Consider the following 44402-nt stretch of genomic DNA (forward strand, 5'->3'; position numbering starts at 1 on the left):
CGTCCAATTAAACCGAAAAAGTAATAAATAGCAGGTTGTGTTACAAGTTATGTAATAAGCCAGGCATATCAAAAGAAAAAGGCCCGAAAGCCCTTTCTTCATTATCATCTGGTGAGAAATAATGGGTATAGCGCTTATTCGTCACCCTTTATCTGCTTTACCGGCAGCATCAGCAAATTTCGCCAGCTGCTTATCAAACCATGATGGGCTTTGGCCTGCATCTTCCGCTGCTTCTTTGCGACGAATCGCATTACGTACCATCATCGCCCCGGTCCAACGAATAGGCTCTGGAGGGAAGTGACCTCTCGGACCTGATACCAAGCCACATTCAGTCCACTCGTTTTGCTGCTCTAGCACCATGGATGAAAGGATTTTACCGCCAATCCAAGTCTGTGCGACACCATTGCCCGAATAACCCAAACCATAAACAATGTCTTTATTCTGCTTGAGCTGACCGAAAAATGGCATACCGGTTACTGAGCGATCAGAGGCCCCTGTCCAAGTCGCAGCGAATGATTGTTCAGCCAGTGATGGAAAAAAGCGGTCAAAAGCACTTCGCAGCAATGATTGATAGCGGCTTGGCTCATCAAATACCTTGCTGATACGGTTGGCAAACGAGAAATGGTTGCCACCTTTACCCAGCATCAAACGGCCATCCGGTGTGGAGCGGTAATAATGAACAAAGGTTCGAGAATCAACGACCGTCTTGCCGTCTTTCAGTCCTATTTCGTCTAACTTTTCTGGGATTGGCTTGGTGATCGCCATATCAGACGAAACCAATACCACACTACGCTTGAACTCAGGGAACTGTTCTACCATCCAAGCATTAAGCGCGAGTACCACCTTCTTGGCAAAGATGTCAGCTTGCGGCGTCGTGATGGTAATCGGAATTTCAGTGTTGATATCTTCCATTGGGGTATTTTCGTAAACCTTAACCCCTATCCGCTCTGCGACGCGTTTTAGCCCCCGAGCTAGCATCGCGGGCTGAACACTCGCAGCGGCGGGTGAATAATAACCTTCACGGTGGATTTCAGAACCTGCATCGAGCTGGATCTTATCTTTTTCCCACGCCTTCCAGCTATTGATATCCTGCTTATTCAACGCTTGCAGTACACCGTCCATCGAGCCTTCCTGGGCGCTGTTAGTCGCGGTATACAAGGTGCCATGGCGACGTAGTTGAGCATCAATATCGTGCTCATTACAGAACGCTTCAATTTCATAAATCGCTCGTTCAGAGGCCGAGACCAGTTGGGCGGCTTTCTCTTCCCCATAGAGTTTTTTCATCGACAGGTATTTCGTCGACCACGTCAGCAGACAACCGCCATTTCGCCCTGAAGCACCGCTGCCACACAATCCTTTGTCGATAACAACCACATCCAAATCTGGCTGCTCTTGTTTCAAGTTAATCGCCGTCCACAGGCCAGTGTATCCACAACCGACAATACAGACATCGGTTTGGATATCATTCTGTAGAACATTGGGTTGAGCAGATACTTCAACTCCCATCGCCTGAGCAAACCAATATGGCTGGAAGTTATCATTGTCCTTGAGCATTATTCACCACCTAGCTTGGTATAGACCAAAGTAATGACGATAAATTAGCGCTCATCTATGAAAGCTTTATGACAAGCTAGGTAATATCCCCAAATTACTGCAAACATCCATAGGGCAGTTTGTTTGGTCACTCACTATGCTGTGTTTGCAATGTTTGATTTAGAACCACTAGCACGACAGACCGCCACCTTTCCTAGTACCAAAAAAACTGCTGAAACAGTAACTTGATATGAATTGAATATAATGAATTTATTTTTTATGTATTCGGTGTAAATTATCACTAGCGCATTGTGAGATTTGCTTTTAGAATGCGCCTGCTTTGGGGAGTAGTCACCAATTGTTCGTCTGTCGTCATCTCGAAGTCTTATACTTCCGGCAGCCGAGGGTGGATTTGTAGCACCAGCCCTACACCATCCTGACGAGACCAACGCCATTAATCATGCACATCCGTGCAGGGTTATCTTTATTTGCCAATTGGCAAAGAGATAGCCATGACATTAATGCGCGAAAGGTCTGGTCTCCCCTGATCCTGTCCCTTTCGCGCACTCGATCGTGAAAGGAGTAAACTATGAGCCTTTTAAGCTATGAAGGGTTCGCTGTTCTAACCATCTTTATGTTGGCGCTGGACTTGTATCAAACCCGTGGTGGTAAAGTCACCATTAAAAAAGCCGCTCTATGGAGTGTATTTTGGGTGATATTGGCTTTGGCCTTTAATGTGGTTATCTACCTGTACTGGCCTTTGATGGCACCAGAGAGCAGCTATACCAACAGTGAAGCAGCGACGGCTTTCTTAACCGGCTACTTGCTTGAAAAATCGTTAAGTGTCGACAACCTATTTGTCTTCGCGTTGATTTTCAGCCAATTTGTCGTACCTGAAGCGATTCGTCCTAGGGTGTTGATGCTAGGTGTTGTCGGTGCGTTGATCCTGCGTGCGATCATGATCGCCGTTGGTGCAGAACTGCTTACCCAGTTCCACTGGATCTTGTATGTATTTGCGGCCTTCTTACTTTATACCGGTTACAAATTGTGGCGCGAAGATGAAGAAGAACAAGAAGACTTTTCCCAATCGCTACCTGTGCGTTTGGTGAAAAAATGCTTCCGGGTATCCGATGAATACCGTGGTCATAAGTTCTTTGTTAAAGACAGCAAAGGGTGGATTGCGACACCGTTGTTGATTGTGATTGCTGTAATCGCATTGACCGACGTGATGTTTGCTCTGGATTCTATCCCAGCGATTTTCGCGGTCACCAAAGAGCCATTCTTGGTAATGACAGCTAACGTATTCGCCTTGCTTGGCCTGCGTTCACTGTACTTTGTTCTGGAAGGTATGCTGACCCGTTTCTGCTATCTACGCCCAGCGTTGGCGTTCATCTTGAGCTTTATCGGTATCAAGATGCTACTAATGGAAACCAGTTACGCAATCCCAACGCCGGTTTCTCTAGGTGTGATCGTGTTGACCATCAGTTCAGCCATTATCGGCTCGCTGTGGAAAACCCGAGAGCTGAAAGTGTCTTAATAGCTTAACGATTAGCCACTACAAATAGATAGAGCCGCTCGCATTTGTGCGAGCGGCTTTCGTTTACATACTTGCAGTATTCAAAGCTTCACCCTGGGGCCTCGTTACTGAGTAAAAGTTACTTAAGTATAAGTTCCTTGAGTAAAGCTCTTTGCATAGAGAAGCTCTATAAATGACTGAGGGGTGTCGACTCGCGGATATCTTTAAATACAGCTCCGCCCTTCATCACCACTTTGATGTTGTCCGGGTTAGCCAGAATATCCAAATCTGCTACTGGATTTCCCTTCACAAACAGCATATCGGCAAATGCTCCTGCACACAGTACCCCGAGTTTTGCTTCCGGGTACGGATCCAATAGCCCAGACAATTTTAGCAATTCCCCAGTGTCCGACGTCGCCTGCTTGATCCCTCTGAACGAACCGAAATATTTCTTACGCGCCGAGAACTCCATATTCTGCTTGGCATGAACCTCTGGCGTACCGACCAAGTCCGTACCGAAGGCACACTTCAAACCATACTTGTCTACCAGTTCTGCTTGCTTGAGCAAACCTTTACCCACCCGCTCAGTCTTCTGGTACAAAATTTCACTACCAAGCGGGATCTGGCGGTTGGCAATTAGCTCAGCAGTGGCATATTGCGGCACCACCCAAATATCTTTGTCGAGGCACATACTGGCCACTTCCTCATCCATAAACGTGCCATGCTCTATCGATTTCACGCCTTCCTCTATGGCAATTTTCATCGCCGGCTGGGCATGGATATGGCTGCACACATACGAACCGTAATTTGTCACCGTTTCAACGATAGCCCGAAGCTCATCACGGGTATACTGAATCGTATCAAGTGGGTCAAAAAGCGATGAAGCACCGCCCCCACCGAAGACTTTGATCTGCGAAGCGCCTTTGAAAATTTGATCACGCGTCCGCTTCAGACACTCAGGTACACCATCAGCCAAGATCAAATGCTGTTGACGCATGAAGCTAGAGTCTTCGATACCACGATTGAAGTTTGAACGCTGGGTTCGGTTCTGACGATAATCGGCGTGACCGCATGTTTGCGAGATCCCAGCGTAACTCGGGTAGATCCTTGGTCCCGGCACAAAACCATTATCAATGCTTTGCTTAAGACCATAGCAGTTACTGCCTACATCACGCACAGAGGTGAAGCCGCGTTCGAGCATTTCTTTGGCAATCACAGTCGAACGGATAGCCACCTCTTCCGGCGTCATCAAATCAATCTGGTCAAAACTGTCAGACAATGCGATATGGGTATGGGCATCGATCAGGCCTGGCATGACCGTATAGCCCGTCGCATCTACCGTCTGATCAACCTCTTCGAGTACTGCTTCATATTGGTAAATTTTAGAAATGACCCCATCTTCCACCAGCAAGCTGCAATCGTGACGTAGTGCTTCATTCTCCCCGTCAAACAAGGAGGCATTTTTAACTAATACTTTCATCTCTTTTTCCACCTCTAGCGATTAAAAACCACAACTCAGAAACGTTATTCAGCACTCAGCATTCTCAATAGCCCCAGCTTGTTTCTGCTGACTACTCTTTTCGAAAAGCGCACGCTCAATGTCATAAGCGGCGATAATTTTCTCTGCTGAACGATCAATATCCTGTTCGCTGGTATGGAGGCTTAGGACAGAAAACAGCATCGTTTTTAGCCCCTTATAGCCAGATGTCGATGGGTAACAGAAGCCCTCTTGCTGCAATCGATGCACGACTCGCTCGGTCATCTGATTTCGTTCTGCCTCATTTCCGGAACCAAACTGGGCCGAAAAACGGTTAGACACGACATCATTTAAGATGGTGATCCCCTCTACTGGACGTAGCTTGTCGGCCATTCGCTGGGCCAATTCACAACAATTATCGAGGTGTTGGACAATACCCTCTTTGCCAAGGGCTTTGATTGCAGCATAAACCGGGACACCACGAGCACGTCGTGAAGCCGAAATACCGAAGTTGATCGCATTACGATCCGGCTTGGCCATCGCATCGTTGAGGTAATCTCCCATGTTGCTGCCGCCCATTGCTCTTGCCAAGGCCGCTGCATCTTTAACTATCACCAAGCCGCAGTCATATGGCATGTTGAACCATTTGTGGCCATCGGTATCAATGGAGTCCACACGCTCAATGCCCTTGAGAAGATGCTTTTGCTTATCGCTCGCAGCAGCCCATAAACCAATCGCACCATCAACATGCAACCAAGCATTCGGGTGATTGGCAACCGCATCGGCCAATGCATCAAATGGGTCGAATGCACCGGAATCAATACAACCCGCCTGAGCACAAACAAGGGTTGGGCCATCGCACTGAGACAGGACTTCTGGAATATGATCAGCAATGATCCGCAAATTGCCGTCGGTCGGAATGGTATGGATATCTTCCAGGCCAACACCGATCATTGAGAGCGCACGCTTGATCGTTGAGTGAATTTGATCGCTCACCACGACATGAATTCGCGGTGCACCATAAAGACCTTGCTTGGCAACATCCCAACCAGCGCGCTGAAGCAGCGTATTGCGTGCAGTGATCAATGCGGTATAAATTGCTTCCTGAGCACCAGATGTAAAACCAAGACCAGCCTGCTGAGACAAACCGAGTAGCTCCAATACCCATTCAGCCGCCGTTTCTTCAACAATCGCCATAGATGGGCTGGATACATAATAGGGAACATTTTGATCCCAGGCACTCACAAGCCAGTCGGCGGCCATGGAAACAGGGAATGAGCTACCAATGGCATAGCCAAAGAAACGTGGGCCGCCAGAGCCAATCAAGCCTTGCTCAACATTAACCGCGAGTTGGTTAAGTACGGTATCAGGGCTGCTTGGCGACATTGGTAAGTCTCCCCCAATGGCCTGGCGCAGTACATCGGATGTCACATGTTTATCAACCGGACGCTCTGGTAAAGATTCAAGGTAATCAACGGCGTGGCCGAGAGATTGATTAAGTAACTGACGGTACTGATTAAACTGATGAGACATAGCTTAGCTCCTCTTCGTTTTCGGCTATGTCACTACGGTACTTTTCCTGGCAGTTAGTTTTTTATCAATTCGCGCCAAAAAATGATAAACACTGGCTTATGCCAACTATTTAGCTAGAAGTCACTAGGGATAGGTATGTCATTGGCAGATCAATGCCCTACAAAACTAAACATACACAAGAGAAAGGGAAGGCTCGCGACAACTCTCGCTGATTTTATTGCATTTAGATTAAGCCGCTCGGACTGCATTTCGATGTCTAGCATCATCTTGTCTTCAGACGGTGTGGTTTCAACTGTGGGCAATTCTTCAACCACAGGTATCGATTTTTGATTGATTTTTTCTATCGCGACTTTTGCTTTAATGTCGCCTTCTAACAATGCCTTTTCAACTAATTCATTGACTCTGTTACTCAACATCGCCTTTATCCAGCAGCATGAGTTTTGTGCTTTCACACACCCTGGTACTGATTATTAATTCTAGCTTTACTAACAACCCCATGTGTTGAAATACCAAGGATAGGCTCTACTGCCTGTAGTTTTTCACCGTTGAATATTTCAACTTAACAGGCCGCTTAGTGGGTCGATCATAGCCATAGATATCTTCTCGCATCTGTAATTGATTATTCTCATCAACCCAAGCTGTCACATAGGTCACGTCAACATCAATCTTGCGCGGCAAGGTAATGGTATCAGTTCTTCTATCGCTGACCAGTTGCTGGTAGTTTCTCCAGCTCGGTCGCTGCTGATAATCCAGAACATATTCAGCTAGCTCGGCGGCTTTTTCTACTCTTACGCATCCTGAGCTTAAGTTACGCTTAGTTTTATTGAATAAGCCTCTAGATGGTGTGTCATGTAGATAGACCGAGTAATCATTGGGCATCAAAAACTTCACATTGCCCAACGCATTTCCCCTGCCGGGATTTTGCATAAACTCATAGGGGAAAGTATGAGGGTTAACGTTGCTCCACTCCACCATATCGGGGGAAATTTCGGTACGATCACGCCAGCTGCGGATCATTGTTAGATTCTTCTGTTGCAGGTAATCCGGGGATGCCTTCATTCCTGGGATCACGTCTTTCTTTTTGATCGTCTCGGGCACATTCCAACGCGGATTCACCACCATGATATTCATTGAAGAAGAAAACAAGTTCGTTGGCCGAGTCTTTTGTCCAACAATGACTTTTGACTCAAAGACCACTTCTTGATGATGGGTGATCTGCAAACGGTAGTCTGGAATATTCACTCGAATACTCGGGCGCTCTTCTCCTGTTGCGCCAATCTGGCTGCGATAGTAATTCAGTGCAATTAAACGGGCCACCTCATCATAAGGTAAGGCGATTTGTCGTGACGTTGATGGCCCAATGATTCCGTCATCCTCAAGGCCATTTCTAAGCTGGAAACGCCTGATCGCTTGATTGACAACATCACTATTCGCAATGGAATGGCGTTCACGAGCGAGCAAATAATCATCGACATCAATATCGCCATACGTATTTAAAACATCGAGTAATGCATGTCCATTGGGGATATTTTGTCCTTGCTTAATGACACCTCTTTTTAGAGGAAAGTAATCATGGGGTGCTAAATGATTGAAGGACCGTGCTAGCCGAATCGCCACTTGAGTCGATGAAGGTAATATCAGATCGGCATAAAGTTGATTTAGGAAACGGGTCTGCTCTAGATCATAATACCCAATTTTATTGGCGTAATTAGCCGCTTCGTTTTGGTTTAGTGGTGGTAAGCTTTGATGGCGAAACAGTATTGTTGGCTGATTATCAATACCTTGCTCTATTGCTTTTACAACGTGATAGCTGTCTGTCGCCAGAATATCAAACCCACGCTGATCTTTATTTCGCTCTAACGCTTTCAATTCTGACAGCCGCTGATTGGTTCCTAAAGCCAAGCCAGAAAGGTGAAGAGTAGAGAGCTTGGTATACAAACCCTTACGTAACTCTTCATCGTCCCAAATGGGTAAAAAACCATTGTTTTTATAGACTTTACTTGTCAGCTCTTCGAAACACACAGCACCGCTCGATTGAGGGCAAAGGTATTCAGAGCTATGAATAGTGACTGACTGCAATAAAGAATAATCCAGCCTCACATCCTTGTTAACAGGCTGGGCACTGATGGCATTAGCACATAGGAAATTACCTAATAAAAAGGCAAAGCTTAATGATGGCGTTTTTTTTCTTTTATTAGCGCAAAACATCACGAATTCCCGATCAATTGAACCAAGGCTGCTCCTGCTTCCTGCATTGCAACATCAAACAAATTCGTTTTTGCTTCATCCTTGTTATATCAAGTTTTAGTCAAAAAATTGACAAACCAGCAAGTTTTTGACAACAAAATTTAGCTCAAAAAAACAGACAACCACGTAAGCATTTCATATTTAGCACAATATTTCTTCAAGTATTAGATAACCAAAAAGTGTGAGCTCCCTTCGCTATTTTCCAAAAACGAAACCGCAGGTTGATATCTTTTCACTTCAAGAAATCAACCTACCAACTTATGCTATTAACCATAATTCAAACATGGTTAATAGCATGAGCATTCAAGACAAATTCAAGCAGATCATCAATGATCCAACTCTCTCTCCAAAGCAAAAAAGCCAATATCTTGCATTGGAAGCCGATGCCAGCCTGCCCTACCTCGCGGTTTCTGAGTCAGTCAGCGCTGCCATCGAAGACAATATCTTGTGTGACATGTTTGAAGGAAATGCACCATTCAAACCGCGTTATGTGCTACCAGATTACGCCAAGTTCCTGAAGCAAGGCAGTGAATACCTTGAACTGCCACCAGCAACGGATTTTGATGAAACACTTAACCATCTATCAATCATCTACCACCACGTACCATCGGTAACCAATATTCCCGTTTATCTTGGTCAGCTAGATGACGTATTACTGCCTTTCGCTGAAGGCCTTGACGAAAACACCATTTATCGCAAACTGCGCCTTTTCTGGATCATGCTGGATCGCACCCTGCCAGATGCCTTTATGCACGTGAACATTGGCCCGACCGACAACGTCATCTGCCGAACTATTCTGCGAGTGGATGCCGAGCTCAAACAAGTCGCGCCTAACTTGACCTTTATGTATGATCCTGAGATCACCCCAGACGATCTATTACGTCAAGCTAGCCACAACATTTGCGAATGCAGTAAGCCCCATATCGCTAACTACCCAGTTCATGCCAACGCCTATGACAACAGCGGTTTTGGTATCGTAAGTTGCTACAACTCATTACCATTAGCAGGTGGTGCTAACACCTTGGTTCGTATGAACCTAAAAGAAGTGGCACACAAAGCCTCATCCAGCGAAGAATTTTTTCAAACAACCCTGCCAAGCTACTGCCAAACCATGTACGAGTTGATCGAAGCACGTTCGGCTTATTTACATGAAGAGTCCGGTTTCTTTAACACCTTCTTGGTACAAGAAGGCTTAATTGACGAGAGTCGCTTTGCCCCAATGTTTGGCATCTACGGCATGGCAGAAGCCGTTAATATCCTACGAGAAAAGGATGATAAGTGTGGCGAATACGGCCACCAGCCAGAGGCAAACGCACTGGGCCACCGTATTTCAAAAACATTGAGTGACATTGTCACCTCAACACCGGTGAAATATGGCTATCATGGCCGTGCCCTGCTCCATGCTCAAGGAGGAATTAGCCTAGATGACGGTGTAACACCTGGTGTTCGTATTCCTTATGGGACTGAGCCTGATCCAGTAAGCCACATCCAAGCTCTGGCAGAGCACCACCAGTACTATACATCAGGGATTAGCGATATCCTGACCATTGATGAAACGGTGAAGTCGAACCCTGAAGCCATGTACCAACTTTGTAAGGGTGCGTTAGCTATCGGATTCCGTGAATTTACGGCTAACGTACATTCCAACGATTTGGTTCGAGTGACTGGCTACATGATCAAGCTTTCGGATATCGCCAAGTTCAAAGAGCAAGGCTCTCGTACCAACACCACCGGTCTTGGTGCAGAAGCAGCAGCCAATACCGGAATCCTCAATCGCAAACCACGAGTTGTGAGCCATGAGCAAGCGCCGCGCTACTGCAACAGTCAGTAAGATCCTCAACTTCTCATGTGTAGACGGGCCTGGCAACAGGCTCGTTATCTTTCTGCAAGGTTGCAATTACCAATGCAAGAACTGCCATAACCCGCACACGATAGGAGTGTGCAATGACTGCGGAGATTGCGTGGCTCCTTGCCCGAGTAATGCATTGTCTATAGAAGCAGGGAAAGTGCGATGGGACGCAACCCTATGCACAAACTGCGATCACTGTTTGGAGGTCTGCCCTAACCAATCCAACCCCAAAACTCAAATCATGGCGGTTGAAGAGGTATTGCAACTCGTTCGGAAACATCATGTGTTTCTATCCGGTATTACAATCAGCGGTGGTGAGGCAACGCTACAGCTGCCTTTCATTACTGAGTTGTTCAGTGCCATAAAGAAAGATCCAACCTTATGCCACCTGACCTGTATGGTAGATAGTAACGGCAGCCTAAGCCTTGCCGGCTGGGAAAAACTCTTGCCCGTATTGGATGGTGCCATGATAGATCTGAAAGCGTGGCAAGATGAGACCCATCGCTGGTTAACAGGACGCAGCCACCACCGGGTGATACAGTCCATTGAGCTACTTGGCCGCCATGATAAGTTGGAAGAAGTGCGTTTACTGCATATTCCGGGGATCACTGATTTCGAGCAGGAGATCGATGCCCTCGCCCATTACCTGTCTGATCTTCCAGAAAGAACATCGATCAGACTCAATGCATTTCAGCATCACGGTGTAACCGGTCAGGCTCTCGAATGGGAGCCTTGCAGCGGTAATCAGATAACAGCGTTTGCAGAGCAATTAACTGGACGCGGTCTTAACGTGCTATATCGTGAGCCTCTAGGGTAAGCCAATCGAGGCCTCCCACCATTATGGTGGGAGACCTTGATATGTTGGAAAACATATTTAGAAGCTATAGCTATATGAAGTGATATCTCTACAGCCCTTAACTCTTGCGGCTTTTATTTGGTCGGCGGCTTTTTCAGCGATCATAATGGTCGCGGCATTCGTATTGGCACCGACCAGCGTTGGCATTATAGATGCGTCAATAACTCGAATCCCCTCCATACCGTGTACTTTCAAGTCACTATCAACAACAGCCATTGGATCAGTAACAGGCCCCATTTTGCAGGTCCCAACGGGGTGATATTGCGTGTCTGCACGATTACGAATATCTTGCTCTATCGCGGTATCATCACTTTCATCAGCAGGGTATAGCTCTTCCCCTCGGATGCCGTCAAATGCCTTGCTCATCAGCATTTGCTTCTGCTTTTTCCATCCTGCAATCATCACTGGCATATCATCAGGGTGAGAGAAAAATTGAGGGTCTATTCGAGGTGGAGCTAACGGATCATTACTTTCTAACTTAACTGAGCCCCTGCTTTTGGGCCGCAATAATGTTAAGTGGCAACTAAAGCCATGCTGGAAGTGCATTTTTCGGGCGTGATCATCAACAATTGCGACGACAAAAACGAATTCAAGATCAGGTACGGCCAAGTCGGGCGCGGAATGAAAAAAACCAATCCCTTCAGCAAAGTTACTGGTTACCTTACCGGTCCGTTTCAACAACCACTGCGGTAATGCTTTACTCATAGCCATCATCATTTTAGCCGACACACCGAAGGTGTCATGCTTGCTGGCACATTTAAAACTATGAACTAAATCAATGTGGTCTTGTAGGTTCTCACCCACCCCAGGCAATTGGTGAACAGGCTGAATACCAAGCGGGGCAATATCTTTTTCTGCCCCTACACCTGAGAGTAGCAACAATTGCGGTGAGCCAAATGCACCGGCACTCACAATCACTTCATGAATAGCTTTAATCGCATATACATGACCACCCTTTTGGTATTCAACACCCACCGCACGCTTACCTTCAAACAGCACCCGTGTTGTTGTTGCCTGTGTCACTACCGTTAAATTGCTACGCTGTAAATTGGGTGTTAGGTACGCTCTCGCCGCACTGCATCGCTCACCATTCTTCTGGGTCACCTGCGCTGCCATGGCACCAAATTGTTCTTCACCATTGATATCAGGGTTGGTTGGTACCCCTATTGATTCACACGCCTTGAGGTAATGCTTGAGCAAACTGCTGGGGCACTGCAAATCCGCGACATTCAGTGGCCCTCCCTGCCCATGAAATGCCCCGGAATGTACTTCGTTATTTTCTGCCTTCTTAAAATACGGCAAGCAATCTTGAAAGCTCCACCCTTCATTCCCAAGATTCGCCCAGTGATCGTAATCGGCATGATGCCCCCGTGCGTACATCATCGCATTTATTGAGCTAGAGCCTCCCAGCGTTTTCCCTCTGGGTTGATAGCCCTTTCGGCCATTGAGCCCTGGCTGAGGTACTGTCTCAAAGGCCCAGTTATTCAGTTTGGTTGGCAACATTGCTACTGAACCTATGGGGGCGCGGATCAGCATACTGTTATCTGCCCCACCAGCTTCAAGCAAACAGACTGATACATCAGGAGCTTCCGATAGCCGAGCTGCGAGTACACAGCCAGCAGAACCAGCGCCAACGACGATATAGTCATAATCCTTCATGATGCTACTCCTTTCGCTTATTCAGCTGTGAGTTTGCGCTTCAAAATTTTGCCTGTTGCACTCATCGGTAATTCAGATTTGAAATGAACATGCCTTGGGTATTTATAATCAGCCAACTGTGACTTGCACCAGGCTTTTAATGCTTGTTCATCAGCTTCGTGGCTATCGTCTAATACCACAAAAGCATGAATTTCTTCACCATGCACAGCATGAGGCAACCCTACCACAGCGACCATTGATACAGCCTCGTGTGCCATTAATATTTCTTCTACCTCACGCGGATAAACGTTATACCCGCCTCGCACAATCATTTCCTTTATTCGGTCAACTATGTAGAGGTAACCATTGCTATCAAGCCGACCAATATCACCAGTATGAAACCAACCATCAATTAAAGCCTCTGCGGTTGCTTCTGGTCGATTGTAATACCCTTTCATGACACTCGGGCTGTTGATACATATCTCGCCAGGCTCACCAGCAGGAACATGATTACCCTTTATATCGATTATTTTTACCGCCGTTGCGCACAGAGGCTGGCCGACACTTCCAGGGATCCGCTCTGCATCGACGTGGTTAAATGTGGCCACTGGCGCTGTTTCAGATAACCCGTATCCCTCAAGGATCGGAATATTAAACCGTTGTTCAAATTGTGTAAGGATCTCTACTGGCATAGAAGCGCCACCCGAAATTCCCACCCTCAGATTTGCCGATACCCGTTCAATAAGTGATGGGTGTTGTTCAGATGCCGCTAATAGCGCGATATACATCGTCGGAACCCCAGCAAAAACGGTAACTTGGTTTGCTTCGAGTGCTTCAAGCACTGTGATTGGATCAAACCGAGGGATCAGAACCATGCTACTGCCACTCAATACCGAAGCATTCATCAAGACTGTTTGACCAAAACTGTGAAAAAGCGGCAAGGTGATCAGCGTAGTATCGACCTTAGACAGCCGCATCAGGTATTGGGATGCCATCGCATTGGTTAGCATGTTGGTGTGGGTCAGCTCCGCCCCTTTAGGGCGCCCTGTTGTGCCTGAAGTATAAAGAATGACGGCAGTATCATCGCCAGTACTCGTATGAGTACTAAAATCCGCTGGCTGTTGATTGACCCAACTAGCGAAGTCTATTTCACCGTCATGTGCCGGTGACGTATGTCCGGGTGTGGGTATATGAATGAAATGCTCGCATGATTTAACCTCAGAAAAACCTGAGCGCCCCATCTCTCCAATAGGCATCTCGGGTGTACCGTCAAAACAAAAATAGGCCTTCGCTTCTGAATCGGCGAGATGGTAAGCAACTTCTCGCGATTTAAATAACACATTGAGCGGAACAACAGTGCAACCTACCTTTAATATTCCGTAATAGATAGCGGGGAAATAAGGTAAGTTCGGACATGACAAAGCAACTTTATCTCCGACGTCTAAACCCAGTCCTTTTAGTCCATTCGCAACTTGATTGGCCAACATATTCAATTGTTGGTAGGTAAGTTGTTTATCACCACAACTTACTGCTATTTTGGTGGGATAGAGTGTTGCGCAGCGCTCTAGATTGACAGCAAGATTCAGCATTTACGACCTCATATTATTGTTTTGATAACATCCGATGAAGGGTATTGCTTAGCATCAGCGCTGTCATACCAACGCTGATGCTCTATTAGTTATACTCATTAATTCAGATATCGCTATGTACTTCTGTATAACTATTTACATCTGTAAAACTATGTACTTCGATTAGTTTTTCTCTTTCAAGCTGGGATCAGCCTTACCGACGAACAAACGTAGAGTTAGTCGTTGCAGCAATGTGCCGTAAGGCGGGCTGAATATTTGGATTGGAAACCAAGGCTTCATTTCTAACACAGACCGAGCATGGCTTAGTTCATGGAAGCCTTCTTCGCCGTGATAGTTTCCAATACCTGAATTTCCCGTGCCGCCAAATGGCACAGAATGGTTGAGAACATGCCAGCCCCAATCATTGATGGTCACGCCACCGCTGTGGGTATTTGTCAGAACCCACTCACGCTGCTCAATATTGTGGCTAAATAAATAACAAGCCAGTGGCCGTGGCCGGGATTGAATATGTTCAACAACGTCATTGATATCGTCAAAGCCATACACAGGCAGCAGCGGTCCAAAAATTTCTTCCTGGCAGATTCTCATATCCGGCGACAGTGACGTAACGATATGCAGCGGGTATTGGCGCCCCTCACCTTTTTCACCACAACGGGTAATTACCGCTCCTTTCTCTTCTGCATCCTTTACTAATGCAATAAATCGCGCTTCTTGAGCCTCATCCACTAAGTGAGTGACATCTCGATTACCGTCAAAGCTTGGATACATTTTCCGATTCGCGGCTTGTAACGCAGTGACAAAACTGTCGATTTTATCCTTTGGCACCATGGCGTAATCGGGGGCAATACATATTTGTCCCGAGTTAAGTCCTTTGCCATGTGCTATCCGCTCTGCCGCTTTCTCGATATCAAAATCATCAAACACCACAGCCGGAGACTTACCACCTAACTCTAGCGTGACCGGCGTCAGGTTAGCTGCAGCGTTAGCCATGATATGTTTGCCACTTGCCGGTGAGCCTGTAAAAACCAAGTGGTCAAAAGGAAGGTGTGAAATCTCCATTGCTTGGGGGTGATCACCCGCAATAATACACACCAAGTCTTCGCTGTAGATCTCTGCCAACATGCGCTTTAGCACTGCCGTCGTTCTTGGGCAATTTGGCGGCATTTTGATCATACAGCGATTACCTGCAGCTAGCGCCGTGATCATCGGCCCTATCGACAAATACAAAGGGAAGTTCCACGGACAGATAATGCCTACAACTCCCTTAGGTTGATAACGCAGCTGTAGTTTATTGCCTTTAAATAGCCACTCTGTTGGCCGGCGTTTAGGTTTTACCCATCGCTTCAAATGACTCAACACATGGTTAATATCTAAAATAGGTGCAAGCACATCAGCCAGAATAGATTCCGTGTGTGAACGGTGGCCAAAGTCGTCACTCATTGCATCAGCTAACAACTGCTGATAACGGCTCAGCTGTGATTTCAATGCTGTTAGTCGCTCTTTCCTCAATGCAAGACTTGGGTATGGTTCTTGATTAAAAGCACGCTGCAACACTATAAACTTATCATTCAAATCATTAACTTGAATTGCGTTATCATGCATTACTTCATGATTTTCGACTGTGATTGGCTTGCTCATCATAAATGTCACCTTATTGTAATACCATCACATTACAACACTTCACTCACACCAAGCACAGGTCGCAAGCAGACAATTATAGGTGAAATTCGGACAACGCCATAAATCAGATAAATATTTATGGTAATCTGTTATTTATGGTCAATATCGAAGGTCAATATGGAATATATTGCTGATTACGCCCCGAGTGCCAACGATTACACTTACGGTATATTAGATATCCAACTACTGGTTAAGATGCTGGAGAAAGAAGGGATTACTGTCGAAACCCTACTCTCAGGCAGCAAGCTGACACCTGATGATTTAATCTCTCCCAATACCCATATTCGTTACCGAGATAAGTTAGTGGTCTTTGCAAATGCCATGAATTTATCCTCACAGCCCGGACTTGGCCTCTTGGTTGGCAGCCAAGCCCGCTTTAGCGATTTCGGTGTACTTGGCTATGCGGTATTCAGTAGTGCTACCTTAGGTGAGGCACTGCTTATTGGCTTTAAATACCTTCGCCTTGCTGGCCCGGTTTTACGCAAAAAAATGTGGGTCGATAATGATATCGGAGGGTTCAGTGGCGAAGAGTTGTTGGAGCTCGATGAGAGCTTGCTCCGTTTCTGTGCGGAATACTGGTTTAGTGCAATCAAAGCATTATGTGAAGAAGTCACTCAGGCGGATTTCCCAGCTAAAAAGCTCTATTTTCCTTTTGCCGAACCAAGCTACAGCCACCTATATCAGGAAATCTTTAAATGCCCTGTCATCTTCGGCAGTAATAAACTTGAATGGCACTTTGATTCTGATTGGCTAGCACGTCCATTACCTACGACTAACCCATTGACCTTGAAGATGTGCCTGCAGTCTTGCGATGACATGCTCTCTAAACTAAACCAGCCCACGACGTTAGCCGATAAAGTCTCGTTGCTCTTTGTTGAGAGTTCAGGACGCTACCCTAATATCGAACAGGTCGCAGATCACTTTTCGATGTCATCACGTACACTTCGTCGTCACTTAAGCAACCTTGGTACAAGCTACCAATCTCTATTGGATCAAGTGCGCTGTAACTTAGCCAAAGACTATTTAAAAACGACCCAACTAAGCCTTGATGAAATAGCCGAGCGTATTGGTTTCTCTGATAGCGCTAATTTCCGTCATGCTTTTGGAAAGTGGAGTGGACTAAGCCCTTCTCAGTACCGCAAACAAACGAGAGCAGCCGAAAGTACATAGGCCACGAGTTATAGCCGGCGGCATTGCATATCAAAGACATTGCAACTCGTTAACTACGGCTCTTTCGCAACAGAGGTAATTTGCTCGTACAGCCAACGCTGGGCAGGATCATTCATGCTTGGCTGATGCCACACAAGGCTATAAGACACCTCGCCATAGTTAAATGGCAACGGCTTGGTGATCAAATCCTTTGCCTGCAAAGCGACATTTGCCCACTGGCGAGAGCAGGTAAACAGCAAGTCACTGTGATGGCACATTAAGGCTGCGCCACCGAAATCAGGTACGTTAACAGCAATTTTGCGTTTCTGATGCTGCTGGGCAAGCTGCATTTCAAAGAACGGGACGCTCAAATCATTATCGGTAATGCCGATATGGCCATAACTTAGGTAATCATCAATAGTCATGGCTTTATCGGCAAGCGGATGATTGGGGTTCATCAAGCACACCATCTCGTCATCCAATAGAGTTTCCCATACCAGATTGTTTTGTGTGCTTGGTGGCTGGCTTTTATCATGGGGCAAAATGATGAAATCCAACTGGCCTTTGGCAAGGCTATCAAACCCTTTATTATCACGTGACCAAATCTCCAATCGCATCCCCGGCGATTGCTGAAGTACCCTTGCACTCAGCTTGGCCGCCAATAACTCGAAAGTGCTTTCCCGCATCGCCAGTGAAAAACGCCCTTGATAAGAGGCAGGATCAAACGCCTCTTGCGTCAGCATCTGGTTCATCTCGTTGATCATTTGGTGCACGGTTGGCCCTAAACGACGAGCGAGCGGTGTGGCGACGAGTTGATTGCCGTGACGGTAGAACAACTCATCGTTCAAACTTTCCCGTAATTGGGTCAAGGTCTTGCTGACGGAGGACGGGCTCAGGCATAACCTCTCTGCACTCGCGGTAACACTGAGTGTATCCAGCATGACATGCAGTGTAATTAAATGCTTCATGCTGATTCGGGACAGTTTGATGAGATCCATAAGCCTTTCAGTATCCACTAGCTACAAAAAAGCCAGTAGATTATCTACTGGCTTGTTTCATAATAAATTATTCTGGATTGGCGTCAAATAAAGAATTATCGAAGACCGTGCAGAAATTCAGCGCGGGTAGCCGGGTTGCGCTTAAAAATACCACCCAAAGCCGTGGTGGTCGTCACGCTGGTTGCGTCCATCACACCACGCGCTTTTACACAATAGTGCGTAGCATCCATGGTAACGGCGACGTCATCACTTTCAAGCAGGGTCTGCAATGCGACCAAGATTTGTTGCGTCATACGCTCTTGAACCTGCGGACGCTGAGCAAAGAAACGGACAATACGGTTAATCTTAGACAGGCCGATGATTTTACCACGAGGAATATAAGCGACCGTTGCTGTCCCATCGATGGTAATCAAGTGATGCTCACAAGTACTGGTCAACGTAATATCTTTGACTCGCACCATTTCATCACACTTCATCTTATTTTCAATGACGGTGATTTTCGGGAAGTTGGCGTAATCTAGACCAGAAAACACTTCATCTACATACATCTTTGCGATTCGATGGGGTGTTTCAACCAGGCTGTCGTCGGTTAGATCCAATGAAAGAATTTCAAGGATCTCACGCATGTGATACTCAATTTTTTCTTTCTTCTCTTCGCGGCTTACCACCCTATCTGTCATAGGGGTTTCTAAACCACGCTCAACCAGTGCTTGGCGCACCATCAATGCAGATTCGCTAAATGCAGTCATTCTTTTCCTCCAACCGGCTGGGCTTAAGGCAAACATCAAGTAATTTTAGATACTTATGTGTATAAAACGTGCCCAAATACGAGTGCCAGCAAACTTTGAGACGGAAGGATACCCTTAAATCGAAAAAAATACACTATGAATTACACGACGAAACTACTCAGGTATTAGTGCTAGTGACCTTTTTTTGTCATAATTACCCCACTAAAACATATAACGACGATAGACGGATACCTATTATGGGATGTTGTGACACTCCAGGCTTAATGCCAGTCGAAACCGCACTGACCAAGATTCTTGATCAAGTTGAACCTCTTGAAACTGTAGCAACGGTTTCCCTGTCTGATGGCATGGGACTGGTACTTGCAGAAGATATTTGCTCACCAATTAACGTGCCGCCATTTGCCAATTCGGCAATGGACGGGTATGCCCTGCGCATTGCTGACTTGGAAAATACCGATACCCTGCACATGGCAGGTAAATCTTTTGCCGGTATCCCTTATGATGGTATTTGCCAGCCAGGTCAGTGTATTCGCATCATGACCGGCGCCCAAATGCCTGAAGGCGCAGATGCCGTTATTATGCAAGAGGAAACCGAAGTCGACGGTGATAACATTCGCTTCACGGCTAAGGTTTCTCACGGCGAAAATGTTCGCCCTATTGGTGATGATGTCCATCAGGGTGATGTTGTCGTTGCCAAAGGTAACCGCATTACCGCCCGCGAGATGCCTCTACTGGCTTCCCTTGGTATTGCTACCCTGCCCGTTTATCGCCGTCCTGTGGTTGCATTCTTCTCTACCGGTGATGAGCTTCGCCCAGTTGGCGAGCCGTTGGAAGCCGGTCAGATCTACGACAGTAACCGCTATGGTATCCGTGCACTGCTGGAGAAATTCGGCTGTGATGTCATGGATCTAGGCATTATTCCAGACAGCCCAGAAAAACTGCGCGAAGCCTTTGCTCAAGCAACCACGGCTGATGTACTGGTGACGTCTGGCGGTGTCAGCGTAGGTGAAGCCGACTACACCAAAGACATTCTCGACGAACAAGGTGAAATCGGGTTCTGGAAAATCGCCATGAAGCCAGGTAAGCCTTTCGCTTTCGGTACTATCAACAATACTTGGTTCTGCGGCTTGCCGGGTAACCCTGTCTCGGCAATGGTTACGCTTTACCAACTGGTACAGCCAATGCTTGCCAAGTTGTCGGGCCATAGCCATTACCAGCCACCACAGCGCCTGAAGGCCAAAGCGACTACAGTCTTCAAAAAGCGCCCGGGTCGTGCTGATTACCAGCGCGGTATCTATCAAATCAACAGTGAAGGCCAAGTTGAAGTTGCCACGACAGGTAACCAAGGCTCTGGTGCCTTTAGCTCGATGCACCAAGCCAACTGCTTTGTGGTACTTGAGCAAGAACGTGGCCGCGTAATGCCAGATGAAGAGGTTACTATCGAACTCTTCAACCAGGCAATGTACTAATATCGATGACCGTGTCCGCATACTCAGCGGACACGTATCTCCTCAGTAGAATCCCGACAGGAATACACAGTGGTAGAACTGACCGACGCAGAAATGCTGCGCTACAACCGCCAGATTATTCTTAAACAATTTGATTTTGATGGCCAGGAAGCACTCAAGGCCACCTCAATGCTCGTCCTTGGTGCTGGTGGATTAGGCTGTGCCTCAACCCAGTACCTTGCAGCGGCAGGTGTAGGTAAACTAACGCTGATTGATGACGATAAAGTCGAAGTTTCCAACCTCCAACGACAAGTTCTGCACAATGACAGCACTGTCGGCATGTTGAAAGTCGACTCTGCCCAACAGGCACTTCAGACAATCAATCCGAATACCGCGCTCGAGACCGTAGCCAAGCGCCTCAATGATGACGCATTGAAAGCACTTATCGAACAGCATGATATGGTGTTGGACTGCTGCGACAACGTGGATACCCGAAACCAGTTAAACCGCTTGTGTTTCGAGACCAAAACCCCGTTGATATCCGGTGCTGCCATCCGTATGGAAGGCCAGATCAGTGTTTATACCTATCAAGACGATGAGCCTTGCTACCAGTGCCTGAGTGCCCTGTTTGGCCAGCAAGCCCTGACTTGCGTCGAAGCGGGGATCATGTCACCGGTTGTGGGCATTGTAGGTGCAGTACAAGCGATGGAAGCGATTAAAGTTGCCGCCAATATGGGACAACCTTTGACAGGTAAAATATTGATGCTTGATGCCATGACAATGAGCTGGCGGGAAATGAAGCTAGGTAAGCAGCCTAATTGCCAGGTTTGTGGCGAGTAGTACCTCTGAGCCAGCCGATCTCGGCTGGCTTTTTTGATAGTGCTATTGACCCGTTATCATCAGCCAATCGTGGAAAAACTTCCCTCAATCTCACTGAGCCACTTCGCCCGCTTGGTATCACTAGTAAACTTCACATAGGTCAGGTTTATCCACTTGCGGTTCTTAATGCCGATCTTCCAGAAAGTACCCAGCAGCATCGCTTTTTTAATCGCATTGCCAAACAATAAACGATAAGCCAAAGACGGTGTGTTCATGGTGGTGATCATAGTCACGCCTTTTAACTTGGACAGTTTGCTAAACATTCGTGTGCCCTTGTCGTTATAGTCATAAGCAATGCCGGGAAAGATTATTTTATCGATAAACCCTTTCGTCAGCGCAGGCATCAACTCCCACCAAATCGGGAATATAAACACGACGTGATCTGCCTGCTCTATCCGCTGTTTGTAGTCCAGCACCTGCTGGTCAAGCATACTATAGGCTTTCTCGGGTTCGGTTCTTGCCAAGGTGAAGGCTTGCAGATCTTTAGCTCTCATCACTGGATCAAATTCATCTTGGTCTAAATGAATCACATCTATCTCATGATGCCCTTGTGACAAGCCTTTTTTCACTGATTCCAAGATTGAATTACAGAAGCTACCTTCATAGGGGTGGTTAAAAACAACTAAAACTCTCATCGAACTCTCTCTACATTCAATAGCAATTGCAGCTATGTTAAGAGAGCTAAAGGGATAACAACGATAACATATGTTATCAATCTACTCTTTCCGGCACCGTATCCGACTCAATGACACAGAGGTAATGCCTAGGTAAGACGCAATATAGTGTTGTGGCACTTTTCGTATTAGCTCAGGGTGCTGCTTTACCAGCTCTTGATACCTTTGCTGTGGAGTATCTTTTATTCGTGAAAGAAAGAGCCTTTGATAATGTCTTAGCCGTTCTGACATCAATTGAAACATCGCATCCTTAAATGGGCCAGACACATCGAGATGGCGCTTTAAATCTTCAACAGAAACCGCATAGACTGTTGATGGCAATATACTTTCAACAGTGTAAGGGCTGGGTTCATTGAACATTAGGCTTTCAAACGATGACACAAATTGGCCATCCATGAAGAACTGAAAAGAAACATCCTTTCCATCATGGTTGAACCATGAACGCAGGCAACCTGCTTCGATATAATAAATGGCTTTTGCTGCGGTGCCTTCATCGATAACCGTTTCTTTTTTTTTCAACTCTATACGCTTGGCATATGGTTTCAATTCATGCCAGATATTCTCGATACTGTCCATCATCCAACAACTTCATATTGACTCAAATAGCCGTGTTATATCCAACTAAAAGCGATACATTTTTCTGGGTAAGTATAATATCAATGCTGTAACTTTAGCCACATAGTTTAGCCGTTACTCCATCCTATTCTAAGGGAATGAATATATAAAAAAACAAGTCAGTATGAAACTGACTTGTTGTTAAATAAGAAAAAGTTTACTTAGAGCTAAACATCACGATGATTCATCCGGAGATAACGCTAACAGGTATTTCATCGTTGCCGCCATTTCTTCAATGCTTCGATGCCGGTCCAGTTTTACCAAGTACTTTCCATCGACAACAAATCCGGGGACAGCATTGATACTGGTATTACTCATCACCCATTCAGACTGAACAACTTGCTTTGTAACCATTTCATTTTGCTGAACAGTCATTGTCTCAGGTGCTTTTAAGCCATAGCGTTGAAATAAGTTTGCTATATTTCCTTGATCCACAGTTCTCGATTGCACTTGGCTAAACAGATCTTTCATAAATGACGTATCGACAACAATTTCACTTTGTACCTTAGCACTATAATAAATAGTAGCTAATGACTTTGTATTATCATTGTATACCACATGCTCCTTATCAATTTCTTTCCCTGTTTCTCGTTCTAACTGAGGAAGAAATTCATTCATCATTTTGCATGGGTGGCAACTCAATGAAAAATACTTCACAATACGAGCAGTGCTATCTGCAGAAATAATAGTAGGCGTTAGAACTTCGTAATGTTCCCCTTTCTTAGCCTCATGCGTAAAGCCATAACTGGAAAATAAAACCAGCAACGAAATAAAAGCAGACTTAACAGTACGAATACTTTGGTAAACAAACATACATCCCTCAATAAGATAAATGCCATATCAGCATTTAACCAACATATAGAATCATAAAAGAAATTAACTGCGGTTGATAAAACCTTACTTTGTCATACAGCAAGCCTTTGGTAAGCGATATTTACCAGCATAGACGCTGCATCTTGGATACTCGTATCATCAAAATCAAATGTGGAGGTATGCAAATTACTCCCCTTCGTCCCTATCATAAACCAACATACTCCCTCCACTTGATTTGTCACAAAAAACTGCATATCTTCGCCACCAGCAGATGCAGGAACGTCCGTAACAACATTACCTTCTCCGTAAATACTATTTCCACATGCAATGACCGAGTTGGTATGTGCTTTGGTATTTATCGTGGCGGGACAAAGCACTTCAAAAATAAGTCTATAACTTGCATTGTATTTCTTGCATACAGCCTCAGCGACTGAATGCATTTTTTCACGTATATAGTCAGCAATATGCGCCTCAAAATAACGCATCGTTCCACCTGCAAAGGCTGTTTGAGGTATTCCATTCATTGTAGTTCCAGCATTAAGTTTGCAGGTTGCGATGACCGCCATATCTTTGGGATCTATTGCCCGAGTGATGGAATCCCACTCTGTAATAATCTCACTCGCAACATTAATCGGGTTAATACACTTATGAGGTACAGAACTATGACCACTTCGCCCTGTAATTGCTAAAGAGTAGCACTCACCAGCACCTGTTGTGGCACCATATCGGACCTGCAAGGTTTTATCTTTCAACCTCGGCATATTATGGAAACCATAGAGTTCAGTATAAGGATGAGACTCATATAAACCATCATCCATCATGGCTTTTGCCCCTTTACCCGTCTCTTCATTAGGCTGGAAAAGAACCTTAACCTCTCCTTTGAAATGATTATTTTTGGATAAATAGAATATCGCCGCCAGCGTAATCGCCATATGCCCGTCATGACCGCAAGCATGGGCAGCCCCTTGATGTTTAGAGGTCCACTCGGTATCGGACTCGTCCATCATTGGCAGTGCATCCATATCACAGCGAAACGCAATTGTATTACCCTGCTCACTGCCTCTAACGGTAGCAACGATCCCAGTAGTTCCAAAACCGAGATCATGCTCAACCCCCCACTTTTCAAGCAGTTCAATTAGGTACTGCTGCGTCTGGTACAAGTCGAACCGTAACTCCGGAATTTGATGTAAGTCCCTTCGCCAGTTAACCGCTTGCTTAACCAGTTCACCATCAATCATGGCAATTGGGTTTGATACGTACATTTTATCTCTCTTGTCTAAACAGTTGCTTTTACAGATTCGTTATTGTTTCTTTGGGTTAAGAAATAAAGCGGGGAAATCACAGCCATAAAACCTAAACCAATCACAATTCTTGAAAGTTCCTGATCTGCCAGTAACACAATACAGATTAATACAGCTAGTACCGGAAGCACTGGGCCAAGAGGAGCTTTAAAAGAAGATTGGTACTCTTCACTCTTGGAATAACGTTTTCGGAAAATAAGAACGCTAATACACGTTGGAATGTATTGAGCAAAACGAGCCACGACAGAAAGCATTGCCAATTCGGCAAACGAGCCACTTAGGGCAATCGGTAAGGTAACAACACCAGACGCGATGATGGCAACATATGGGATACCAGCCGCTGTTTTCCTACCAAAAAACGATGGGATCATCTTATCATCAGCAAGAGGAAGTAACGCGCGTGGAATGTGGAATGAAGCGGCTACATTAATGCCTGCAATAGAAACGATAGAGCCAAGGGTAATAAGCCAAAAACCAAATTCTCCAGATACAACACGCGCTGCATCCGCTAAAGGCGTACCTGAGGTTGCAACATCTTCACCAAGAACACCTACAGTCACAGCCATAACCAACCCATAGAACATCATCACAATACCAAGCGATAAACAGATTGCGATAGGAAGGTTCTTCTTTGGGTTTTCCATATCTTCTGCGGCTGTACCGAATGTTTCAAACCCTGTAAAAGAGTAGAACGTCAGTATTAGTGCCGATACAATCGTTTCAGAGCTCAATGAATAGGTTGGCTCTAAATTTGAGTTAGGAATAATATTTTCTGGAGTGATGTACCAAATACCAACAACTATAAGGAAAATAAGAGGTATCATTTTAGCAATCGTCGAAATATTGTTAACAACTTTCGCAGCACTCACACCAAGAAGGTTTACTCCTGTTAGTAATAATACAGTACTTGCAATAATTAAATTACATATTAGGTTATTTTCTTCAAAATCAAAGGTACTGGATAGAATATTATTAAAAGCAACAGCCATCACAGCCCAAGCAATACATTGCATGAACCATTTCAAGAAGCCAACTTCAAATCCAGCAAAACTCCCAAAAGCTTCTTTGGTATATACGTAAGCTGCTCCATTTTTACTAAAATACCCTGCAGCTTCTGCGAAACATAAAGCAATTGTTGCAACAATCGCACCCGTTATAAATACAATAGAAACAGACCAGTCACCGGCAAATTGATACATTGAAGCAGGAAGCAAAAAAATGCCAGAACCTATTATTGAATTAAACCCAAGGAGAACGATAGACCATAAGCCTAATTTTTTTTGATTTTCAGTCATTGGAAAATACCTAATTAGTAAGAAATTTAAGACGTTATTGATATAAATAGTTTTATCGTTTTGAATTCCGAACATAGTACTGAAAGCAGAAGGAAAATCTTTGCTTTGTTTGCTACACAAACAGGCTAATGGAGAATATTTTTCTACAATAAAACACTAATGAAGTAGAATATTGCTACAAAAGCAACATTCAATCAGGCTAGCCGTTACCAGTTCTGATTTGAATTTATGTCGTAAGATACTGAATAAAAACAACTTATCATCAAGATTATCTTTCAAAGCTGAAAGATAAGCTGAGTAAAGTTGATAAGTGACAATGAAAACGGAAAATAACAAATGCTTACAATGTAGATATACTATCTAAAGTTCGAACTTACTCGCCTTCCCCGTAGAAAACAGACAAACATGCTTTCAGGATCAAAAAACAGTTAGCACACCTAAACATTCATAGATTGTATGGATTTGTACGGATCGGCTGCAAGAGCAATGAATACTTAAAAAATAATGCTACTATCCTTAAATATAATGAACAGTGTTTTATAAGGGTGAATATAATGAAAAAAATGGGACTAATCGCGTGTGGTTTGAGCGCATTACTACTTGCTGGCTGTGTCACCCCGTACGATACCGACCGTGATTCTTTCTGGTCTTTCGGCAAAGGCTTTGAAGTCACTCCCCTTGCACAAGATACGTGGCAAATTAGTTTTATCGGCAACGAAAATACTGACCGAACTCTCGCTAGAAACTACCTTCTTCATAAAGCCGCAGAACTAGCCCAAGGTGCTGGCTACCCGTACTTTACCCTACGTGGCGAGCAAAACTTCCGCGACCAAACCGGAAGTTCATCAGGTATTGGCTATTCAAGTAATGACTTTCTATATGGCATTGGCAGCACGATTTCAGAAACCACGGTGATGGTTGAAGTGATTGGTATGAATGAGAAGCCAGCTGACAGCAACCTTGCGGTTTACGAATCTGACTTTATTCTGAAAAACGTTGATGTGAACTCGTAACGTACCTTCCCTTAGCTAAGCCGGTGATAGAACACCGGCTTAGTAGACATATTCACGGCGTTATCCCTCATAAAACTCTTAATTGATGTGATATTTCCTCCTGTACCCGGTGCTACTCAATACTGCATAAATGGGAATTTATTTTTCCCTGCTTTTTTTGTGCAAAACATCAAACAACACCGTTAACCGATTGTTTTAATTAAATTTAATAAACCTCCTCCCGAGCAAAAACCCGCCCCACACGGGAACCCAGTGGCTTTTTGATGTTTCGAAATGACTTTCTCAGCGTGACCCTACGCACACAAGATGATCGTGATGTGATAAAAGCTAAAAAAACGAATAAGAAAAAAGTTTTCCCATAGCAGATAGGTAACTGAATAGATTTAATGTCCTTAGTAATTAATATATAAGGAATATAATGTGAAGGTCTCAAAAATATTAATCGCGGGATTATGTGCTATTTCAGTCTCAGGCCACGCGAAACCATTAGCAGATTATCCATCCCAGCCATTAGATATTGAAAGTAAGGTTGTCGCACTATATGGCAACTCATATACTCACTACAACAATCACCTCAATACTAGGCTTAGGGACTTAACTCGCTCGTTAAAACCCAATAATGCTGAAGGGTACAGTTACCGAGGCGTTACAATTTCCAGTGGTCGATTAGGCTGGCATGAAAGTAATCTAAAATTTCACTACACCTTAAGAGATTGGGATACTGTCATTTTCCAAGGGCATTCAAGCGAGCCTATCACAGCCAATGATAAAAGCCGTGAGTATTTCGAAAAGTCCGCCAAACAAATGTCTAACTTCGCACAAAGTAAAGGCTCCCAAGTCGTGTACCTTATGACATGGGCTAAGCAATCAGAACCTGAAAAGTTTGATGATCTTGCAGAAGCTTATATTAAGATCGCGAAAGATACTCGAGGTTATGTTGCACCTGTCGGTTTAGCCTTCCAAGCAATGATTGAGCAATATCCTGACATCAACCTTTATCACAGTGACGGCTCTCACCCATCGCTTGAAGGAACGTACCTTGCCGCTGCCACCCTATACGCAACCCTCTACAATGAATCCCCACTCGGTGGTGCAACACCGGTTGATACAGATATGGACCAAGAAACCGCTACAGCTATACAGCAAATCGCTTGGGACACAGTGACTGAGTTTAGGGCGAACCATTTTTAACCGTCCCCCACAAATCATTCTTCATGGTTTTAATACCGTATTAATACAGGCCTGACAATACCTCATTTAAGCCGGTGTACGTTCACCGGCTTTTCTCTGAAGTGATAAACCCCTCTCATTTATCGCAAAGATTCTTTACCCTTATAGCATTCGAACTAAGCTTCTTTAAAACAACAAGTTAACTTTAGGCTTAGAGGGCTGTCCAATGCACGACTTACTGACTGTTAGCGTAACCGTCTTTATGGGGTTCTTCGCCATTATGAACCCAGTAGCAAATACCGCAGTCTTTATAGGGTTAACCAGCGGACAAACCCACCAGCAACAGAAAGCGACTGCTTTTAAAGCCCTGTTTACAGCCTTTTGTATTGTCGCGACGTTCAGTTTACTCGGTAAAGGTATTTTCCAAGTCTTTGGTATCACTCTGCCTGCTCTTCGCATTTCAGGTGGCATCTTGGTGTTCTTGGTTGGCTACCATATGCTCCAAGGTAGTAGTTCTTCAATGCACAGTCATCAAGAAAGTGAGAGCAGTGAAGACAGGCAAACCGACAATGGTCAAGATGTGGCGATCTCTCCCCTTGCCCTACCGATTTTGGCGGGACCAGGGACGATAGCAACGGCGATGAACTACTCGGCCGCCGGCGGCATTCTCAACATCGCTATCACCATTTCCGCTTTTGCCTTGTTATGCCTCATCAGCCTAGTTTGCTTTATCTATGGCCAAAAGCTAGTGAGCTTGCTTGGGGATAACGGAATCAGTATTGTCACTCGGCTAATGGGATTGATCTTAACCGTTATTGGAATGCAAATGGGGATTCAAGGGATACATGATGCTATTGCGTTATTTGATAAAATACCCAAATAAATCAGCTTAAGGCTGAGCAAAATTAATTTCAGAGAAATAATGGCTGGGTGATTTACCGAAATAGCGTTTAAACAAGCGACTGAATGCACTTACGCTGATAAAGCCAACGTCAAGCGCAACCGTTGTTACAGGAGCCCCCTTAGCAAGTTGCTTTAAGGCCTCAAACAACCTGACCTGATTGCGGTATTCAACAAATGACATTCCAAACTCTTGTCTGAATAAACGGCTTAAGGTCCGGCTGCTGATATTTACCCGGTTAGCCCAGTCAGTCAGTGATTGAGTATCTGCAGGCTGAGCCAAGAGATATTCACACACAGCAGCCAACCTTCTATCTTTAGCCAACGGTAAATATAACGAGACTTGATCAGCGATCCTCAGTTGATCCAACATCACAGCAACCAGCCTTTCTTTTTCATCTGAACCACTTTGTTCGTAGCGGCTTGATGCCATGTAGGCAATGATCTCTCCGAGCAGAGGAGAAATACTGACTACAGCACTATTCTCTAGTAGTTGATGATCACTATTAGACTGTAGGTAGACATTTCTCATCTCTGCATGGCCATACATCGCGACCTTATGCAAAATACCGGCGGGTACCCACACCGCTCTTTGCGGCGGGATCACCCACATATTTTCCATCGTGGCTACAACCATCACTCCGCTGCAAGCATACACCAACTGAGAATAGTCATGGCTATGCCAGTCAATGGTATATCCGTCCGGATAAGACTTAGGAACCACCAGTACAGATACATTTTCTTCAGGAAAGTGGATATCACGCTTCATTGTGTTTTTATGGCTCATTTGGGCAATATGTCGTCCTTATGGAGACTATGAGACATCATATGCCTCTGTAAACTGTTTTCTCACTCGTTAGCGAACAGGAACAGTAAATATGCATCGATACCACTTTCTTCTTATGAATATAGGACATGGGCTAAACCACTTTTTTATCCTCATATTCCCAACAGCCATTTTGGGAATTCAGCAATATTGGGACATGCCTTATGACGCGTTGCTTCGCTTAGGTAGCTTTGGAATGCTTGCTTACGGTGTAGGAGCGCTACCTAGCGGCTGGTTAGGTGATCGCTGGAGTAAACGAGCCATGATGATACTGTTTTTCTTCGGTATGGGTAGCGCGGCGATCCTCACCGCTTTCGCACAAACAGCCATACAACTGACCTGGGGCATTGTCGCTATTGGCCTATTCGCTTCAATTTATCACCCAGTCGGTATCGCTTTGGTTTTTGCGACAACCGAGAAAACCGGCCGGGCAATTGCCGTTAATGGTCTCGCGGGAAATATCGGCCTAGCCTGTGCTGCAGTTGTTACTGCGTATATTACTCAGGCAATTAACTGGCAAGCCGCCTTTCTTATTCCAGGTATCGCCTGCATTTCGGCTGGTTTAGTGTATGTACGTATATCAGAGGGCATTAACTACAATCAACAAAACGTGCAGGTTAAAAATTCAACCCTCACCAATCCAAACGACCTAGTTCGATTACTCCTCAGTATTGCGGTTGTCGCTACATTTGGCGGCTTAGTGTTTCAAACTATCACAACAGCACTACCAAAGATCCTACAAGAAACATTTTCAATAACGTTGGGCCAAATTGGATTACTCGCAACAGGCATTTTCACTCTAGCAGCGGCCGCTCAGCTTATTATTGGCGAATTACTCGATAAGCTATCGTCCAAAATATTGCTGCTTTGTGTGGTCATAGGCCAAGCAACATTCTTGATTTTAGCTTCGATGGCGTCAGGCTGGTTGCTCATTCTGTGCTTAACCGGGTTAGTGTTTTGTACTTACGCTCAGATCCCCATTAATGACTGGCTCATAGGCAAAAACACATCCGTGAAATGGCGATCCACAATCTACGCCGTTAAATACACGCTAAGCTTCACTACTGGCCCCATAGCTTACTGGCTTATCTCTTATAGCTATTCTCATCAATATGCGACTAATGCCACCTTCACGTCTTTATATTGGGTTTTAGCAGGAGTAATGTGCATCTCTACCCTAGCTGTTGTTCTGATGCCTAGCGGAAAAAAACAACGTAAAGAAGTATGTTGCTAACCCCTAACATAATAAAAGCCGGAATATATTCCGGCTTTATCGTTTATGTGGGCTCACTTAGTTGGAGATTACTGAGTCAGATACAAATCACGGGTATAGCGTGCCTCTGCAGCGTTAGTCGCTGAGTACCCGCCAACCTTGGTACTCTTAAGGACGGAGCGCGTGTAATGGTATAGCGGAATCGCTGGCATCTCTTCCGAGAACACTTGCTCAGCCTGCTGATAATACTTGTTACGCTCCTCATTGCTTGGCGACTGGATAGCTTTCGCCATTGCCTCATCATATGCATCGCTTGACCAGCGTGAGTAGTTCATCCCAGTACTTTCGAAGTAAGAAAGGAAGGTCGATGCTTCATTGTAATCGCCTACCCAAGCATAACGGGCAACGGTGAAATCTTTCTGTCCCAGCTTTTGTAAAAACGTCTTCCATTCCTGGTTAGCAAGATTAACTTTTGCACCTAGAGCCTTATTCCACATCGACGACATCACAATCGCCAGCTTTTTATGTGACTCGGAGGTGTTATACACCAGCTCAAACGATAGTGGGTTGGACTTGTCAAAACCGGCTTCAGCCAGTAGCTCTTTGGCCTTCTGGGTACGCTCTTTCTGGCTTAACTTACCCCATGCCAACTTCGGCGGAACGAAGCCATCAACAGAAGGAGGCGTTACCCCATAGGCGGGTACCTGCCCTTGACCGAGAATCACCTTGGTGACAACGTCACGATCAATCGCATAGGCTAAGGCTTTTCGAACCCTAGGATCATCAAATGGCGCTTTGCTGACATTAAACAAGTAGTAGTAAGTCCCAAGCGAAGGCATGGTTAACAGCTCATCAGGTCGCTGTTTCTTGATGGCATTATATTGTTCTAACGGGAACGACGACGTGATATGGATTTCGCCAGTCCTAAAACGATTATATTCCGCAGTCATATCGGCAATCGGCAGATACGTCACTTGGTTAATGACTGTTTTTTCATTATTCCAATACTGTGGATTACGCTCTAATACAATGCGCTCGTTAAGCGTCCAGTTTGCCAACTTGTAGGCGCTGCTAGTTACAATATTTTCAGGCTTAGTCCACGCATCACCATGGGCTTCGATGGCTGGTCGATAAACAGGGAATGTCGACTCATGCACCATCATTTTGACGAAGTATGGCACTGGTTTATCAAGAGTAACCTGCAAGGTTTTGTCATCCAGCGCTTTTACACCAAGCTCATCAACCGGGAGCTTTCCTTCATTAATCTTATCGGCATTGAGAATATGAGCGGTACTCAAATACCACGCATACGGCGCACCGGTTTTAGGGGCGACCACCCGCTTGAAACTGTATTCAAAATCACTTGCAACAATCGGCTCACCGTTTGACCACTTAATGCCGTCACGCAAGTGGAAAGTAAATACTTTACCATCTTCCGATTGCTCCCACTTAGTTGCCAGTGCAGGGATAATCTCACCATCTGGGCTTTGTGTGACTAACCCTTCGAACATATCGGCAATCACACGCGCACTGGAGGTATCTGAAGAATAAGAAGGGTCTAACGTCGGAACTTCGTCGCCATTACCACGGACTATCTCTTGTACTTTGGCTAACGCTACATTGGCGGGGACATCTGCAGCCCAGGTTGGACTTGCCGTTAGCATAGCGACAGCTGCGGCGATCACGGTTAGCTTACTTCCTTGCATAATCTATCCTTGTGATGGTTGTAATAAAAGGGTAAAAACCGCTTTTAACATACACCTATATTCACTTGGGTGATATGCTACCGCTCACAAAAAAGCCGGTGATAAACACCGGCTTTTAAGACAATCACGAAAGCAATTTCTGATTAATTATCGTTCAGTCGAATTCCATCTTTATCAATAATAATCAGACCTTTCTTATAAAGACCGCCGATGGTTTTCTTGAAGGTCGCTTTACTGGTACGGAACTCTTTAAAAATCGCATCTGGTGATGACTTATCACTTAACGGAACAAAGCCGCCCTTACGCTCGAGTGTCGTCAGGATTTTATCGGCCAAGTCGTCAACCTTTGCCTTGCCTGCTTTTTGCAATGACAGGTTGATCTTGCCGTCTGGGCGAATCTCTTTAATGTAAGCCTTCAGCTTTTTGCCAGGGAACAACTTACCGAATGATTCAGTTTTGAATAGCAAGCCCCAGTGCTTATCTTCGATTACAGCTTTATAACCCAGTTCGCTAGTTTCAGCGATCTGAACCTGAACTTCTTCACCCACTTTATAGTTAGCCGGCGTTTTATCCAAGAAACGGTTGAATTTGGTTGAACCAACAATACGGCCCGACGCCTTATCGGTGTAGATGCGAACCATGATGTCTTGGCCTTCTTCAAGGCGACGACGCTGCTCACTGAATGGAACCAACAGATCTTTCTCAAGGCCCCAATCAACAAAAGCACCTACGCCACAAATGCCGACAACACGTAGCAAGGCAAAATCACCCACAACAGCATATGGCTGCTTGGTCGTCGCGATGATCTCGTCTTCAGAGTCAAAATAAACAAAGACTTCCAGCTTATCCCCCAACTCAGTGCCAGCCGGAACAGACGCTTTAGGCAGTAGGATATTGCCAAAATCATCACCACCATCAAGGAATACGCCAAAATCTACTAACTTGACGACCTCTAACGTGTTGTATTGTCCAATTCTAATCATTCTTTCGACACTCTCTGGGTAAATAAAACGGCCTGTGTAACAAACAGCCGACAGCATGCGACGCTCTGCAATGCTTCATCTTAACATCAGGCGGCGCATTATACGTGATGTTAACCCAATGCGCCTGACCTATCTTTCATTTTTTGCTTACTTTTCACTCTAATAAAGAGTGAAACACCAAATAACACTGCTATTAACTGACTAATTCATCTAAAATTAACCTTACTTCCCAAACTTAACGTTATGTTAGTAGCCAAGTGACTTGGTTATACAACGTTGCATATTCATATTCCCCAGCCATCGTGAGGTAGTGTAGTAGAGTGATCACAGTTGAAAAAAAAGACGGGCATAAACTCAAAATTTCCCACGTCATTCCTGAAACAACAAACCGACAACTGGATCTCTTTATTTTCGTTCCCGGCGAACTTGGATTAAACAGTAATATCATTGCTGAAGATGAATTTTTCCATAACGCGATTCAGGGTAAACGTACCTACTACAGTGATGTAAACCACTTACCACTGGTTCATAGCCGGCTTGCCAGTCGAGGTAAGCTCTCTACTGAGCAATACCGCTTGAGCTTGAGCCTCTATGCGTATCAATATGCCTTGGCGCTTGAAAAAACGACGCAGCAACTCCTTGATGTTAAAGAAGAGCGCTCGTTAGAAGAAGTCGAAGAAGTTGCCCAGCTAACCCAAAGGATCTTGAAACGACTACGCCGTAATGTGCCAACTGACAAAAAGCTGCACAAATATTACGAGAATGTCGATAACTACCTTTCATGGTACACGGAACAGCGGTTGCTAGAACTCGTCGCGCACCTACCAAGAAGCAGTGATTACAGCGAGATCAAATCGCTGCTACTTCAAGTCTGCGAAACAGAGTCTGAGCATAGAACCAAGCATGACTATAACTCATCTAAAGCAATGGAAGATCCAACTCGGATGTCCAACAAAATGCGCCTGTTGCGCCGCTTGATTGAGTATCCGGTAACCATGAAGGAAAAAACCAGCGAACTGGGCCAGAATACGCGTAAAGTTGTCACAGGTTTTGCGGCAGGTTTTGTGATGATTTTTGTGACCTTGATGCTGATTAAAGCGCGAGGTGTGCTCGGTGACATTACCGCTTCATTTATTCTCGTGCTCTCTTTCATTTACGCGGCTCGCGAAGTGTTTAAGGATGACTTGAAAACCATCCTTTGGCGTATGGTGCGAAAGGGCAAACCCAAGTGGCGCAAACAGTTTTTTGATGTCAACTCAAACCAGTTGATCGGCCGCCAGCTTGAGTGGATGGAGTATTGCGCGTTTAAAGATTTAGATAAAGAAATCAAGAAGGTTCGCAAACACAAGGTTTCCCAGCATGAGGAAACGGTGTTGCACTACAAAAGCACGACGCGAATGTCACCTACCAAGTTCCTGACTGGTTATGAACAAACCCGTGAGTCCATTATGCTGGATCTGCGAACCATTACCCGCCTAATGGAAAAAGGGTCACAAAAAATCTACCAAATAAAAGATGGCCAAGTATCGAAAGAAACCGTCGAAAAGCGTCATCTGATCAACCTAGTGACCAGGGAAATGGTGGATGACAAAACCGTCTGCGTCCAGCGCTGGAAGGTCATCATGAACCGTTCGAAAATTGTCGATATCGAACCTATCGAAAGCGAATAAAACGCCACCGCACGCAAAAAACACAGCAGAGAGAGATAATACCCCTACACTCTCTCCGTTGTAACCTTGCTGACAGTTGATACGCTTAAAGGGAAGCCATTTTGATGATCCCTATATGAAAAAACTGTCCGAGCTCATCTTCAGCAACACATATAGCCAGCTTCCTGCTGCTTTTGGAACAGCAATCAAGCCACAGCCGCTTGATGACCCTTTTCTGGTCAGTGTGAACCCCCAAGTCAGTGACATGCTTGAGCTGGATCCGGATCAAGCCACCACCGAGTACTTTATCAACCTCTTTACGGGCAATGATGACCATCCAGTGATGGCACCTATCGCAATGAAGTACACCGGCCATCAGTTTGGCCAATACAACCCAGACTTGGGCGACGGCCGTGGTTTGTTAATGGGAGAGGTACTAACCTCATCAGGCCAAAAATGGGATATCCACTTGAAAGGCTCGGGCCTTACTCCCTACTCTCGCCAAGGTGACGGACGCGCTGTATTACGCTCAAGCATTCGTGAATACCTCGCAAGTGCCGCAATGGCGGGGTTAGGGATCAAAACCACCTATGCTCTGGCCGTGCTTTCAAGCAATACGCCGGTATATCGAGAAACGGTTGAACGAGGCGCAACGCTGATACGTATTGCCGAAAGCCACCTACGGTTCGGCCATTTCGAATACTTTTTCTATACCCAGCAATATGCTGAGCTGAAAATATTGGCCGACTATCTTATTAAACACCACTTTCCGGATATTGATGTTCAAGATACCGAAGCGAACTGTTATAGCCAAATGTTCCACAATATCGTCCGCTTAACTGCTGAAATGATTGCCGACTGGCAAGCGGTTGGTTTCGCCCACGGCGTGATGAACACCGACAATATGTCAGTCCTTGGTCTGACGTTTGACTATGGTCCCTATGGGTTTCTGGATGACTATAAGCCCGGTTATATCTGTAATCATTCCGACTATTCCGGCCGATACGCGTTCAACCAGCAACCGACTATCGCCCTGTGGAACTTATCCGCGCTTGGCTATGCACTAACCCCTTTGCTTGAAAAAAAGGACATTGATCATGCTTTAGAGAGCTATCAACCTTTGCTGCAAAAAGCCTATAGCGAAAATATGCGAAAGAAACTTGGCCTCAATGAAAAGCTGGAACAAGATACACCGCTCTTTGCTAATTTGTTTGATCTAATGAAAACACAAGCCGTTGACTACACGCTCTTTTTCCGCACTTTGTCTGAAATCCCCCATACTGAACTCAAGACATCAAATCACCAATTTCAAGATTTGTTCAACGATTTATCGCCATTGAACGTATGGCTAACCCTGTATGCTGATAGGCTGGAAAATGAATCATTAAGTGATACCGAGCGCCTCGCGCTTATGCGCAAATCTAACCCTAAGTTTATTTTGAGAAACTACCTCGCCCAGCAAGCTATCGAACAAGCCGAGCAAGGTCACTTTGCCATGGTAGAACAGCTGTTGACTGTTTTGCAGCGTCCTTTCGAGGAGCACCCAGAATTTGCAACTTTCGCTGAGCGTCCACCAGAATGGGGCAAGAAACTAGAAATCAGTTGCTCTTCCTGATGAAGAAAAACTAGATTAGAAGCTAAACGCTGGGAGCCGATACTTCATCTTGATACTGATAGAGTCAACGTCATTGGCATCAATGAAATATCGGTTCACTGCAAGGCCAACCTGCCAGACAGGCGTTAAGGCATAATTAAGCTCAATGCCTAAATATGGATCAACGCCATCATCGCTGTGAGTTATTTTCTGCCCTTGATACAGGCTCTCAATATCGGCTTCCCAGTACATAACCCCCAGCACACCCGCTAGCGATACCTGATGATAACGCCAGAACGCATAGCGGGTATCGATACCGACACCCTGGACCAACACCGGTGTAATACGAGATAACGACAAGTGTTTGTCGTCACTCATATTAACGTCCCCAACCAAGGTGGCGCTTGCCTTCCCCTGATCGATATACCTCAGTGTGATATCCCAATCAGAGGTAATGGAATATCCGGCACCCAGCGTCCAGTAGAAATCATGATCTTCGATATCGATGATTTTGGCTTGGCTTGTATCCAGATCATCTCGAGCCTTACTCTGCCCTACGTCTGCCTCCAAGTACCAATTCGCCTGTGCTTGTGTACTAATAGATAACATTAGCAACACTATGCTACGTAACAGTAGATTAGAGTATGCCGCCCCGCATTTATAAAGGCTGATCAACATTAGCATCGCGATCCCTGTTAACCCCATACTCCCTCCTCCAGAGTTGCTGACATAGGTTGAGTTGACGTTACTGACAGTAACCTTAACCTGTCCACCCGCAGTCAAGCCGAAGGTATCGCTGATTTGATAGGTAATCGTATCTATCCCTTCAAACCCTGCCTCAGACTGATAACTCAAGGTCTGATTGCTTTTAATAACAACAACGCCATGCTCAGCTTGCGCCGAAAGTAGTGCTAACGTTTCACCATCGGGATCCGAGTCGTTTGCCAGTACATTAATTTCAACAACATCTTGGGTGACGACTTGTGCCTCGTCATCAACAGCAACAGGAGACTGGCTGTTGACAACATTCACCGTAACAGTCGATGACGCCGTTCCACCTTTACTATCGGTAATACCGTAACTAATCACAGCATTGCCAAGGAACCCCGTCTCAGCTGTATAGCGCAGTTGGTTACTGATAACTTCTGTTACCCCAAAACTCTCCGACACACTAGCGATGCTAATTTCATCCCCGTCTGCATCACTATCATTGGCTAGTACGTTTATGATGACAGAAGAGTTAATACCAACCACCGCGGTATCTGCTTCAGCGACAGGAAGCGTATTATCACTCGCTTTTGTCGCAACACCACCGGGATCCATGATGCTGCCATTTACAATGCCATCATCATCATTCGGACCTCCATCCTCGAGAGTGAGCTGAACACACCAATCCCCTTCCTTCAAACCAACAACCCAAAGTTCACTTCCCGGAGGTGGGCAATAGCCCGCTTCACCAGCCGATGATGACAAATAATTGTTGCTGTCTATGACAAAATCAAACCAGCCCTTCTGCTCAGAGTATTTCCGATAAACCGCATTCGCTGGTATAGGTAAACGTTGAGGGAACACGACTTGGTAAGTTTGTCCCGGAGTTGGTAACCCATAAGCGATGAAATCAAATAATCCACCTATATTGGTTGCTTCTGTATCACTGCCCAATTGCTGTTCAACTTCATCGTCAAATAGCTGAGTTCCTCCTGAGGCATTCGCGGCAACTGAAACACCTTTACGTAAGCAGACACCGGGCTCCCCTTCAATTAAATATCCATCAGAGTCGAGCGCTTGTTCCTGCAGGACATTACACTCATCAATCGCATCTAGATAATCTGGAATACCATCTTCGTCACTGTCGACAAAACCTTCTTCGCTGTCGGGCAGCAGATCGCCGTCACTATCTTCAGTCCCCAGCGAGGCTAATTGCTGTACCACTTCGATATAGATATCTTTGGTGACTGATGCAGGAGTCGATGCGTCATCTGTGACCGTCAAGTTAATCATGTAATGGCCAGGCGCAAGTTGTTCTGGAGAGAAAATAAACTCACCCTCATCTGTCCCCTGATTAGTGATAAGCGCTTCATTGGTTAGCCAAGTATATTGATGGCTATCCCCACTATTCGCATCGGTAACATTCGCTTTAATCGTTACCAAATCTGCGCTATTGGTAACCACCTGACGATATTCCGTCGACTGACTGACCAAGACCGTTAATTGAGGAGCAATATTGTCTTCTTTCACCAACAAGCGGAACACAGATTTACTGCCAAGGTTTACGCTATTATCTAGCGTAATAACGACTTCTTCGTCCCCTTCGCTAATACCATCATCAAAGAGCGTAAATGTGATGGCGCCTTTCAAACCTTGCTCGATAACCACATTGCCTGCGACCAAATCATGATCTTGACTATCAGTCGTGCCTGAAACGGTATAAGGGATAACAACTGGGTAAGTGGGTGACTCACCATTAATATACACTGAGGCCTGATAGCTATTACCTTCTGCGGTTACACCATCTTTTTCGATAGACACCAATGGATGAACTGTCACATGCTGGCTTGCTTCAGCTTTGTTGCCTTGACCATCTTCGGTTCGCCAATAAACAATGTGATTACCAGGCTGGAAGTAATGTCGGTTATCAACCAAGACAACACTCAAGGGATTCCCCAAGGTATCAAACGCTGTCGCTACCCCCAGATCCGCTTTGGTAAATAACGCTGTCGCATTCAGTTCAATATCATCAGGCTCATTAATGATCGGTGTACCTAGTTGAACCTCTCCTTCGATGGTTAGCGTCACTATCGCACTGACTAACTCGCTATATTCATCGCTGACCAAGTAACTGATTTCTACATTACCGATAAAACCTGCCGGGGCTACATAGTTAAGCTTGTTATTCTCGATAGTAACCGTGCCAACACTGGCCTGAGCGGCAACAATACTGAGTGTATCGCCATCAACATCAACATCATTGCTCAAAACATCTAGCTCAAATTGATTTTGCTCTGAATAGGTTTCCGTAATGGTATCGTCAACGATAATCGGCACATCATTAACCGGCGTAATGGTTAAGCTAACCACCGCAATATTGGAAACAGCCCCCGTGTTATCTTTAACCTGATAACTAAACAGATCATCACCAAAATAGTTTTCAGACGCTTGGTAGCGGATTGCACCAGTGGAACTCACTGTAGCCGTACCGCCTTGTGGCATCGAGACGAGCTCTACAGATGTAACGTCCACCTGATCATCGATATCATAATCATTACCCAAGATATTAATCTCGAGCGTACCTTCTTCAACCAATTGAGCTTGGTTATTTATAGCAACCGGAGCATCATTAACAGGCGTTACGGTGATAGTGACCGCTGCCGCTAATGACTCATAACCATCACTATCGGTAATGGAATACGTAATGACCTCGGTGCCATTAGCATCTTCATTAGGCACATACCTCAGCTTCCCATCAGCTAACACAGTAGCAGTGCCTTTAGTTAAGGACGCTTGATTAGTAAAGGAGATTTGCTGAGCGGTAAACCCACTTTCTGCACTTCCATCTTCGATGTCACTGTCGTTGGATAAAATAGCAATTTCAACGGGCTCGTCTTCAAGCGTGGTTGCTTCGTCATCCATTGCAATAGGCCTATCGTTTATCGCCCCCACCAATATTTTTATTTCGGCGGCTTCTGATGCTAGACCCACCCCATCAAAAATACGGTATTCCAAAACATCTTGGCCGAAATAGTCTTCATTTGGTAAATAACGAATATTGGCACCCTCTACAATGGTCGCAACACCATTCTCAGGGTGAGTAACTATTTCAATATTCCCTTCAGGTGTCCCCTCTTCCGGATCAGTAGCTGCAATCCGTACAGCCAAGACTATCGGATTATCCTCATCCGTTTTTTCATTAAACGCAGCGGCAACCGGCACATCATTAACAGGCGTGACGGTTACCCTGACAGTTGCCAGTTCAGATTCACTCAGATCGCTGTCCTTCACCTTATAGGTAAAACTATCGCTACCATGAAAATCAGATTCTGGCTTATAGGTCACTTTCCCAGTCCCTGAATCAAACTGAGCGGTGCCGTTAGCGGGCATGGTTTCTAAACTAACACTCGATACCACCAAATTCTGATCGATATCATAATCATTACTTAGGATATCGATCTGGACGGACTGATCTTCTAGCGTAGTCGCCACATCATCTACCGATGTAGGGGCGTCATTAACGTTCACTACTTCCAGATTGAACGCCACTAAGCTGACGGTTTCAGTACCATCACTGACCTTAATCACGATGCTCGAGGTAGTACCGACATCGTCGTTGGTCGGTGTGCCACTCAATACCCCCGAAGCCGTATTAAAGCTTGCCCACGAAGGTTGGTTGTCAATACTGAAGGTCAAGTCATCGTTGTCGATATCACTGGCTACTGGCGTAAAGCTGTAACTGGCATCCTGCTGCACACTGGTGGCTGGGCTGCCGCTGATAGACGGCGCGTCATTAACGTTGACTACTTCAAGATTGAACGCTGCCAAGCTGACGGTTTCAGTACCATCACTGACCTTAATCACGATGTTCGACGTAGTGCCAACATCATCATTGGTCGGTGTGCCGCTCAATAAACCCGAGGCCGTATTAAAGCTCACCCACGCAGGTTGGTTTTCGATACTGAAGGTCAAGTCATCGTTGTCAATATCGCTGGCTACTGGCGTAAAGCTGTAGCTGGCGTCCTGCTGCACACTGGTTGCTGGGTTGCCGCTTATTTGCGGCGCGTCATTAACGTTGACTACTTCGAGATTGAAGGCCGCTAAGCTGACAGTTTCAGTACCATCACTGACCTTAATCACGATGTTCGACGTAGTGCCCACATCATCATTGGCTGGTGTGCCGCTAAGTAAACCGCTCGCGGTATTGAAACTCGCCCACGATGGCTGGTTTTCAATACTGAAGGTCAAGCCATCGTTGTCGATATCACTGGCGACTGGCGTGAAGCTGTAGCTAGCGTCCTGCTGCACACTGGTGGCTGGGCTACCGCTAATTTGCGGTGCGTCATTAACGTTCACCACTTCGAGATTGAATGCTGCCAGGTTGACCGTTTCCGTACCGTCACTCACTTTAATAGAGATGCTCGAGGTAGTACCGACATCGTCGTTGGTCGGTGTGCCACTCAATACCCCCGAAGCCGTATTAAAGCTCGCCCACGCTGGCTGGTTTTCAATACTGAAGGTTAGATCATCGTTGTCGATATCACTGGCGACTGGGGTGAAGCTATAGCTAGCATCCTGCTGGACACTGGTAGCTGGTGTGCCTGAAATAGACGGCGCGTCATTAACGTTAACTACTTCAAGATTGAACGCTGCCAAGCTGACCGTTTCAGTGCCATCACTGACTTTGATAGAGATGTTCGAGGTAGTACCGACATCGTCGTTGGTCGGTGTGCCGCTCAATAAACCCGAGGCCGTATTAAAGCTTGTCCACGATGGCTGGTTTTCGATACTGAAGGTCAAGTCATCGTTGTCGATATCACTGGCTACTGGCGTAAAGCTGTAGCTGGCGTCCTGCTGCACACTGGTGGCTGGCGTGCCTGAGATAGACGGTGCGTCATTAACGTTCACCACTTCCAAGTTAAACGCTGCCAAGTTGACTGTTTCAGTGCCATCACTGACCTTAATAACGATGTTCGACGTAGTGCCAACATCATCATTGGCCGGTGTGCCGCTGAGCAAACCGCTCGCGATATTGAAGCTCGCCCACGCTGGCTGGTTTTCAATACTGAAGGTTAGATCATCGTTGTCGATATCACTGGCTACTGGCGTGAAGCTGTAACTGGCATCTTGATTGACTGAAGTCGCTGGTATACCACTAATTTGCGGCGCGTCATTGACGTTCAACACTTCCAGATTGAACGCTGCCAAGCTGACGGTTTCAATACCATCACTGACCTTAATCACGATGCTCGAGGTAGTACCGACATCGTCGTTGGTCGGTGTGCCACTCAATACGCCCGAAGCCGTATTGAAGCTTGCCCACGCAGGTTGGTTTTCGATACTGAAGGTCAAGTCATCGTTATCGATATCACTGGCTACTGGCGTGAAGCTGTAACTGGCATCCTGTTGTACGCTGGTGGCTGGGCTGCCGCTAATTTGCGGTGCGTCATTAACGTTGACCACTTCTAGATTGAAGGCGGTAAGGCTCACAGTTTCGGTGCCATCACTCACCTTAATCGAGATGTTCGAGGTAGTGCCGACATCATCATTGGTCGGTGTGCCACTCAATACACCCGAGGCCGTATTGAAGCTCGCCCACGACGGCTGGTTTTCGATACTGAAGGTCAGATCATCGTTGTCGATATCACTGGCTATCGGCGTGAAGCTGTAGTTGGCATCCTGCTGCACACTGGTGGCTGGGCTACCGCTGATTTGCGGTGCGTCATTGACGTTAACTACTTCGAGGTTAAATGCAGTAAGACTGGCGGTCTCTATTCCATCCGAGACGCTAATGACAATGTTTGAGCTGGTTCCGACATCATCATTGGTCGGCAGGCCTGATAATACTCCGGTCGCGGGATTAAAATTCGTCCAGCTCGGCTGGTTCTCGATGCTGAAGGCTAAATCATCACTGTCGGCATCGCTATAACTGGGACTGAAGCTATACACTGCATCTTGATTCACTGAAGTGGCTGGTGAACCTGATATCACCGGCGCGTCATTCACATTCACCACTTCAAGGTTGAATGCCGCAAGGCTTGCGGTCTCTACGCCATCCGAGACACTGATGACAATGTTTAAGCTGGTACCGACATCACCATTGGTCGGCAGGCCTGATAACACTCCAGTCGCAGGGTTGAAACTCGTCCAGCTCGGCTGGTTCTCGATGCTGAACGTCAGATCATCACTGTCAGCGTCGCTATAACTGGGACTGAAGCTATACACTGCATCTTGATTCACTGAGGTGGCTGGAGAGCCCGATATCACCGGTGCATCATTCACATTCACCACTTCCAGATTGAACGCTGGTAAGCTGGCTGTCTCAATACCATCCGAAACACTGATGACAATACCCGAACTGGTACCAACATCACCATTGTCAGGCAGGCCCGATAACACTCCAGTCCCGGGGTGGAAGTTCGTCCACGCTGGCTGGTTTTCAATGCTGAACGTCAGATCATCACTGTCAGCATCGCTATAACTGGGACTGAAGCTATACACTGCATCTTGATTCACTGAGGTGGCTGGTGAACCTGAAATAGTAGGCGCATCATTCACATTCACCACTTCGAGGTTAAATGCAGCAAGACTGGCAGTCTCAATACCATCCGAGACGCTAATAACAATGTTTGAGCTGGTACCAACATCAGCATTGGTCGGCAGGCCTGATAACACTCCAGTCGCAGGGTTGAAATTCGTCCAGCTCGGCTGGTTCTCGATGCTGAACGTCAGATCATCACTGTCAGCGTCGCTATAACTTGGACTGAAGCTATACACTGCATCTTGATTCACTGAGGTGGC

Annotated in this window: 31 protein-coding genes; 12 read left to right on the forward strand and 19 right to left on the reverse strand. The window is 45.7% G+C overall.

Translation table 11 applies throughout. The features are described 5' to 3' along the window. Positions 1–141: 141 nt before the first annotated feature. A complete protein-coding gene (locus L4D79_RS16080) occupies positions 142–1554 on the reverse strand; it encodes an FAD-dependent oxidoreductase (protein WP_428652556.1) in 1413 nt (470 codons plus the stop codon). 568 nt (positions 1555–2122) lie between these two features. Between L4D79_RS16080 and L4D79_RS16085 the strand changes: the two genes are divergently transcribed. Further along, positions 2123–3070, forward strand: coding sequence for a TerC family protein (locus tag L4D79_RS16085; RefSeq protein WP_428652557.1), 948 nt, complete (start codon positions 2123–2125; stop codon positions 3068–3070). Positions 3071–3236: 166 nt separating this feature from the next. On the opposite strand, the gene L4D79_RS16090 is transcribed toward L4D79_RS16085, so the two are convergent. From L4D79_RS16090 to L4D79_RS16105, 4 genes are all read right to left on the reverse strand, one after another. Further along, positions 3237–4529, reverse strand: a complete 1293-nt coding sequence (locus L4D79_RS16090) for a metal-dependent hydrolase family protein (protein WP_428652558.1) — start codon at positions 4527–4529, stop codon at positions 3237–3239. A 48-nt stretch (positions 4530–4577) separates the two neighbouring features. Continuing rightward, positions 4578–6059, reverse strand: coding sequence for a pyridoxal phosphate-dependent decarboxylase family protein (locus tag L4D79_RS16095; RefSeq protein WP_428652559.1), 1482 nt, complete (start codon positions 6057–6059; stop codon positions 4578–4580). A gap of 149 nt (positions 6060–6208) precedes the next feature. Beyond that, positions 6209–6475 carry a hypothetical protein gene (locus L4D79_RS16100; protein ID WP_428652560.1) on the reverse strand — a complete coding sequence of 89 codons (267 nt, stop codon included), beginning with the start codon at positions 6473–6475 and terminating at the stop codon, positions 6209–6211. Between the two features lie 106 nt (positions 6476–6581). After that, positions 6582–8267 carry a L,D-transpeptidase family protein gene (locus L4D79_RS16105; protein WP_428652617.1) on the reverse strand — a complete coding sequence of 562 codons (1686 nt, stop codon included), beginning with the start codon at positions 8265–8267 and terminating at the stop codon, positions 6582–6584. A 322-nt stretch (positions 8268–8589) separates the two neighbouring features. On the opposite strand from L4D79_RS16105, the gene L4D79_RS16110 reads away from it, so the two are divergent. Further along, a complete protein-coding gene (locus L4D79_RS16110; RefSeq protein ID WP_428652561.1) occupies positions 8590–10137 on the forward strand; it encodes a YjjI family glycine radical enzyme in 1548 nt (515 codons plus the stop codon). Continuing rightward, positions 10103–10972, forward strand: coding sequence for a YjjW family glycine radical enzyme activase (locus L4D79_RS16115; RefSeq protein ID WP_428652562.1), 870 nt, complete (start codon positions 10103–10105; stop codon positions 10970–10972). Before L4D79_RS16110 ends, L4D79_RS16115 begins: the two co-directional genes overlap by 35 nt. A 57-nt stretch (positions 10973–11029) precedes the next feature. Here L4D79_RS16115 and L4D79_RS16120 read toward each other — a convergent pair whose 3' ends face one another. The 3 genes from L4D79_RS16120 to L4D79_RS16130 all read right to left on the reverse strand — a co-directional run bounded on the left by L4D79_RS16120 (position 11030) and on the right by L4D79_RS16130 (position 15879). Continuing rightward, positions 11030–12670 carry a GMC family oxidoreductase gene (locus L4D79_RS16120; protein ID WP_428652563.1) on the reverse strand — a complete coding sequence of 547 codons (1641 nt, stop codon included), beginning with the start codon at positions 12668–12670 and terminating at the stop codon, positions 11030–11032. Between the two features lie 17 nt (positions 12671–12687). Next, entirely contained in the window at positions 12688–14238 is a 1551-nt protein-coding gene (locus L4D79_RS16125; RefSeq protein ID WP_428652564.1) for a long-chain-fatty-acid--CoA ligase, read from the reverse strand. A gap of 162 nt (positions 14239–14400) precedes the next feature. Next, positions 14401–15879, reverse strand: coding sequence for a coniferyl aldehyde dehydrogenase (locus tag L4D79_RS16130; protein WP_428652565.1), 1479 nt, complete (start codon positions 15877–15879; stop codon positions 14401–14403). A gap of 156 nt (positions 15880–16035) precedes the next feature. Here L4D79_RS16130 and L4D79_RS16135 point away from each other — a divergent pair, with 156 nt between their 5' ends. Further along, a complete protein-coding gene (locus L4D79_RS16135; protein WP_428652566.1) occupies positions 16036–17088 on the forward strand; it encodes an AraC family transcriptional regulator in 1053 nt (350 codons plus the stop codon). A gap of 53 nt (positions 17089–17141) precedes the next feature. Here the strand turns inward: L4D79_RS16135 and L4D79_RS16140 are convergent, their stop codons facing one another. Together L4D79_RS16140 and folE are read right to left on the reverse strand one after the other, a co-directional pair. Next, the gene (locus tag L4D79_RS16140; RefSeq protein WP_428652567.1) at positions 17142–18065 is read right to left on the reverse strand and encodes a LysR family transcriptional regulator; all 924 of its coding nucleotides are present in this window, start codon (positions 18063–18065) and stop codon (positions 17142–17144) included. A gap of 95 nt (positions 18066–18160) precedes the next feature. Next, positions 18161–18814 (reverse strand): GTP cyclohydrolase I FolE, encoded by a 654-nt coding sequence (gene folE / locus L4D79_RS16145; protein ID WP_428652568.1) that lies wholly within the window; start codon positions 18812–18814, stop codon positions 18161–18163. 236 nt (positions 18815–19050) lie between these two features. Between folE and moeA the strand changes: the two genes are divergently transcribed. Together moeA and moeB are read left to right on the forward strand one after the other, a co-directional pair. Then, positions 19051–20283: a molybdopterin molybdotransferase MoeA gene (moeA, locus tag L4D79_RS16150; protein WP_428652569.1), complete on the forward strand. Its 1233-nt coding sequence runs from the start codon at positions 19051–19053 to the stop codon at positions 20281–20283. Between the two features lie 69 nt (positions 20284–20352). After that, entirely contained in the window at positions 20353–21102 is a 750-nt protein-coding gene (gene moeB / locus L4D79_RS16155; protein ID WP_428652570.1) for a molybdopterin-synthase adenylyltransferase MoeB, read from the forward strand. 59 nt (positions 21103–21161) lie between these two features. Here moeB and L4D79_RS16160 read toward each other — a convergent pair whose 3' ends face one another. The 5 genes from L4D79_RS16160 to L4D79_RS16180 form a co-directional block, all read right to left on the reverse strand. Then, positions 21162–21776 carry an NAD(P)H-dependent oxidoreductase gene (locus tag L4D79_RS16160; RefSeq protein WP_428652571.1) on the reverse strand — a complete coding sequence of 205 codons (615 nt, stop codon included), beginning with the start codon at positions 21774–21776 and terminating at the stop codon, positions 21162–21164. 81 nt (positions 21777–21857) lie between these two features. Then, the gene (locus L4D79_RS16165) at positions 21858–22394 is read right to left on the reverse strand and encodes a Crp/Fnr family transcriptional regulator (protein WP_428652572.1); all 537 of its coding nucleotides are present in this window, start codon (positions 22392–22394) and stop codon (positions 21858–21860) included. A 210-nt stretch (positions 22395–22604) separates the two neighbouring features. Beyond that, complete coding sequence (locus L4D79_RS16170) at positions 22605–23243, reverse strand: thioredoxin domain-containing protein (RefSeq protein WP_428652573.1); 639 nt, start codon at positions 23241–23243, stop codon at positions 22605–22607. Positions 23244–23335: 92 nt separating this feature from the next. Further along, positions 23336–24505 carry a M20 metallopeptidase family protein gene (locus L4D79_RS16175; RefSeq protein ID WP_428652574.1) on the reverse strand — a complete coding sequence of 390 codons (1170 nt, stop codon included), beginning with the start codon at positions 24503–24505 and terminating at the stop codon, positions 23336–23338. A 14-nt stretch (positions 24506–24519) separates the two neighbouring features. Further along, complete coding sequence (locus L4D79_RS16180; protein WP_428652575.1) at positions 24520–25839, reverse strand: APC family permease; 1320 nt, start codon at positions 25837–25839, stop codon at positions 24520–24522. A 554-nt stretch (positions 25840–26393) separates the two neighbouring features. Here L4D79_RS16180 and L4D79_RS16185 point away from each other — a divergent pair. From L4D79_RS16185 to L4D79_RS16195, 3 genes are all read left to right on the forward strand, one after another. Further along, positions 26394–26852: a CC0125/CC1285 family lipoprotein gene (locus L4D79_RS16185; RefSeq protein WP_428652576.1), complete on the forward strand. Its 459-nt coding sequence runs from the start codon at positions 26394–26396 to the stop codon at positions 26850–26852. A gap of 420 nt (positions 26853–27272) precedes the next feature. Continuing rightward, a complete protein-coding gene (locus tag L4D79_RS16190; protein ID WP_428652577.1) occupies positions 27273–28043 on the forward strand; it encodes an SGNH/GDSL hydrolase family protein in 771 nt (256 codons plus the stop codon). 205 nt (positions 28044–28248) lie between these two features. Then, positions 28249–28905 (forward strand): MarC family protein, encoded by a 657-nt coding sequence (locus tag L4D79_RS16195; protein WP_428652578.1) that lies wholly within the window; start codon positions 28249–28251, stop codon positions 28903–28905. A gap of 6 nt (positions 28906–28911) precedes the next feature. On the opposite strand, the gene L4D79_RS16200 is transcribed toward L4D79_RS16195, so the two are convergent. Continuing rightward, on the reverse strand, positions 28912–29709 hold the full coding sequence (locus tag L4D79_RS16200; RefSeq protein WP_428652579.1) for an AraC family transcriptional regulator: 798 nt from the start codon (positions 29707–29709) through the stop codon (positions 28912–28914). Between the two features lie 91 nt (positions 29710–29800). Between L4D79_RS16200 and L4D79_RS16205 the strand changes: the two genes are divergently transcribed. Continuing rightward, positions 29801–30982: an MFS transporter gene (locus tag L4D79_RS16205; RefSeq protein WP_428652580.1), complete on the forward strand. Its 1182-nt coding sequence runs from the start codon at positions 29801–29803 to the stop codon at positions 30980–30982. Positions 30983–31050: 68 nt separating this feature from the next. On the opposite strand, the gene L4D79_RS16210 is transcribed toward L4D79_RS16205, so the two are convergent. Then, positions 31051–32667 carry a peptide ABC transporter substrate-binding protein gene (locus L4D79_RS16210; protein ID WP_428652581.1) on the reverse strand — a complete coding sequence of 539 codons (1617 nt, stop codon included), beginning with the start codon at positions 32665–32667 and terminating at the stop codon, positions 31051–31053. A 143-nt stretch (positions 32668–32810) separates the two neighbouring features. After that, the gene (locus L4D79_RS16215; protein WP_428652582.1) at positions 32811–33650 is read right to left on the reverse strand and encodes a CvfB family protein; all 840 of its coding nucleotides are present in this window, start codon (positions 33648–33650) and stop codon (positions 32811–32813) included. A gap of 320 nt (positions 33651–33970) precedes the next feature. Here L4D79_RS16215 and L4D79_RS16220 point away from each other — a divergent pair, with 320 nt between their 5' ends. Further along, a complete protein-coding gene (locus L4D79_RS16220) occupies positions 33971–35320 on the forward strand; it encodes a hypothetical protein (RefSeq protein ID WP_428652583.1) in 1350 nt (449 codons plus the stop codon). 115 nt (positions 35321–35435) lie between these two features. Next, the gene (locus tag L4D79_RS16225; RefSeq protein ID WP_428652584.1) at positions 35436–36914 is read left to right on the forward strand and encodes a protein adenylyltransferase SelO; all 1479 of its coding nucleotides are present in this window, start codon (positions 35436–35438) and stop codon (positions 36912–36914) included. Positions 36915–36929: 15 nt separating this feature from the next. Here the strand turns inward: L4D79_RS16225 and L4D79_RS16230 are convergent, their stop codons facing one another. Next, positions 36930–44393, reverse strand: coding sequence for an Ig-like domain-containing protein (locus L4D79_RS16230; protein WP_428652585.1), 7464 nt, complete (start codon positions 44391–44393; stop codon positions 36930–36932). Positions 44394–44402: the final 9 nt, after the last annotated feature.

It is taken from the genome of Photobacterium satsumensis (genome assembly GCF_050336935.1).
Lineage (GTDB): Bacteria > Pseudomonadota > Gammaproteobacteria > Enterobacterales > Vibrionaceae > Photobacterium > Photobacterium satsumensis.

Bases quoted from the DNA above. Each gene is read 5' to 3' on its own strand.
- L4D79_RS16140 (WP_428652567.1), bottom strand. From the start codon at position 18,065: ATGGATCTCATCAAACTGTCCCGAATCAGCATGAAGCATTTAATTACA.
- L4D79_RS16185 (WP_428652576.1), top strand. From the start codon at position 26,394: ATGAAAAAAATGGGACTAATCGCGTGTGGTTTGAGCGCATTACTACTT.
- L4D79_RS16120 (WP_428652563.1), bottom strand. From the start codon at position 12,670: ATGAAGGATTATGACTATATCGTCGTTGGCGCTGGTTCTGCTGGCTGT.
- L4D79_RS16195 (WP_428652578.1), top strand. From the start codon at position 28,249: ATGCACGACTTACTGACTGTTAGCGTAACCGTCTTTATGGGGTTCTTC.
- L4D79_RS16100 (WP_428652560.1), bottom strand. From the start codon at position 6,475: ATGTTGAGTAACAGAGTCAATGAATTAGTTGAAAAGGCATTGTTAGAA.
- L4D79_RS16205 (WP_428652580.1), top strand. From the start codon at position 29,801: ATGCATCGATACCACTTTCTTCTTATGAATATAGGACATGGGCTAAAC.
- L4D79_RS16130 (WP_428652565.1), bottom strand. From the start codon at position 15,879: ATGATGAGCAAGCCAATCACAGTCGAAAATCATGAAGTAATGCATGAT.
- L4D79_RS16115 (WP_428652562.1), top strand. From the start codon at position 10,103: ATGAGCAAGCGCCGCGCTACTGCAACAGTCAGTAAGATCCTCAACTTC.
- L4D79_RS16105 (WP_428652617.1), bottom strand. From the start codon at position 8,267: ATGTTTTGCGCTAATAAAAGAAAAAAAACGCCATCATTAAGCTTTGCC.
- L4D79_RS16080 (WP_428652556.1), bottom strand. From the start codon at position 1,554: ATGCTCAAGGACAATGATAACTTCCAGCCATATTGGTTTGCTCAGGCG.
- L4D79_RS16210 (WP_428652581.1), bottom strand. From the start codon at position 32,667: ATGCAAGGAAGTAAGCTAACCGTGATCGCCGCAGCTGTCGCTATGCTA.
- L4D79_RS16095 (WP_428652559.1), bottom strand. From the start codon at position 6,059: ATGTCTCATCAGTTTAATCAGTACCGTCAGTTACTTAATCAATCTCTC.
- moeA (WP_428652569.1), top strand. From the start codon at position 19,051: ATGGGATGTTGTGACACTCCAGGCTTAATGCCAGTCGAAACCGCACTG.
- L4D79_RS16135 (WP_428652566.1), top strand. From the start codon at position 16,036: ATGGAATATATTGCTGATTACGCCCCGAGTGCCAACGATTACACTTAC.
- L4D79_RS16165 (WP_428652572.1), bottom strand. From the start codon at position 22,394: ATGATGGACAGTATCGAGAATATCTGGCATGAATTGAAACCATATGCC.
- L4D79_RS16090 (WP_428652558.1), bottom strand. From the start codon at position 4,529: ATGAAAGTATTAGTTAAAAATGCCTCCTTGTTTGACGGGGAGAATGAA.
- L4D79_RS16180 (WP_428652575.1), bottom strand. From the start codon at position 25,839: ATGACTGAAAATCAAAAAAAATTAGGCTTATGGTCTATCGTTCTCCTT.
- L4D79_RS16225 (WP_428652584.1), top strand. From the start codon at position 35,436: ATGAAAAAACTGTCCGAGCTCATCTTCAGCAACACATATAGCCAGCTT.
- L4D79_RS16215 (WP_428652582.1), bottom strand. From the start codon at position 33,650: ATGATTAGAATTGGACAATACAACACGTTAGAGGTCGTCAAGTTAGTA.
- L4D79_RS16125 (WP_428652564.1), bottom strand. From the start codon at position 14,238: ATGCTGAATCTTGCTGTCAATCTAGAGCGCTGCGCAACACTCTATCCC.
- L4D79_RS16110 (WP_428652561.1), top strand. From the start codon at position 8,590: ATGGTTAATAGCATGAGCATTCAAGACAAATTCAAGCAGATCATCAAT.
- L4D79_RS16160 (WP_428652571.1), bottom strand. From the start codon at position 21,776: ATGAGAGTTTTAGTTGTTTTTAACCACCCCTATGAAGGTAGCTTCTGT.
- L4D79_RS16170 (WP_428652573.1), bottom strand. From the start codon at position 23,243: ATGTTTGTTTACCAAAGTATTCGTACTGTTAAGTCTGCTTTTATTTCG.
- folE (WP_428652568.1), bottom strand. From the start codon at position 18,814: ATGACTGCATTTAGCGAATCTGCATTGATGGTGCGCCAAGCACTGGTT.
- L4D79_RS16175 (WP_428652574.1), bottom strand. From the start codon at position 24,505: ATGTACGTATCAAACCCAATTGCCATGATTGATGGTGAACTGGTTAAG.
- L4D79_RS16200 (WP_428652579.1), bottom strand. From the start codon at position 29,709: ATGAGCCATAAAAACACAATGAAGCGTGATATCCACTTTCCTGAAGAA.
- L4D79_RS16085 (WP_428652557.1), top strand. From the start codon at position 2,123: ATGAGCCTTTTAAGCTATGAAGGGTTCGCTGTTCTAACCATCTTTATG.